This window comes from Amycolatopsis sp. NPDC059021 (genome assembly GCF_042739895.1).
Classification (GTDB): Bacteria; Actinomycetota; Actinomycetes; order Mycobacteriales; family Pseudonocardiaceae; genus Amycolatopsis.
Genome location: NZ_JBHYIQ010000042.1, coordinates 1 through 51,356 on the forward strand (window position 1 = coordinate 1; position 51,356 = coordinate 51,356).

Consider the following 51,356-nt stretch of genomic DNA (forward strand, 5'->3'; position numbering starts at 1 on the left):
GGTCCGGGGGACACCCCCGGCTGGGGGTGTTGGGGGTTGTGCCCCCCCAAAAAATTGGTAAAACCCACCCAGGGGGGGGGCGTGACAGGGCGCACCCGGGGGGGGGTGTGGGGGGTTGGGTGTTTGTCCACCCGGCGGGGCTGGTCGCGGTGGTGGGGCCGGCATACTGACCGAACCACGTCGTCCTGGTTGGGGTGGTGGGTGTTGCACGCCGGGCGCACGTCCGCGCTTGGGCAGGGCGGTGACCGGCGGCGATTCGGCCGCGGCGGCGTCCTGGTGCAACATCTCCGTCACCAGTGGGGTGGTTCTGAGATTCCCTCGATCGCACCTTGGTGTTATCGATTTGTAACCGACACACTTGGTGGCGTGGACACGATTGCCGAGAAGCTGGCCGCGCGTTGGGCCGAAGTGACAGACCTGGAGTTGGCGTACTCTGCGCTGCGCGCCCAGCACGGGGTCACGGCGGCGACCCGCGCCCTGATCGGGCTTCTGGAGACGAAGGAACCTTCGTGGAACGCCGAGTGCTTGGCAGCGGCAGTGGCTGCGCTGGACGACGTGCGGCGCACCGGTGAACTGGTGCAGCCGGTCCACGAAGCCGCACTGCCGAGCGAGTGAACCCGCCTGTCGGTGGTGCGGGCAGACGGGTGCCTGGGGTGGAGAGTAGTGCAGTCACGCCGCCCGTCGCCACCGTGACTGTCACGCTTTCCCTTGTCAGCTAAGGGCTTACGCCGCGACCACCTACCGCGGCCAGGAAAGACTCGGCCGTCGGCGGCTGGCGCGCGTGCGCACGCACTCCGACGAGTCTGCGGCCCGGGACAAGGCTCCACCACCGCGTCCTCGTCGGTGTCCGGCGCTGCACCAACCTCGTGAACCTGCCTCCGTGGTGTCGGGACACGAAGGGTCTTCCCCAAAGCAGGAAACCGACCGCAGAGGATATAAGCGCTACTAAGAATTCTTAAGACCGCCGAACGGGTCGCAGTGTCAGCGAAACTGGGACCGGTCCCGTCCAGGTTATGCCACAGTCCTTCGTGGTACTGAAAGACGGGAGAGGAGTAGGCAGTCATGGCCAATAAGCCCGACCGAAACGCCGCGCGAAAACTGAGTGCGGTGATGGCAGGCGTCTTCGTGTTGTCGCTTATGTCAGGAGCAGTTGCTCAGGCGACCGAAACGACGACCCGGTCGTACGGAACCACGTCGCCAGCATCGGTTTCGATCCAGGGTGGCCCGAGTGTGGTCACCGGCTGGGAGCCACACTGCTCGCAGCGTATGCGTGAGCGCCGTGTGACCCAGCAGGACGTGCAACTCACGGTCACTCTCTACTGGGGCTCAGCAAAATGGCAACCGCGTCAGCGGACCTGGCTCTACCACAACACGCAGTCGAATCTGTATGTGGTTCTCAGGGACAGCGGCGTCTGTGTCACAGTCTGGTGAGTTTCTTCGCTTAGAACGTAATCGAGAATCGAACGCCGCGTATCTGAGATTTTTCGCCACGCAGCCGGGTGAGGTTGACAGCAGCGTCGCTGTAAATCATCCTTCAAGTGAAGTAGCCCTTGTAGTCGATTTCGCCTCAGACGGCAGAGTTCTCGGTATAGAGTTTCTGAACGCTGCCGCGCAACTGCCGGAGCGCTGACTGGTCGGGTGGATCAGAAAAGGAGATGTCCGTCCACCCGACCACTCGGTAAAGCGGCGTACCGCGACGAAGTAGCTAATTGTGGAGAGAGATCGGCTGCGCAAACTGGAGGGCCGCCCGGGACCCCTCCCACCTGCGCTATGTTCCACTGTCGGTGCTACGGATAGTCGCACGAAGCGAATATCCAGAAGGTTGATCAGGAGGAATCACTATGCGCAAGCTGACTGCTGTTGCGGTGGCCGCCTCCGCCGCTCTGGTAGGCATGATTGCCATCGCACCTGTTGCGTCCGCTGAGCCCAACCCACCTGACTGCCCCAGGGGGTATGCCTGCATGTTCTATGTGGACGCCACTCAAGGGCCTGCGGCGGTCAAGACTGCCAGGAACTGGTTCGGCTCGCAGCCAGCTGGAATAGGTGGCTCGACAGTCTTTAACAACGGCGCGCCCCAGCCGGGCCGCGACCACATTCAAGCCACGTGGATCTTCGAGGGGAAGACCTTCGGTAGGTGCTTGCACTTCAACCCCGGCCCCGGCGAATACAAATTCGTCCTCACCCGGGGCACCACGTTGACCAGCCTCGTCTGGCGTGGTGAATGCGATGACTGATCGGGATCTCCATTGAGACCACTGGACTTCGCTGCATAGGCGTGATCCCGGCCGAGGGGTGTAATGGTGGCTCCGGGCCTAGCTGCTGGGCAGCCATTTCGACAAGGAATCGGTCCAACTCTTGTGGACCTCAGCCTGGCGTGCCACTTATCCTTTCCTGGCAGCACCCTTCGGCCAGACCACGGCGGCGGGGATGCAAGCTGCGGAGCTGCCTCAGTGGCATCCCAGTGCTCTAGTCCGCGTGCCGGGGACCTCCACGCGCTGGGCGCGGCGGTGACGTCGGTGTGCGTGGTAGTCCAGCACGTCCGATACCCGATAGCGCAGCCCTTCCGGAGTGCTGACGGCGGGCAGGCCCCGACGCCGCCATTGCCGGATGGTGGCAGGTTGGACATTGCACATGTCCGCGACTGGCGAATCGCGGGACCTGGGTGGCGACGGCGCGGGCGAGCAGGCCCCTCGGCATCGTCGAGGTTGTTCGGAACCGGTTGCTGGGCCAGGAAGTCGGCCAGTTCGAGGCCGGTCATGACGCTGACCATGAGCCGCGTGGCGAGCATGCCGAGTTCGGTGACGGTGAGCAGGACGGTTTCGTCCTCGCGGCGGCTTTCAGCGAGGAAGCCGCCTTCGAGCAGCAGGTCGAGGGCGGCGTGGACGGGGCCGACGTCGCGAGTGCCCTGGTGGTGGGCCAGGGTGCCGATCCACCAGTGTTCGGCGTCAGTGGAGGTGGTCCTGGGCGGCCTCGGCGAGAAGGTGGTCGGGGAAGGGTGTCGGCGATGCGGGAGTGGACGGCGTAGCCGTCGACGAGGCGTTGCTGCCAGGCGGGGTGTTCGCCTTCGGTGGTGATGAGGTAGGCCCTGCCTTCGGTTTCCCCGGCGCCGATGCGGCCGGTGCGGCCGAACATCTGCTGGACGGCGGCCATGCCCGTGGCGGTCCGCCACCTTTCTCCAGCATCATCTGACCGCCTTGTCCGCGCCGTGCCGCGGCAATTGAATTGCGGCCGAGCAGACTGCCGGTCGAAGTTGAGTAGTTGTACGGCTACCCGTCGTGGAGAAGCGCGTCTACAGTTGCAGTACGTAGTCGAGCTGATGCATCCGAGTGAAAAGTTGCGGATGGTATCGGGTCGGGCACGCTCCGGGCATATTTTGGTTGGTCCAGGTTCGCGGGCGGGGGCTGCCGGTCGGGCTTGGGTACGCCGGGGAGGGGACGGACCTATGGCGGATGCCGGACGAGGGAGCTTCGCAGCGGCGCTGGCGGGCGCGGAGTTCCGTGCGATGTGGCTGGCTGAGACGCTCTCGGTAGCCGGAGATCAGCTCGCCCGAGTCGCCCTTGCGCTCCTGGTTTACGGCCGGACCAACTCGGCCTCGCTCACGGCACTGACCTATGCGTTGACGTTCGCGCCGGCGTTTATCGGTGGGTTCCTGCTGTCCGGTCTCGCGGACCGGTTCCCGCGGCGCGCGGTCATTGTGGTGACCGACGTCGTCCGCGGATGTCTCGCGCTGGCGATGGCGATTCCCGGCCTTCCGCTGCCTGCTCTCTGGTGCTTGGTCGGTGGGCTGACCTTGGCGGGCGCGCCGTTCAAGGCAGCGCAGCTATCGCTGCTGCCCGATGTTCTGCCGGAAGGCCACTACCAGGCCGGGCTCGGGCTGCGGCAGATCAGCACGCAGACCGCGCAGGTGATCGGGTTCGGCCTCGGCGGCATCCTGGTCACCGCGATCGGCGCGTCCGGTGCCCTCGTGTTCAACAGCGCCACGTTCCTGATCAGCGCGTTGGTGATCGCCTTGTTCGTCCGCGCGCGGCCCGCCGCCCGACGCCGCCAGGTCGACGAGATCCGTGAGCCTGGGCGGGCCCGTATGTTTGACCGTCGGCTCGCCGCCGTGTTCATCCTTGCCTCGCTCATCGGGCTCTTGGTCGTGCCGGAGGGGCTCGCGGCTCCGTATGCGGGCACGGTGGGAGCGGCGTCCTTCGCGGTCGGTGTGCTGATGGCCGCCGATCCGGTCGGCAGTGTCATCGGCGGATGGTGGGCCAGCCGCGGGAGCGCCGATCCGTCGGCTCGGTCGGTGATCATCCCCGCCGTCGCGTCCGGGCTTCCTTTGGTTCTGTGCGTGTTTCTGCCGGGGCTGTTGTGGGCGGCGGTGCTCTGGGCCATCTGCGGCGCCTTTTCGACGGTGTATCTCATTCGACTCCAGGCCGTGATCGTCGCCGTCGTCCCGGATTCGCGCCGGGGCGCGGTGATGGGCAAGTTCAGCACCTGCGTCTACAGCTCGCAGGGTGTGGCGATCACCGGCGCCGGCGTCGTCGCGGATCAGCTGGGCCCGGTGACCACGGTCGCGGTCTCGGGTGCGCTGGCGTCGGTGCTGGCGGCAGGGGCGGGGATCGTGTGGCGGGAAACCCGCCCTCGGCAGCCGCGGGCTGCCGAAGACGAGCCTTGCCCGGTGAATCGAGTGGATCGAGAGCGATCAGACGTCCTTGTTACGCATGGTGACCCCCTCCCGGGACAGCCGGCGGTAGGAGGGTCCGGCGGCCCGGAGGCCGCACCGTGAGGGCCGGGCCCTCCCGTGGGAACGGAAGCGAGATCAGTATGCAGGGATCACCAGCGACAGCACATTCCGAGCGGCGCCGCGGTAACGCAGGCTGGTCAGTCTGGTCACACTCCGTTTACGCCCGGGCGTTCGTGGTGTTCATCGAGCTCCTTGCACTCGCCGCCGTGGCGCTCGGCGCCGTCCTGGTACCAGCCACGGGAAAAGATCTCCTCGAGGGCGGGGTCGTGATCGGGCTCGGCGTGCTCGCCGCCGAGATGGCGAACGAAGTCGAGCGACGCCGCCGCAGGTTCAGCGACACGCCCCACGTCAACTTCTCCTCGGTATGGACCCTGGCCGGCGCTCTTGTCCTTCCGCCTGCGCTCGCCGCGGTTGTGGCCGTCGTGTTGTATGCGCACCTGTGGGTGCGCTGCTGGCGCGGCGTGCCGGGGCTCTACGTGTCGCGCACCGCCTTCAACGTCTCCAACGTCATCGTGTCGACCCAGGCCGCGGCCTGGGCGGTACGCGAACTGGACATCGTTTCCGGTGCCCTGGACCGCGGCGTTCTGGGAGCAGCGGGCGTCCTGGCGATCATCGCGCTCTACTACGTCGTCAACTCGGCGATCGCGGCCATCACGATCGCGCTCGCCGGAGCCGACCGGACGGCACGCCGACTCCTCGGACGGCTGAACGAGAACATCCTGGAACTCGCGACGCTGTGCCTCGGAGCCGCGACCGCGCTGCTCCTGGCTTGGCACCCGTGGCTTGCCCTTCTCATGCTGCTACCGCTCTACGCTCTGCACCGCTCCGCGCTGATCCGGCAGTTCGAGCACGCCGCGACCACCGACTCGAAGACCAGCTTGCTGAATGCGGCGAGCTGGCGTGCGATCGCCCAGGCCGAACTCGACCGCGCTCGCCAGCACGGCACGACGGCCGCGATTCTCATGATCGACATTGACCACTTCCGCAAGGTCAACAACACATACGGCCACCTCGCGGGCGACGACGCCCTACGAGCCCTCGGCGAGACATTGCGGGCGATGGTACGCAGCAACGACCTCTGCGGACGCTTCGGCGGCGAAGAATTCGTCGTGGTCCTGCCCGGCTGCGCCTCGGCCGACGACGTGCTCGCTGTGGCCAACCGCATCCGCGAACGCATTGCCAGCACGCCCGTAACGGCGCAAAGTACCGGCGCAACGTTCAGCGTGACCGTATCGATTGGCGCGGCCTACTTCCCCGCGACCGGCATGTCCCTCGACGAACTGCTGCTCGCCGCCGACAACGCGCTCTACGGTGCGAAGGACGCTGGGCGCAACCAAGCCCGCGTCGTCGAAGCAACGTGAGGATCATTGCGACTTGAGCTCCGCCATGATTTCACGGTGCCGTTGTGCCCAGGTTGCTAACGGGTGCAGCGCATGCAGGAGCGCTCGCCCTTCAGATGTCAACTGGTACCAGACTCCCGCGAAGTTCCCGCCCTCCTCGGCGCGACGTTCGATCAGGCCGTGCAGTTGTAGGTGTTGCAGTGTGTTGGCCAGTACGCGGTCGCTGAGTGGCTTGCTGTGCGAGGTCCAGCCGAGCCGGGCCTCTGCCTCGTTCACCTCGTTCTGCAGGTCACGGTATCGCTTTTCGCCGAGGACGAGTGTCGACAGCACTGCGATGGTCCACTTGCCGTTCAGGATCTCCAGCGCCTCGTGCAAGCTCTGGCGGTACGGAACGCCCTCCCCGTCAGTCACTCACGTTGCCTACCACGCGCCGACCGGCTATAGGCCAGAAGAGCGGCATCCGGTGTTCCCGAAGCCTTCGGGTTCGCCTGAACGGGTGAAGAACGCGCTGCTGAGTCCGGAGTTAGTGGGCGATTACCTTGCAGTTAGCGGAGGCCTGTGAGCTACACCGGTCTTACCTGGACACAGCCGAGTCCGGGGGAACGGGAGCAGCGCGGTGACGGGCCGGCCGAGCGGAACGAGAATTCGACATCGGCCCGTCACTGCGCACTGGCCGCGCCGCAGCGGAAGGCGGAAGACCGCCAGAACCCGATGGAAGCGGACGGGCGAAGGAGGACCGACCATGTCGACCCGAATTGCTGAAGTGCCACGACGCCAGAGACGGGAGCGCCGGTTGACCGGGCGCCGTCGCGGGCTACGAAACCTGGTCGTCGGCCGGGTGACGACGCGTCACGCTAGGGCTGGATACCAACGACCTGTGCTGTGACCACTCGTGTGCGTAGCGTGCTCTACTGTTGAGTAGAGGTGAGATCTTCTCGTATTTGCACAAAATGTGCACAAAATTCGCGGTGTCTCAAGCCGATTTTGTGCAAATTCCCGTCTCCTGCGAGGGCTTGCGGCGGTCCACGGTAGAGATCACGGAACCGAACCCCGCAGGTGCAGATGTCGGGAGGTGAGGAAATGTCACGTTTCGTGGAAGGCAAGGCTCCAGTAATCGGGATCGCCGTAGGTGGCATCGGGCCGTCGGCGATCAGTGCGCACGGATCCGTCCGAAGTCGTACGCCGCTTCGTTGCCACCGGGGAGGTGCTCGCGGAATTGCTCCCAGCGTGGATGCTTGGAACAGGGGGACTGCTGGTCGGGCCTCTGATAGTTCAGGTCGCAGAACGGGTGGCCGGCGTGCCGCTATTGGGTTTCGGCTGGTCGCGCCGCATCAACACGGCCATGGTCTCGGGAGTGACCGCGTCGTTGTGTGTGCTTGGGTGGACGCGATTCGGTGCGACGTCGATGTTGCTGGCATGGTGCTGGGCGTGCGCGCTAGGACTCAGCCTCGCACTCGTGGACTTGCGCTGCCGGCGTCTTCCTTTTGCACTCACCGCGGTTTTCGCGGGTGGCGGTGCCGTGGTGTTGTTTGGCACTGCGGTGGTCGACGGGCGCTGGACGCAGCTGGCCTTTGCCTATGGTGTGTCGGCCGTCGTGCTGGCGCTGGCGCTGCTGGTGCAAGTCTGCGCGCCGGAGCACACCGGGGGCGGGGATACCGCCTTGTACGGCGCGCTCGCGCTATACCTGGGCTGGGGCGGTTGGGAAGCGCTGCTGCGCGGACTGCTGGTAGCCAGCGGCCTCACCGCTATGGTCGCATTCGTGGTTGTGATGTGCTCCGGGCGCGTGAATTCGCGGTTTCCGGCCGGGCCGTCCCTGCTGGCGGGCGCGTTGGCGAGCATGCTGTTCGCGTAGACGGACAATCAGCCGTGACCAGTTTGCCGCGGCCGGTGTGGACGCCACAGTCGAAGGGACAGGGGAGGAATTCGCGATGATCGTCGGCACCCGTCGTTGGCCGCGGCTCGTTGCTCTGTCGGTCACGGCTCTGACACCAGTACTGCTGGCGGGTTGTAGCAGTAAGGATGCCCCGGCGCCGACGTCGTCGCCCAACCTCTCGGCTCCGTCGCAGGCGCACTCGGTACCGAGCGCGTCCAAGCAGGATGAGCGCAAGGCGATCGAGTCTGCATATACCCAGTACTGGCCGCGCTCTGCGCAGACGCCGCACAAGCCGGAGAACACGTGGCACGACGCAATGGCCGCAATCGCTGTGGAGCCGCAGTTGTCCACGACGTTGGACGCGATGCACCGCAACAAGGGGCTGGGACTGACCACCTATGGAGATGTGACGGTGCGGATTGCCTCGGTCGAGGTCGTCGGCGCCACGGCGAAAGTTGTGGATTGCCAGGACGCCTCACACGCAGGACAGGCGGATGCCAACACGGGTAAACCGAAAACCGTTGGTGTGCCTCGAATGCCAGTACACGCAACGTTGGCTCGGGACCCGGCGGACGGACAGTGGAAAGTCTCCCAGCTCGACTTTCCCGGGGGTGCTTGCTGATGCGTCACACTCGCCCATTCGAGGTCTTCCCGGTCTGCTTGGCCGCTGCCGGCGGCTTGCTCGCGGCTTTCCCGGCTCCCGCCGTCGCCCAGGGGGCTGGCGATGACGGCCAGGTGATCGTCACGCCGGTTGACCCGTACGGTCAGAACACCCGCCCAGGTGTGGATATGCGCGCGCTGGAACAGCGGGGCCAAGCCCCTGTCCGGCCCGGCGGGCCGGGACCGCGGTCGACTGGCTCTGGCCAGGATCGGCAGGTGGGTGCTGGTTCGGGAGGTATCGCGGATTCGCCGAGCGGGATTCCTCCGGGTTGTTTTCTCGGCGGGTTCGGGGCCGGTGGTGTGCCGGGTGCTGGGCGTCCGGGTGGTAGTGCGTTCGGGTTGCGTTGTCTGCCTCCAGCTCCGGCTGACGCCGGGCCTGCGGCTACTCCTGGCCCACCGCCGTTGCCGTCGCCTGCGCAGTTGGCGACGGAGGCGTTTGAGCAGTTGCGATTGCCGTTGCCCGTGCCGCGGCATTCGCCGGATGTGCGATTGCCGGATGGCCGGGACGCCACGATCGTCGGGGAGAACACCTGGATATGGACCGACCGCGCTGTCTGGACACCGGCGGTGCGGCGGGTGCAGGTCGGCCCGGTATGGGCCGTGGTGACCGCGACCCCGGTCGGCATGACGTTCACCTCCGGCATGGGCGGCTCGATGTTGTGTTCCGGTCCGGGCACTCCGTATGACCGCTCGTACGGCCTGCATGCCGCGAGCCCCGATTGCGGGACCGTCTACACACGATCCTCGTACGGGCAGCCGAATGATCAGGTCCGGGCGGAGTGGGCGATCGGGTGGTCGGTCAGCTGGACCGGCTCGGACGGAACCGCGGCAGTGGGTGGTGTATTTCCGCAGATGATGTCGCGGGCGTCGGCGACGTTCGTGGTCGCGGAGGTGCAAGCATTGCGCGCGAACTAACGCGCACGGAGGTTTTCACAACTGCATTCCGTCGAGTTTTTCGTTGTCGGATGTGGATATAGCGAATCGAATTTCTGGAATGGGTAAGGAGTTGCCCCGTGGGTAGTGCTGTGTCTTTTTCCCGGCCGCCGCGGTCACGCGGCGACGACCCGTCGGCCGCTGAGTCGATCGAGGAGTCCGGTGGTCCGCGGGTGCCGCGTCGGCGTCGGTGGTGGCTGCTGGCGGTGGCGGCGGTGCTGGCCGCGGTCGTCGGCGTCGGCAACTACGCCTTGATCGCAGGCCAGGACGAACGGGTCGAGGTCGTGGTGGTGACCCGGGACGTCGGCTGGGGCCAGCCGCTGTCCGACGGTGTTCTCGGTGTCGCGAAAGCGGTCCCGGACCCGCACGTGGCCTCCATCCCCGCAACCGAGCGGGCCGATGTGGTCGGCAAGGTCGCGCGTTCGATGCTGCCTGCGGGCAGCGTGCTCACGCGCGGCCAGCTGTCCGCGCAGCCGGTTCCGGGGCCGGGCGAGCGACTGGTCGGGCTGCCGGTGAAACCGGGCCACCTACCCGCTCGCGGGCTTTCCCCTGGTGACCTGGTTCAGGTCACCCCGGTCGCCGGAGGTCCTGGAACCGACGTGGGTTCCGCTCCGGCGAGTGCTGCCGGGTCGTTTCGGGCGCGGGTGCTCGGTGTCGGCCTACCGGATTCGACCGGCGCGGTCACGGTCGACGTCGTGGTCGGTGCTGACGCGGCGCAGGCGGCGAGCAGCGCGGCGGCGGGTCAGGTGGTGCTGGTGCAGCTCGGCCCCGGCGCATAACCGGCAACTCCTGCAAGGAAAGGGCGGTGAGGATGTTGGCGATGATCACGCTCGTCTCGGCGAAAGGGGCGCCGGGGGCGACGACGATGGCGGCGGCGTTGGCGGCGGCCTGGCCCGCGCCGGTGGTGCTCGCCGACTGCGACCCCGCCGGAGGCGATCTGGCGCCGGGCTGGCTGAGCCAGTGGCTGGTAGAAGGCAGCCTCCGGCCGGAGGTCGGTGTGTTGTCGTACGTCACGGAGACCCGGCATGCCGTGGCGGGGGATCCGGCCACGTTGGTCGAGCATGTGCAGGCGGTTCCGGTGGCCCGGCATGTCGGCCTGCTGGCCGGGTTGAACGCCCCGGGCCAGCACACCGCCGTCGGTTACACGGGCTGGACACGGCTGACCGTGGCGCTGGCCGCGTTCAAAACCACGACGGGGTGTCCAGCGGACACGGTGGTCGATGTCGGCCGCTTCGGTGCGGTGACGCCGTGGCCGTTGCTGCTGGCCGCGGATCTGGTGCTGCTGGCGGTGCGGCCGACGCCCCGGCATGTGCTGGCCGCGCGCCCGGTGCTGGCCGCGCTCGCGGAGCGGATCGTGCCGCACAGGTTGGGGTTGGCGGTGTGCGCCACCACCGCGGCGGGCAGCCGGGAGGTGCGGGCCGCGCTCGGCGCGGAGATCGCGGTGGAGGTGGCCGCGGATGCGCGGGCGGCGGCGGTGTTCTCCGACGGCCTCGACGGCGGTGTCCTGTCGCGCCGGTCGTCGTTGCTGCGCGGGCTGCGGCGGGCGGCGCGTCGCCTGCACGGCACCTACCACCACTACACCCCCGCCGAGTTACATGCCTCGGCCACCGCGCGCCCGTCGGCGGGCCTGCTCACCGGAGGGACACGATGACCGCACCGCACAACGGTTCCCCGCCCGCCGCCGCGGCAGCGGCGTATCCACGGCCGATCCTGCATTCTCTTCCGAGCACCGACTCGACCGCACCGCCGCCGGAGGCAGCCGTGGGCGGGGCGCCGGATCCGCAGTTGGTCCGGGCGATCCGCGAGTCGGTCGCCGCACGCCTGGAACGCGTCGCCGCCGGGGAAACCCACCTGGCCACGCCGTTGTCGGGCGAGGAGCAGCAGGCGCGGATGCGCGCCTTCGTCGCCGAGGAGGTGGCGGCGTGGGTGCAGCGCCGCGCCGCCGCCGGGCAGCCACCGTTGCCGATGGAGGCCGAGCGGCGGCTGGTGCGGGCGGTGGTGGCGGCGCTGTCCGGGCTCGGCGTACTGGAGGAGCTGCTGGAGCGCGAGGACGTGGAGAACATCCACGTGCATGGCTGCGACCAGATCCAGCTGGAGCTGGCCGATGGCAGCCTCGAGCGCTGGCCGCATCCGGTCGCGGATACCGACGCGGAGTTGGTGGAGATGCTCGCGGCGATGTTCGCCCGCCAGGGCCAAACTTCCCGCGAATTCAACGCCGGACGCCCGTTGGGAAACCTGCGGATTCCGGCTGGTGGGCCGTTGGGGGCGCGGGTGGCGGCGGTGATGGAGGTCTCGGATCGGCCGCGGGTGGCGATCCGCCGCCACCGCCTCGTCGACGTCGGCCTGCCCGAGCTCGTCGCGAACGGCACGGTGGATCCGGTGCTGGCGGCGTTCCTGGCCGCGGCGGTGCGGGCGGGCTGCAACCTCGTCGTCTCCGGCGGCCCCTCCGCCGGGAAAACCACGCTGCTGCGTGCGTTGTGCCGCGAGATCCCGGCCTATGAGCATGTGGTGACGGTGGAGGAGGAGTACGAACTCGGCCTGCACCTCACCGGCCGCCCGCTGGTCACCCCGCTGGAAGCCCGCCCCTCCAACTCCGAAGGCGCCGGCGAGATCACCCTGGACGACTTGTTGAAGCAGACGCTGCGACATTCGCCGAGCCGGGTGATCGTCGGGGAGGTCCGGGCCGGCGAAGTCACCGCGATGCTGCGCGCGCTGGGCAACGGCGCTGCGGGCGGGATGTGCACCCTGCACGCCACCTCCGGTGTGGCGGTGTTCGACCGGATCGCCGCGCTCGGGCAACTGGCCGATCCGCCGCTGGCGATCGAGGCCGCCCACCAGTGGACCGCGGCGGCGCTCGACCTCGTCGTGCACGTCGCCCGCACCGACCACCACCACGAGGGTCACCGGAGTGGGCGGCGGGAGCGGTTTGTGGCGGAGGTGATCGAGGTTGGTCCGGTCGGCGACTCCGGCCGCCCAGATACCACCCGGATCTTCGCGCCCCGCCCGACCGACTGGCGCGCGGTCCCGGCCTACGCTCCCGGCCGCGACCTGCTGGAGCGGGTGGAGCGGCACGGCTTCGACCGCAGCCAGCTCGACACCGCCGAGGCAAGCTCCTGGCTGTCGACCGGTTTCCCGGAGGGGGGTGCGCGATGACGAGCGTCGTGGCCGGCCTGCTCGGTGTGGCCGCGGTCCTGGCCGTCGCCTGTGTGATCGCCGCGTTTCTGCCCCCAGCACGGAAACCTGACCGCGGCGCGTCGCGCCGGACGCCGGGGTGGTGGCAGCGGCTCGCGCGGGTTCCGCGGCGCCGGGCAGCCATCGCGGTGCTCGCGGGGGTGCTGGTGTGGTGGGGGACCGGCTGGCCGGTCGCGGCGATCCTGGCCACCGCCGGGACGATCACGGTGCCGATGTTGGTGCGCGGGCAGGACACCCGCCGTCTGATCGCGCGGTTGGATGCGCTGGCGAGCTGGACGCGGCGCTTGGCCGACCTGCTGGCGTCGGGCGCGGGTGGGTTGGAGCAGGCGATCACCAGCTCGGCCCGCACCGCCCCCACCGCGCTAGCCTCTGAGATCGGAACCTTGGCGGTGCGGCTGCGCACCCGTGGCCTGGAACCCGCGCTGCGCGCCTTCGCCGACGACATCGCCGACGAGGCCGCTGACGAGGTGGTCCTGGCGCTGATCTTGCGGGTCCGCGCCGGAGGACGCGGCCTGGTGGACATCCTCGACGCCAAAGCCGCCGCCCTGGAACGCGAAGTGGTGGCGCGCCGCGACGTCGAAGCCGACCGGGCGAAACCCCGCACCGACGTCCGCGCCATCCTCGGCATCACCGTCGTCATGCTGACCGGGATGGCGGTCTTCGCCCGCGACTTCCTCACCCCCTTCAACGGGCTGCTCGGCCAGTGCGTGCTGGCCGGGATCGGCGGCCTGCTCGCCGCGGCCGCATGGTGGATGCACACCCTGATCCGTATTCGCCGCCCCGCCCGGCTGCTGGGCGCGGCCTCACGTATCCCTGTCGGTGCCCCGAAACCGACACCGGCACGAACGCTGACCACCGTCTCCTACGAAACCGGGGAGGTGGCGCGATGAGCCCCGGTATCGTCGCCGCCGTCCTGGGCGGGATCGCGGGAATCGCCGGCGTGTGCGTACTCGCCGCGCTGATCCCCGCTGCGCCGGTCAATGTCGCCGCCGCGGTGGCCGAGTTGGACGAGCGCACCGCCCACCGAGCCGGCGGCGCTCCGGCGCGGCGCCGGTGGGCGAGCGGTGTGCAGCGGGTGGCCGGGTATTCGGCGCGGTCGTCGAACCGCTGGTGGGGCATCCCCACCGCCGACCTCGACGTCCTCGAGGACACCGCGCAACGGTATGTCGCCCGCCGCCTCGCTTGGGCCGCAGGCGGCGCTGCCGCCGCGGGCGCGCTGGCCGGGGTGGCGTGGGCAGGCGGGATCAGCCTGCCCGGCGCCGTGGTGGTGTTGGTGGTGCTGGGTGCGGCGGCGGCCGGGTCGGCGGTTCCGATACTGGCCGTGGCCGAGGACGCAGCCAGGGCACGGGAGCAGTTCCGCCGCGCCACCGCCGCCTACCTCGACCTGGTCGCCCAGGAACGCGCCACCGGTCGCGCCCCCAGCCAAGCACTCGCCGAAGCCGCCGCGGTCGGCGACTCGTGGGTGTTCGGACGGATCAACCGCACCCTCAGCCGCGCCATTCGCGCCGGACACACACCCTGGGACGCCCTGGCACGACTGGGACAGCGGATGGGCGTGGTGGAACTGGCCGACCTGGCCGACATCCTCGCCACCGCCGCCGACGGCGCCGCCATCTACACCACCCTGATCACCAAAGCCAGCTCGCTCCGGGCCGCCGCCCTTGCCGCGGACCGGGCTGACGCCAACAGGCGCTCCCAACGTCTCGCACTGCCGGTGTCGCTGCTGCTGGTCGCATTCCTCCTACTGGCCATCTACCCCGCCTTCATCCGCATCCTCACCGGAAGCACCTGACTGAATCCACAGGGGGACAGAAACCGTTGCGGGACACCAGGTCCCGGACCTGATTGAAGGAGTTGATCATCGATGTCGAAGACCATCAACCGCGTGCTCTCCGGAGTACGACAGGGAAACGACTGGCTCGTGCTGGTGGTGACCGGGCTGGCGATGACGTTGGTTGCGGGCGTGGAGAGCCGGTGGGCGCGGATGCGTGCCTCGGGTGATCGTGGGTCGGAATCGGTGGAGAAGGCCATCACCGCCGCCGTCAGTGCGGCCGTGGCGATCGGGCTGATGATCGCTATTCGTGCGGCGGTGGAGAGCCATCAGGCGCAGATCAAATGACGTCGCGGACACGTGGGCGCGCGGAGAACGCCATGACACACCACGACACACCGCCGCCGGTGACGGTGGGTGACTTTGCCGAGGGGCCGGACATGATGCTGTGGAACCCCGACCTGCCTCGAGCCCGCTGGCACCGGGAACGGGTGCGGGCGTTCTGCTCCCGCAGTGTGGTCCACGCGGGACTCTGCGGCGCGCTCGTGCTGATCCTCGGTCTCGCGGCCGGTGACACCGTCCTCACTGTCACGTTCATCGTGCTCGGCACGATTGTCTTGTGCGGCGGCGTTGTGATCGGCGTGGTCAATCTCGGCTATTGCGCCAGCGACCACCAGCACACCGGCGGACCTTGTCACCTAGAGATTCCGGGCGAATTCTTCTTCCGCACCAAGGATTTCACCGACATGGGTCCGGCCACGGGGAGGATCGCGGTGCGGGTGATGGAGGCGGTCGCGCACCTGCACACCACCCCAGCCCGTGGATGGCTGGACCCGGACCTTCCGCGTTCGGCGCATCGGCTGGCCTGGCAGACACTGTCCAGCCTGGAGACCACCCGCACCACCCGCGCCCTGGCCGACCAGCTCGCCGCCGAGCCCGGCTACGGTGGGCTCGCGGAGACGCTGGAGGAGGCGATCGCGGGGATCGACCACCGGCTGACCGCGGTGGCCGAGCAGCTGACCGGGTGTGTCGTGCTGACTCGGGAGTGGAGCCGGAAACTGCACGACGCCGACCTGCGCGACCGGGTCGACCGCGAGCTCGCCGTGCTGGCCGGAGTCGCCGGCAAGGACCTGATCGTCGGGAGCGAGGCGTTGCTGCAGACGACGTTCACGTCGGTCACCGCGGCGCGCGACCTCACCAACGCCGGATCCTTCCCCTGGGAACGCTCGCGCAACGACCGGTACGCCGCCGTCGGGCTCATGCCGTTCGTCTGCCACCGCGCCACGTAACTCGTCACGGAGAGAAGGACACGATGATGCCGACTGCTGAGGAGATCGAACGCCGCGTCGCCGAGCACGACCGGCCCCGCAGCGCGCAACGCGCTGCCCTGGCGACCCGGGTCGGTGACCTCGCGCAGCAGCGGGCCGCGATCGCTGCCCACCTGCGCGAGGTCGAGCAGGAACTCGGCGACGTGCTCGCCGAAGCCACCGCGGTGATGGACATCGCCGAGCTGGCGCGGTTCACCGACGTCCCCGCTCCCGATCTCACCCGATGGTTCAACGGCCGAAAACCCCAGCGCACCAAACGAAAAAAACCTGCAAGCGGCTCGGCTGGGACGAAAACCCCGGCGAGCCCATCATCGTCGGTGGCGCGGGCACTGGGAACCGGGGACTCATCGGCGTCGCGCGACGAACGCGGTGACCACAACGGCACGGCATCCGGCGTCCCGCGGATTCCTGCGGAGGCGACGTGATGACCAGCCACTCCGAACTCGCCACCATCCGTCCTGGGTGGACACGGCTGCGCAGGGCCCTCTGTGCGCGGCTTGGCGGTGATCGCGGGTCGGAGTCGGTGGGATTGGCTGTGCTGTTCCCCGTGGTCTTGCTGCTGATCCTGGTGATCGTGCAGGGCGGCCTGTGGTGGCACGCACACACTATCGCTGTCCAAGCCGCGCAGGCCGGAGCCGACGCCGGTCGCCCGGTCGCGGCCACCACCGACGCGGCCGCCGACGCGGCCCGCTCCTTCACCTCGCGCGCCGGACAGGGCGTCCTCACCGGCCCTGCCGTGCACGCGGTGGTCACGGCCGACAGGGTCCAGGTGACCGTCACCGGCACCGCGCCGCGCCTGCTGCCGATTCCGGGCTGGGATATCCGGGTCGACGCGAGTGCTCGCACGGTCAAGGAACGCTTCACCCTCCCCGGAGGAGCGGGCTCATGAACCCCCGCGCCCGGCATCGACCCGACACCCGATCCCGGCGCCGGTGCGACGCGGGTTCGGTCAGCGTCGAAGCCGCGATCCTGGTCCCAGCGCTGCTCTTCCTCGGCCTGCTGATCATCGCCGGTGCGCGGGTTTCCGCGGCGCAGCAGGCGCTCGATAACGCCGCCACCGCCGCCGCTCGCGCCGCCTCGCTGGCCCGCGGCCCCGCGGCCGCGCAGCAGGCCGGGACCACGGTCGCGCGGGAACGCTTGGTACGCGAGGGCCTCACCTGCCACGGATCCAGCGTGACGATCACCGCAGACGGCCTTGCCGTCGGCCGGGTGGGGCAGGTGCGGGCGAGCGTGACGTGCCAGGTTCCGCTCACGGATCTGGCGTTGCCGGTGCCGGGCGGGACCCGCACGCTCACGAGCGCCTTCACCAGCCCGACCGACCCCTATCGAGGAATCCCATGACCAGGACAGGGGATCCGCGGGATGCCGGGTCGGTCACCATTCTGGTCGCAGTCCTCGCGTTCGCGTTGCTGCTGGTGCTGGCGCTGGTGGTGGACGGGAACGCGCGGACGCGGGTGATCGCCCGCGCCGACGCCCTCGCGGCCGAGGCCGCCCGCGCCGCCAACACCGCCGTCGACACCCGCAGCCCCCGTGTCGGCATCGACACCGCTACCGCTGCCCGCGCCGCGACCGACTACCTCGCCCGCGCCGGACATCCCGGCCAGGTCACCATCATCGGGCCCCGCGCGGTCCGGGTGACCGTCACGGTCACCGAGCCCACCACCGTCGGCTTGCTGGGCGCGAGCCGGCAGGCCACCGGCACCGCGCTGGCCGAACTCGGCATCGGGACCCGCAATGGCGGCCTCCCATGACCTCCCGCACCGCGCAACGGCTCCGCGGCGGGCTCGCCGCGCTGGCCCTGGGTGCCTTCCTTGCCGGTGTCCCGTGCGTGCTGCTCGCCCTCGGCGCCACGCCCGCTCGGCTGCTCCCGGATCGGTGGCCGGAACAGGTGCCGATCAGCCAATGGCCCGAGCGGCTCTGGAATGCGCTGCGGTGGGCCTGGCTCACCGGCGACCTCGTCGCCGACCTGATGATCGCCGTGGCCTGGGCAGGCTGGGGGCTGCTCACCCTCTCCGCGATCACCGAGTTCGTTCGCCAGACAGGGCACGGGGTCCGCGCCGCACGGGGTGTGCTGGCCCGGGTGCCCGGCGGCCGCTGGATCGCCGGGCTCGTCACCGCGATCCTCGTGGCTACTTCCGTCGGCACCGCCTCCGCTACCGGCGTGCCCGCCGCCCCGGTAGCGGCGACCGCGCCGCCCTGGCCCCAGCAGCCCACCACTACGCCATCACCCGCAGCGGATGCGGTGACGGCGGTGACCGCCCGGAGCGCGAACCGCACCGAGGGCGCATCGGTGGCTCCCGCCGCGCGGCACGAGGACGCGGTGCCGTACACGGTGGTGCACGGGGACACCTTGTGGGGCCTGGCCGAACGGCACCTGGGCGCGGGCACCCGCTACCACGACATCGTCCGGCTCAACCCGGAACGACTCGCGCACGGCGCCGACGAGCTACGCCCCGGGTGGGTGCTGCTGCTCCCCGCCGACGCCCACAACCTTCCCGACCCCGCTGCGGTCGCGGCGTCGGACCGCACGGTGGTCGTGGCGCCGGGCGACACGCTCAGCGCCATCGCCGCACGCGAACTCGGCGACGCACACCGGTGGCAGGAGGTGTTCGCCTCTAACGTCGGCCGCACCCAGCCCGACGGCCGTGCCTTGCGGGATCCGGATCTGCTGCTGCCCGGCTGGCACCTACACCTGCCCACCACGAGGTTGCCCGGGGAGACCTCGCCCGGCGAGCAACAGCCACACGCTCCAGCCCCACCGTCGCCGAGCATCCCGCCGACCGTATCGCCGTCAGCGTCACCCCAGCCGGCACCGGATACCGCCCTGGCCCCCGCCGAGAAGACGACCTCCGGCGACCAGAGCGACCACAGGTCCGAACCAGGGCTGAACCTGAGCACCGGTGCGTTCGTCAGCGTCGGCCTCGCCGCAGCGATCGCCGCGGCCGTGGTGTCGGCACGGATCTGGCGTCGGCGCGGCTACCGCATCGGCAGCGGCGACCGCGCCGACCTGCACCGCTCGCCCGCCCCCGTCGTCCGCGCCCTGCGCGCCGTCCATGACCACGACGATGACGAACGGCCGCCGGTCGCCGACGCCGACCTCGTCGACATCATGCCCACCCCGCAGGACCGCCGTGCCACCCGCGGCACCTTGGAGCCCGCCAGCCAACCCGTGCCGGTATCGGTCGGGGTGCGAGGCAGCCGGGAACTCGCCCTGAACTTGGCCAGCACCCGCGGGCTCGGACTGGCCGGTCCCGGCGCCACCTCCGCCGCTCGCGCGCTCCTGCTGCACCTGCTCACCGAACGGCACACCGATCCCGGCATCGATGTGCTCGTGCCCGCCGACGACCTGCGCTTCGTCTTCGACGGCGTGGACGTCGGCAGCGTGCCCTCCACCGTGCACGTCGCCGCGTCCCTCGAGGCGGCCGTCGCCGAGATGGAAACCGCGCTGCTGACCCGTACTCGCCGCACCGACGAGGAGGCCGAGCCCCCGGCTCCTGGCCCGCTCGTCCTGTTCGCCCGCCCTCAGCCGCACGTCGAACACCGCCTGCACGCAGTCCTCGGCAACGGTGCCACCCTCGGCCTGGCCGGCGTGCTCCTCGGCCAATGGGGACTCGGCACCACCGCCCACATCCACCACGACGGCGCCGTCACCGCGACCCGTCCCTGCGCCGAGGTTCTTTCCGGCACCCGCCTGTTCACCCTGCCCGTCACCGACGCCACCGCACTACTCACCGCACTCCGCAGCGCCGAAGGCCCCGCCACCCCAACGGAACATGACGGTGCCAACCTGCCGGACCACCAGCCTGCACTCCACCCGGACAGGGGCGAAGAGATTCAGGACTTCGGGGACGCCGTGCAGCCAACAGCCCGCTCAGGGAAGGAGGCGCTGCGGCTGGAAGCAGCCCGACCACCCGGAGGAGAGGAGCAGGCCACGGCGGCATCGCCAGCTCCGGCCGCTACCGTCACCGCGGCCGAGGCCCCCGCACCGCTGCACTTACGGGTCCTGGGCCGATTGCACCTGACACGCGGCGCACCGCACGAGGCCGACCTCATCGACGTTCTCGCACCGCGGCAACGGGAAATCCTGGTCTACCTCGCGCTGCACCCCGACGGTGCCCGCCGTGAGGTGCTCACCGCCGCGCTCTGGCCGGACGCACCCGGTGACCGCCCCTACAACGCGTTCCACGCCACCATGTCCCAACTGCGCCGCGGACTGCGCACCGCGACCGACAACGAGATCACCGACCTCACCGTCACCGGCGACGGCCACTACGCGCTCGACCCGACTCTCGTCACCGTGGACCTCTGGCAGCTGCAAGAAGCACTCGCCGCTCGCCGGCACGCCACCACCCGGGACGACACCATCGCCGCAACGCGGCGCGTAACCGCGCTGTACCAAGGCGAGCTCGCCGACGGCATTGCCGCCGACTGGATCGACGGCCCCCGCGAAGCACTCCGCCGCGACGTCCTCGACGCCCTCAGCACCCTGATCCGCACCATCGGCCACGACGACCTCGAGCAGACCCTCGCCCTGCTCGAACACGCCCGCCGCCTCGACCCCTACAACGAAGCCATCTACCGCGACCTCATGCGCACCCAAGCCCGCCTCGGCCAGCACGACAACATCCCCCGCACACTCAGCCTGCTGACCCATTCCCTGGCAACCCTCGACCAAAAGCCCACCCGCGACACCCTCGGGCTCGCCGATCTCCTACGCCAGCCCCGCAACGCGCCGCGGCGAAGTCAGCAAGCGAGCTAACGAAACAGTGGTGCCGCAGCGAGAAAATTAGGCCTGTCGAGTGTAGAATAGAACTCATCTGCCGAGAAACCTGGTCGCTGTCAAGATGAGGCGCTTCCGTGGTTTCGCATTACGATTATGCCATTTCGCTGGGCTCCGCGAAATTCGCATAAGATACGCGCTCCGCTGGCGTCGGCCTAGTCGCTAGCGGCCCCCTCTCAGGATTCCTCTGCGCCTTCTTCTCGGGCTTCTCCTGGGCTGCCCCTCTAGGGGAGAAAAGGGAGCATTGCTCCTTGTCGCAGGCCAGCGCCCCATAGCCCCTTCCTTTGCGGCCTCCGACTTCGGTCCCGGCGGGCACATGAACAGTCGGTTGGGGTGGTGGTTGGCTGTCGTTCCTTGTGACTCTGTGGTCGCCCCGATTGCGTTGGTTGCCTTTCCCTAAAGCGGACTTTCCGCTTCTCATTCTTTTGTTCTCGGTTCGTCGCTCGTGCGGCAACGGTGGGGCCGGCGTTCCGGCTGTGCGGTCGCGGGCGCGGTGCTGGCTGTCGCCGTGCGGGTCGCCGATTGTCTGCATTTCTCCAGCTCAAGAGCCTTATGGGGTTGAGCGGCGAGCGCGACACTAAAGGTAACAGCGAGATAACAGAACGGTCCGGCAGCTTGAAAGTGTCTAGGTTCAGCGTCAACCTAGACAGGTAAGCGAGACAGGCTAGGTGGGAGACCGAAAGGACGTCAGGACCGGGGCGCGGCGCCCTGCGGGCGATCTTCTTCCTTTCTCTCCTTTTGTGCTGGACGTTGTGAGCAAGTCCCGTATAGCGCGGGCAGTGGCTTGGGTCGCGCGGACAGCAGTGAAACCGTGCAGGGCAGTAGCGGGGAGCGACGCGTAGCCAAGCGCGCATTCCTATCTCGTGGCTGGCCTGAACCGTCACGCAGGACGTTGAGCACTTCACTACGTGCTCACGAAAGGAATTCTCTCATGTCGTACAAGGGTGAACACGTCTACTCGCCGGAACAATACGCCAAAGCTGTTGAACTGTGGAACGAATTACTGGAATGTCGTCAGGTAAGCCTGTCCGAGGATCGCAACGGATACACCTATCCGCTCCAGGAGCGGGACCTCGCCGACGACGTCGTGCACGCGCTGGTGCTGTCGGACGGGGCGGAAACCGAAGAAGACTATGCCATCACGGTGACCTTGGTCGACTACTCGGACTATGGCGGTACCGAACGTGACGCGGCGAATGTCCGCTACCTGGATGGAACCCCGGGTGTTCAGACGTCCACGAACGGCCGACACGGCTACGGCTCCGCGTGGGTGCAGCTCGGCGAGCTGCCGACGAACGGCGACGACGTCGACACCGGGCTTGAGTGGCTGACCAACCTTGTCCAAATTGCCCAGTCCATCGACGTGGGGGAAGTGGATGAGAGCACGCTCGAAGAATACCAACAAGAGCTGCAGGAAGAGGCGTGGGACGCGTGGCTGGAGTCGGATACCCGGTCGGAACTTGAAGACTGGTTCGGATGTGTCGATCTTGACGACTTCGGTTACACCCACGAAGAAATCCGGGTCCTCTACTACTCGTTCGAGGGGAACTGCTGGACCTGTGAATCGGCCACGTCCGCGACGAACCACGCGCACGACAACGCTGTGGAGCACGTAGCGGAAACGATCCTCGCGGAGTGGCGCAAGCCGTACGTGGCCCCCGCCCAAACCGTGCTTCCCATCGCTGGCTGAGGACCGAGGACCACACAGCCCTTGTGTCCTTTCGGTGCCCGCGCGTGTCGACGCGCGGACGCCGTGACCGCATAACGGTCTTTCGTGTCGCCACCGATAGCGAAAGTGGGTTCTGTCATGTCCAACGAAACCAGCGAATGGCTCAACAACAACGTGCTGATCGGCTTCACCGACCAGCGTGGGCACGCGTGGCACTACCGCGCCTCGGCCCAGGGCAGTGAGCCCAACCACTACCCCGGTCCCGTCCCGGTCGCCGACGTCCAGCGGCGCTTGTTCGGCTGGACGGCCGAACCGGAACCGGTCCTGGTCGCGGGCAGGTTCGGCTTACGTCGTGTCCCGAACAGGCAGGCCATTACCGCGTCGGACACTGGCGACGTGCTGGGGATCTTCGCCGACGGCTACACCGTGCACCAGTACCAGGAATGGCTACTGGACAAGGTCGGCACGATCCTGGACGACGGTCTGTCGATCGGCTCCGCCGGGCTGCTGCGCGACCGCAAACAGGCATGGGTGAGCGTGGAGGTACCGGAGAACATCACCACCCCGGAAGGGGTCGAGTTCCGGCCGAACCTGGTCGCCTGCACCAGCCACGACGGCAGCCTGGCCACCACGTACAAGCGCACCGTGACGAACGTGGTGTGTGACAACACGATGGCGGCCGGGCTGCGCGAGTACGGCCAGCAGTTCAAGGTCAAGCACAGCAAAAACGGCAAGTTCCGCATCGTGGCGGCCCGCGACGCGCTCGCGATGGTCCACACCGTGGCCGAGGAATTCGCCGCCGAGGTCAAGGCCCTGTGCGAAACCACCGTGACCGACCGGGCCTGGCGCGCGTTCCTGGACGCACACACCCCGATCCCGGAGGAGAAGGGCCGCGCCCGCACCACCGCGACGAACGAGCGGGACGCGCTGCACCGCTTGTGGACCAGCGACACCCGGGTCGCCCCGTGGCATGGCACGGCGTGGGGCGTGGTGCAGGCGGTCAACACCTTCACCCACCACGAAGCGACCGTGCGCAACGCGTCCCGCGCGGAACGGAACATGTCCCGCGCGGTCGACGGAAAAGCCGACGCGCTCGACCAGGACACCGTGTCCACGCTCGGCACGGTGCTGGCCTCGGTCTGACCAGGACCGTCGCCGCTTCGGTGCTCGCGCGGCCAGATCGCCCGCGCGGGTGCCGTGGCTGCGGGATGACCTCACCACGCGCCAGGCCAGCCACGGCGAACGCCATCCGATCTCGCAGAGAAACCCCTGACAAGGAAGGGAAATACAGCCATGGACGTGCCGACATTCGCCGCAGCGATGGCGGAAGCGCTCGCCGGAACGTGGACAGTCGAACCAGGCCACCACGGTGACCGCGACCGCTACCTCATCGGTCCGGACAGCGAACAAGTCCACATGTACTACGACGCTGAGGAGAAGACACCACGACTCAAGCTGTCCGCCAGCCTCCCGGCCGAGCTGGCGAGCATCCGGCACCGGCACGGAAACCCGGTGCCCTCGCACGACATCACCGTGTCACCGACCAAGACACCAGCCACCGTCGCGGCCGAAACCACGCGGCGGCTGCTGCTCGCCTACCGGCGCACCCTCGCCGAAGCGCGCGAGCTGAAACAGCGGCTCGACGAGCAGGCCGCCACGCGGGACCGGCTCGCACACGCCATCGCAGCCCCACTTGGCGCGACCGTCCAGCAGCCTCGGCCCGACGGGCCCGGATGGGATCCGCAGGAAGCCATCGTGCGCTACGCGGGCCCGCTGGCGGGCACCGCCACGGTGCCCCGCAACGGCGGGCACGTGACGTTTATCTTCTCGGTCGCCGCGGAGGACGCCGCTCAGGTCGCCGCGTTCCTCGCGACCTTCCCGCACGCCGACCAGTCTGCCGGATCAACTCCACAGTGGACACCGACGGACCCGAGCGTGCCGCACTTCACGCGAGAGCAGGTTTCCCGCGCGGTCAACGATGGCGCCGACCTGGTGACCGACGACTTGCCCACGAGCGAACGTGACGACGACCTGATCAACCTCGTCGTGAACGCCGCGCTCACACGCCTCGACACTCCCGGCGCCGACCTGGACCAGGTCATCATCGAATGCTACGACACCGAACCGTCCGAGGTCCGTGCCTGGTGGAGCGACTGGTCCTGACACCAGGCAACCCGGCCAAACGCGGTGTCGTGCTACCGGCACCACCACACCGCCGCCTCCGCCGCGCTACTGCCACTGCCGCGCGACCCAGCCGGTCAGTGCCGCGTCCCACACCCTCTACAGCCGCTACCACGCCCGCATCGGGCCACCCAGCCGATCACCACCACCCGATGACCACACCATCGGCAGAAGAACGGAAATCCGACATGTCCACGCCACCCGTGCCCGCAGCGAGCGACGGCGAGGTGTACGTCGAACTCGCCGACACCACAGCCGCATTCCCCGCAATCATCGACGATCAACGCTGGAACGGCTACGCCGTGCCCCGCTTCCGGCGCATCGTCGCCGACGCCATCGTCGCGTGGCTCAACACGATGCACGACCACGACCCCGCCAACTGGGCCGACACCGCCACCTTCGACGGCGACGTGTTGACGGTCCTGGAAACCGAGGAGCAGTGGCCCGTACAGGTCGTGCCGGACGAGCACGGCCGATACGGCATCGGCGCCGCCGGGTGGTGCTGGGAACTCACCGCGCCACCCACGGACGAGCGCGCCGACGCCGCGTTGCTGGCCGATACCGGTCGGCTGGCGGCCGAGGACGACGAAATCCTTGTCACCATCAACATCGACGGCACCGACCCCGCATTTCCCGCGCTGACATCTGCCGAGCACGACTGGAGCAGGGCAGGCAGCCCGAGGTTCCGGCGCCCCGTGGCCGAGGTGGTCGTCGCCTGGATCGCCGACACCGCCCGGAAATACCCCGAGGGCACCGACCGCGTCTACTGGGAGGGCGACACGATCGTCCTGCTCGATCACCAGGCCATCGGCGAGGACGGCTACCTGCCCGCGCGGATCACCGCCGACGAGGACGGCCGCTACGCGATCGGCGCCACCTTCGAATGGGAGCGCGCCGACTGAACAAGCGCAGCGCAGAACGCCCCAGCGCACCTGCCGGACTTCCTCGTGAGTAACGGCGGGAAAACCAGGCCCCGTAACAGAAATGGAGGAAAGCTATGCACATCAACCCATAGCGGGTATGCCGCGTCGGCACCGCCGCAGTAACCGAGCTGAAGCTCGCGACCTTCGCATGGGCCTCGACCGTTCAACCGGCTGAAATGTCCACTTAGGAATGAAAGGTGAGAATGACATGTCGGAAGTGAAAATCACGAAACTGACTCCGCACAACATCCGCGCGCTCACGGAGACGTTGAGCGACGAGCAGGCCACCAGGGTTCGGCTCACGGCCACCACAGCAGTGTTCGACATGAGTGCCACGGAAGCCGCCACCATGGTCTCGTACCTGCAGAGCCAGGCAGCCCTCGACTACGGCGCGACGGGCCACCCGTACAAGTCGCTCACAGCGGTGCGCCGGAAGCTGGAGGCCCTGGAAGTCGCCGTCGAGGCCTCGCCGTCGCCCGCCGTACCCTCGTCGCCCGGTAGCGCAGAGCCGCCGAAGGTGTTGTCTGATCTGCTCCGCCTGGACAGCGACGGCTGAGCACCGACCGCACCGAGAACGAGCGGCGGACGGCGACGGCCGTCGGTGCGGCCCGACGAGGCGCGCGAGCACCGCGCGGCACGCGGGGTGTTCCGCCCGGTGCGGGCGACGCATTGCCGTCGTCCGCACCGGGCGTACGAACCCGCCCGAGGTACCAACGTCACCTTTTCTTGCAATTCGCTATTTCGATGGGAGATTCTCCATGTCTGTAGCCACTGACATCATCCGTGCCCGGCTCTTCTTGATGCATGCCACGGAGCCGCCTGCCCCGTCCGTCAGCATGTACGCCATGGTGCACGGACCCGTGGAAGCAGTCGAACGCATCCAGGCCGGTGCGGCGCCCGCGTCGGTGCTGGCCGAGATCGCATGGCCCGACCCCGACTTAGGCGACGACCTGGCAGCACTCGAGGCAGGCATTGCTTGGCTCATCACCCCCGAAGACGAGAACTGGCCGAGGAGCGCAGCCCATGACCTGGCCATGACCGGAATGGGAGCACCGCTCGGTCTGTGGCTGCGAGGCACAGCCACCGCCGCCACGGAATGGACGGAGTACCGATCATGACCGAGCCGCCGGAACCGGAGGCCACGGACTGGTCGGACTACGGGAAATGCACGCGCTGCCAACAGAAGACCGGACAGCCGTGCCTTGATCTGCGCAACCAAGCCCGGCACCGCCAGTTCTTTCCGCTTGCCCGCCCTCACCCCGGCCGTCCCAAGCTGCACGGCACAGGACGCGGAACTATCGGTGGCACGATCCGGACCGAGATTGGCGAGAAAAGGAAGAAGCGGGTCGACGCGTGGGCCACGCTGAACCAGCTGGACGACCGGGCAGCGGCCATCCGGAAGCTACTGGACTATGCCCTCGACGCGCTGATGCCGAAGCCCGCCGCCGCGGTGCCGGGACGCATCGCAAGCGAGGCGGCCCGGGAGCCGTCGCTGACCGCGTGGGGCAGGAAAATAACGCTGTCGGAGGACGCCTACACGGTGAAGCTGACCATGCCGTGCCCGGTTCCATACAAGACACGGATCCGGACGACAGGACCGGTGCAGGGCGAACCGCCGGTCGGGTCCGAAGGCACCGTGCGTGGCGGCAACGGCGCCCACATCTGGGTTCATTTCGACCACGGCGCGATCCTGCCGCTACTGGTGGACCAGGACCCGTACGAGATCGTCGTCAAGGAGGACACATGACCAGGAAAGAGCCAGGATCGATTGGGAGCAGGGAACTCGGGGCCGACTGCGAGAACGAGCCACGGTTGGGTGACCTGGACACCAACGCGGTCGCGGTGGTCGGCACCTTGGCCGCCAGTCCCTACGGCGAGCACGTCGCGGACGACCTCGGCCGAGACCTCGCGCGCCGCGGAATCACCGTGATCAACGGGGCGGGGTACGGGATCGAAGGCGAAGCACTGCGCGGCGCTGTGAGTGCCTCCGGGCCGGGCCGGTGCGTCATCGTGCTGCCCTGCGGCATCGATGTCGAGCACCCTGCCCGACACGGCCCACTGCGGCAGGACATCATTGAATCCGGTGGATTCCTGGTGAGCGAGTACCCCCTCGGCATGCGACCTCGCCGTGCCCGGGTCCACGCTCGCCAGCGTCTGGTCGCCGCCCTGAGCGGGTCGACCGTTGTCGTCGAGGCCGGCCGTCGCAGCCCGGCACTGGCCGTAGCTCGCGCGGCCTGCACGCTGGGGCGCCGCGTCTACGCGGTGCCAGGCCCGGTCACCGCGGAGACGTCGGCCGGGACCAACGAGCTGCTGCGCACCCGGGTGGCGACCGTGATCACCTGTGCCCGGGACCTCACTACCCGCAGCCTGCAGTGAGCCTCGGCGAAGCTCGACCAGGTCAGCTGCGGCGTGCCTTGGCCAGACGATCCCATCGCGGTCAAGGCACGCCCGTCCCGGTCATGCTGTCTCGGTAAGGTGTCCAGGGCGACACGGTAGGAAACAGGTGCTCACCTCCACGGTTGGGACTGCCTACCCAGGACACGCGAGAGAGGCCGCAGATGGACCAGGACGAGCACATCGCGCAACTCCGCGCCCGCCGGCAGCACGTCGAAGCGTTCGAAGGGGCCCTGGAAGCGATCCGAAACCTGGAAAGCACACTGCAAGAGATGAAGGAGATCCTGACCAAGCAGCTGAAGTCGGAGCGGAAGGACCGCCTTGCCGATATCCGCGCAGCAGACGAAGCAGGCGTACCCAAGACCAGGATCTCCCGTGAGGTCGGCCTCAGTCGCGCCAACCTCTACAGCCACCTCAAAGGCGCTACCACCGAAGAGTAGCGTCCCGCTCAGGGGCGCATCTATAGTCCGCGCCACTTCACGAGGCGGCGAGCCGGAGGCATCACGGTCGAGCCTGCGAATGACTCCGGGCTGGCGCGTGCCGCTCATGATGACCAACTGGCCAACCGAGCAACGGGAGGCGTCCGTCATCCTGCCCTCGGACAGCTGCGATCCACACCGCAATCGACCCGTGCACATCCTGCCCAACGCCACTACCGCGAACGCGGGGTACACGACGAGCCGCCCGACGGTGGAGGACTACTCCTCTTCGTGTTCTGGCCACCACTCGAGCCGGTAATCTTCGTGCGACTGGTACTCGGTGGCCAGCATGCGCAGCACTGCGAAGTAGACCTCCGCCGCGGCCTGTGCGGATGGCTCCTCGGGGAGCGCCTCGGCTAGCTCGACGGCGGAGCCAGCTTCGTTGAAGACACGCTGCTTCGCTTCGGCAGCGTGCAGCGCGCGCGGCACGGGCTCGCGCACGCCTTCGTCGACTCGCTTATCGAGGAAGGCAGACACTTCTCGGAACATCGCAAAATCCACGCGACGAACCGTACAACCTGGCTACGTTAACGCCCACCCGAAGCGCTCTTGCTCCTTAATGGGCGGCCGTCTGACGGAGCGGTGGTGCAGGCCGTGTGACTCCGACGAGATTCCGGCCGAGAGGGCTGACCTGAATGGGCTGGCCGAAATCGGGTGCGTTGACCATGGTGGTGGGTGTGACGGCGATGCCGACGTGCGTGACGGCAGAGCCACTAGTTCCGAAGAAGACGAGATCGCCGGGTTGGATGTGGTCTCCGGCTGAGACTCGGGGCCCGGCGTTGTACTGGAGTTGTGCGGTGCGGGGTAGGCTGATTCCGGCTGCGGCATAGGCGGCCTTGGTGAGGCCAGAGCAGTCAAAACCTCCGTCCCTCGGGCCATTTCCGCCCCAGACATACCGTAACCCTCTTTGGCCACAAGCAAAATTGAGGGCCGCCATCACCGTGGGGTTGGGCGCCTGGATGGCGGCGCAGTCGCCGGTTCCACTGGGGGTACAGGGAATGCCCTGTACGGCACCGATGACCTGGCGGGCCGCCTGTTCGAATTGTGCGTATCGGTCCGGGAATCCTGACCGCTGCACGGTTTGCGCGGCCTCGGTGACGGACATGCGCTGCCAGTTCGGCAGCGATGTGAGGTGCCGGTAGAACTGTTCGCTGCTGTAGCTGGGGTCCATGATCTGCGCGACGGTGCCCCAGCCCTGCGAGGGTCGTTGCTGGAACAGGCCGACGCTGTCACGGTCGCCGTAGTTCAGGTTCTGCAGGCGTGACTCGGTGATCGCGGTGGTGACGGCGATGACCCAGCCCTGCTCGGGCACGTTCATCCGTTGGCCGACGGCGACGATGATCGCCGCGTTGCTCATCTCCTGCGGGCCGTACCCGGCTGCCGAGGTCGTGCTCGCCCCGGCGGGCGCGCAGCTCACCCCGGGGCGTGAGCTGCCGAAGACGGCTTGGACGACGGCGATGGCTCCGCCGCCAACGAGCAGAATGAGCACGACGACGAACACACCACTGGTCACGGCGATCTTGCCCACGACCACGTCACCGCCAAAGACGGCTGGGGCCAGGTGGCGGCATGGGCGACGGCGGCGCCAGTTCCGGCCCCGCGGCCGTCGGTGCGGCGCCAGCGGGATCGGGGCTGCCGCGGCCCACTGATGTGCCGAGGCCGGGCCAGAGTGCGGGGAGGTCGGCCAGTGCGACGCGGCCGACGGTGCCGGACTCGTCGGCGCGGCGCCAGCGGGGTTCGGCCATGTCGAGCGGATCGGCGGCGGCGTCGCCGCTGGTGGTCGCCACGGGCACCCGCGCGGGCCGGTCGAGTGCCCGCAGCGCTTCGGCCAGTGCCCGGCGGGCGTTGGCTTCGCGGGTGGCGCTGGGCACCCACACCAGCAAGGGAGTGGTGATGCCGGTCGCGTCGGCCAGGCGTTCGTAGCGGGCCAGCTTGCCCGCCAAGCGGGACAGCGGTTCGGTGCCGAAGTCGAACTCGACGAACCACTCGACCTCGCGGTCGTGTTCGCGCCAGCGGCCGTAGCCGTCGGGGGTGACGATGTCGCCCCAGTGCCTGCCGCAGCGGGCGGCCGACCACCACGCGGTGAGGATGCCGGTGGCACCGGGTTGGCGGGCTCGGCGGATGAGGGTGGTGCCCAGGCCGTTGCAGCCGACGGTGTGCGCCAGCTGCAGCGAATACGCGCGCCCGATCTCGCGTTCGCGGTTGTAGCCGATTTCCTTGGGGTCGAGGCCGTCTTCGCGGGCGATGGCGACCGCGCCGGCGGTGTCGAGGACGTAGTACATCGGGTGCGAGCCGCGGTCGCGGTGCGGCTGGAACCGGTGCACCACGCCCCATTGGTAGAGGCTGCGCAGACGCAGGTTCGCCGCGCGGCGGCCGGTGAAGGCGATGTCGATGATCTGGGTGCTGGTAAGCACGTGGTGCTCGAACAGCATCCGGCACAGCCACCGGTCGCGGTCGGTGAGATGCCGGGCCAGCCACGCGTGGTGCTCGGCCGAGTTGAGCACGCGCTGGGCGGGGCGTTGGGGCCGGTGGCCCCGGAGCTGTCGCTGTGGCGTCGGAGTGGAAACCATCGGGGCATGCACCTCCGTGTCGAACGGCGAAAGGACAGAGCGCCGCTGAAGAGCTGGGCAGGGCACGGGGCTGCGGCGGGTCAGGCGGCCCGGCGGGGATCGAACACGGCAGGGTGGGCACCGTCGCCGGACACGGACACTGCCCGCGGTGTGGTGTTGACGCGTGCGAGCCGGCGGATTTCCTTGGCGCGTCCGGGGATGGCGGGTGGGAGTTTTTCGGTGACCGCGGTGAACGGGGGTGCTTCCTCGCTGTCGAGGACGAGCCGGACAGCGATGTGGAAGCGGCCCAAGTGAGCGAGGTCGTGTTCGGACAGTCGGGGTGCGGTGTGCCGGGCCATGGCGCGGGCGTCTTCGGGCGAGGCGGCGTAGATGATCTTGTTGCGGGCGTTGGCGGAGATTCCTTCTTCCAGTTCGCGGGTGAGCTGGCTCAGGTATTGGTGCGCGAGGATGAAGCTCACGCGGTAGGCGCGGGACTCGGCGAGCATGTCTTCCAGCGGGTAGGCGAGATTCAAGAAATTGTGGGCCTCGTCGATGTATACGGAGGCGTCGCGGCGGTCGCGTTGCGGCAGCCGGGCGCGGCGGGTGGTGGCTTGCCAGGTGCGGGCGACGATGATGGACCCGATCAGCTTGGCGGTGTCCATCCCGAGCGCGTCCCGGCCGAGCCGCACCAGGCAGATCTGGCCGTCGAGCACCGCGTCCATGTCCACTGTGGACTCACCGCCCGCGAGGGCGGCCCGCACGAACGGCCTAAGCAGCAGGCCGCGGAGTTTGTTCATCAGTGGGGCCACGACTTGGGCGCGGGCGGGGTCGGACAGGTCGTCGTACCAGCTCCAGAATCCGGTCAGGATGTCGTCGGAGATCTGGTCGAGCGCGCGGTGCCGGAACGCGGGCACCGTCAGCAACCGCGGCAGGTCCGTCAACGTGGGGGTGCCGGGGAGCGCGCGCAGGGTGAGCAGCCCGGAGCGCAGGATGTCCTCGGTGCGGGGTCCCCAGCTGGCGGCGTAGACGTGGGAGAAGATCGACACGAGGTTGTCGACGGTGCGGGCGGTGTCCCCGCCGTCGAGCGGGTTGAGCACCGGCGGGCGGGAGCGGGAGTCGGCGTCGAAGAGCACCACGCGCTCGCCGAGCCGGGACGGCAGCCTCATGAGGACGTCGGCGACAAGATCCCCTTTGGGGTCGATGACGACCATGCCGCGACCGGCGTCCGCGTCGGCGAGGATCATCTGGGCCATCAACTCCGATTTCCCGGACCCGGTCGCCCCCAGCAGGTGCACGTGGTGGCGGGCATCGGCCACTCGCAACCCGACCGGGCGGGGGTGGCCGGAGTCGGTGATCCCGATCGGCTTGACCTCCGGGCCGTCGGTGGCGATGCCTGGCGGCGCCGGGACGGCTTTGGCTCCGGCGCGTTGCAGGCCGGGGACGGCCTCGTCGGTGGGGACATGCGCCAGCGCCGCGAGCTCAGCGATCGAGAGCAGGTCACCGGCGGCCAGGCGCCGCTCGGCCACCGCGTGAACGGGATGGGCCAGCCGGACGCGGCGGTAGTAGTTGTGCTCGCTGTAGGCGGCGAAGGCGGAGGCGATCGCGTGGCCGCGTCCGCGCAGATGGTCCCGCACCACGGCGCGCTCCGCGCTGGTGGCGTGCTCGGGCATGAGCGTCGCGATGGCGTAGCGGACGCGGGTCTCATACTGGACGGAGCGTTGTTTGATGACGATCACCCGGTCCTGCGCGGCATTCTCCAGCGACGTCTGGTGATCCACGACCGGTTTCCTCGCCGCCGCGGCGGGTTTACGTGATCCGGTGTGCGGAGTGAGCAGATCGAGCAGCCGCCCGGTGATCGTGACCGAGCTGCCTGCTCGGAGACGGCGGGCGGCTCGGCGGGCTTTCCGGACGCGGGCGCCGGTGACCGGGCGGGCCAGGATCTGCACCACCGCGCGCTCATGGGTGGCCAGCCCGGTCGGCGCGCCCAGCAGCGCCCGGACCGGATCGGCCGGGAAATCCGACCGGATCGGCAAGGACTCGCTACGGGCCAGCCGCAGTTCACCGCCCACGGCGTCGACCGCCTTGCCCGGTGGGGTAGTCAGCGGGATCGGCGGCTTCGCCGGGGTGGTGCGGGTGTGGGCGCCGGGCCAGGCCGCCTCGATGCTGCGTTCGGCCATGCCGGGCGGCACAATGCCCGGCAGCCACAACCGCAGGGCCACCCCAGCGTGGGAGAAAGCGTATTCCCACACGATGTGCGGCTGGCCCTGCAGGCGGCGTTTCAACCCGGGGCGCAGCAGGCCGACCAGATTGGAGTACAACGCGGCGGCGCCGTCGGGATCCACCGTCGGCGGAGCGAGCACCGTGACCACCCGGGCATCGGCGACCATCCGGTCATAGCAGCGCCGCGCCCACCACCGGCGCCCGACCACCACCCCCGCCCCGGCGAGCGCGAGGCACGGCCCGAGGACGGGCCCCCACGACAGCGCGAACTCCCGCAGCGCGGCGACGACGGCACGCACCACCGCACCGGGGTCACGCAGATAGTCCCGCAACGGCGACGCCAGCGCCGCGGCGGGACTGAGGAGAGACTGCGTGAACAGCATCAGATAACCCATCGCGCAAAGGACAATGAACACCGCCAGGGCGTCAGGCAGCCCGGCGCTCGTCGCCGGCCGCACCTGGCCGGGGCGCCGGTGCCGCGGCCCCGGTGTCCTGGCCGCCGCGAACGAGGCGTAGATGACCGCGGCGCGGGGCCGGGCGCTCGGCGTCGACTTCGGCCTGCCACTGCGACAGCCGCCGTCCGCCGAGACGTTTGAGGAAGTGCGGGATCCGGTTCGCGGGAACACCGACCAGTCGCGGGCCGAGCACGGCGAGCAGGTCCGATGCTTCTTGCGAGGACCATCCGGCTTCGGTGATGGCGTCCTCGTCGGGAAAGACGTCGGCGACCCGATCGCGGGCAGGGTCGATGTCGGCGTCCTCACGCCCGCCGTAGCTGTAGACCCACAGGAAGTTCCCGGGCGGGTCCGGCTCGACGAGCCGTTTGAACCGGCGGACTTCCTTGGTGTAGGCGTAAAACGTCACCTGCGGGCAGGCCCGCATCACTCGGCACCACGCCCACGTGTAGGCGTCGGAGAAGAAATCGCCGGCGTCATGGATCCGGATGAACGTCCCGGCGAAGCGGCGCGTGGACAGTTCGCGGATCATGGCGGCCTCCCACCCCGGCAGGTCGTCGAGCACGAACGCGAGATTGGCGGCATGCTTGGCTTTCACCGCCGGGAAGAGATAGGTTCCGTTGCGGGCGTAGCAGATCCGCGCGCACACGCCGGCTGCGGGGCATGTCACTTGCGTCCGCCCGTCGGGCAGTCGAGCGGCCAGCGCGGGCAGGGTCCAGTTCCAGACCCCGATGGCCCGCATCTCCCGGTTCTGCGTCAGCAACCGGGCAGGCCGCGCCGACAGCGGTGTCATCGTGGCAGAGGACGGCATACCACACCTCACAAAACATAGGCAGGACAAAAGAAGCGACGTGCTGCTGTCGTGTATGGACAGTCGTGGAGAGTGACGTGCTACGCGGCGATGTCGACGTGACCGTCAACGTCCGTGTCGAACTCGGGGTCCTCGGCTCCGAGATCCACGAACGCACTGTCGTCCGCGCCGGATTCCCGGGCGGCGTAAGTCGCCAGCTCGGCCGGATCGGTGGTGATGAGAGCGTTTTCTTGTGGCGAGGCCAGGGACTGGAACGCGACCCGCTGCGTCCCGCAGCTCAAGAGACCCTGGCCCTTGTCGGCGGAGAGCAGGAATTGCTTCTCGCCCTCGGAGAGGTTGAAGGTCGCGACGACCTCGTCGATTGCTTGCGGCGCCTGGTGGAGAAGTATCTGCGTGACCGCGTTTGACACGATTGACTTGCCCAGTTCGGTGCCGAGGGCGTCGCCGACGTCTTGGGTCGCGATCGTCAAGCCGCACCAGCGTTTGCGGGCTGCTTTGCCCATCCGGTGCAGGAATCGGGCCCCGGCGGGGTCCTGCATGAGCAGCCACGCCTCGTCGACAGTGATCAGCCGCGGGCGGCGGATGGCGGGGTTGGATACCCGCCGCCAGATCGTGTCCAGGGTGAGCAGGGTCCCGATCGACATCATCTCCTCGGGCAGGTCGCGGAGGCTGAACACCGTCAAGTGCCCTTCGGGACGGGTGGTGGTCGGGCCGGAGAACAGCGCGGCGAACGCGCCCTCGACGAACGGATGCAACCGCGCGCCCAGCTCTGCCGCGACCGGATCGCCGGAGGCGGTGAGGACCGCGGCGAGGTCGGCCAGCAGCGGTGCCTGCCGGGTCCAGGTGCGGGGATCGCTGGTGATCCCGGCTCGGTGGTAGGTGGCCAGGATCGCCCGGTCGAGCACGGCCCGCTGCTGCGCGGAGAGTTCGGTGCCGAGCAGGACCCCGAGCACGGTGTGCAGGAACAGTGCCCGGCGGGTGAGCGCGTCGCGCGGTGCGGTGCGGCGCCCGTCCGGGAGCCGCGAGATGGGCAGGTCGAACGGGTTGATCCGGACGTCGCGCTGGCCGAGGTGGAGGTAGGTGCCGCCAATGGCTTCGCACAGCCGCCGGTACTCGTCCTCGGGATCGATGATCGCGACCTCGACACCCCGATAGAGCGACCGGAGGGTTTCGAGCTTGACCAGGTAGCTCTTGCCAGCCCCGGAGTGCCCCAGGATCACGGCGTTGTAGTTGACGGCGGAGAATCTGTTCCAATGCACCAAACCCTGCGAGCCGAGGTTGAAGCCGTAGAGGACGCCGTCGGGTGCGGCGACGCTGGTCGGGTCGGCCGGCGGAAGGTCGGGGCTGGTGAACGGGAATGACGCGCCCAACGCCGTGGTGTCGAAGGTGCGGCGCATCCCGATCAGGTCCAGCGCCAGCGGCAGGCAGCTCACCCAGCCCTGCAGCGACCGGTAGGTGGTCGGTTGGGCGTTCATCAGCAGCGACGCCGCCAGCGCCCGCACCGCGGCGACCTGCTCGGCCAGCTCGCTGTCGCTGGTGGCGTGCACGGTCAGGTACAGGCCGAGCCGGAACAGTTTTCCTTCGCCGCGTGCGACGCGGGAGGAGAGGTCGTAGGCGTCCTCAGTGGCCGCTTCGACCATCGGGTCCAGCAGGCGTCCTTTGTCGCTGGTGTGGCGTCGGCCGGATTCGAGTTTGGACAGTTGCTTCTTGAGGCGGGTGGCGGCGGTGACCGGGTCGATCGGTTCGATGTGCAGGGACACGTCCAGCCGCCCGGGGTAGGACAGCAGCGGCTGCAGCCACCCGGCCGACACTTCCCGCGGATATCCGGTGATCGCGAAGGACGCGACCCATTCACCACCGATCTCCAGATGCCGGGGCGCGACCGACAGGGAATCCGGAGTGAACGCGCCGGCGCTGCCCGCGGGCGAATGCGCAGACCGTGTCGCGCCGCGTCGGCGGCCGAAGCGTGGGCTCATAGGTCACTGCCCTCCCACTCGTCCAGAGCGCTCGTCGCAGACGCCACGTCGCGGTCGGACTGACGCGGGACCGGCGGAGGCCGGTCCCGGCCGGGCGAGTCGTCGGGATCGGTGGCGGCGGTGGTGATGACCTCGTCGGCTCCGGCCAGCCCGGCGGACGGCGGGATCAGGCTGTCGGGGTTGCAGGCGGCGGCGAGCACGGCGGTGGCCTGGCCCGCGTCCAGCGCGGTGATGGTGATCCCGGCCGGGGACAGCAGCTCGGTCGCCTCGGCCAGGCGCCGCACGAGCCGGGTCTCCGCGGTCCGACGCTTCGCGTCGGTGACCTGCCCGTCGCGAGCGCGGGCACGGTGGGCACGGAGTACGGCGAGGGGGGAGGCGCCGCCGAGCCCGTCGGCCGGGTCGGCTGCGCGGACCGGTTCCCGGAGCACGAGCAGTACCTGGCGGCGCAGCAGATCGGTGGAGCGGCGCAGCTGGTCGAGGTAGGTCGCGTGCTCGCGCGCCGCCGCTTCCAGCATGGGATGCGGCAGTCCGGGGGCGGCCTCGCGCAGTTCGGCGATCTGCCGGCTCAGGTCCAGTTTTTCGGCGCGGACGAGGATTTGCACGGGTGCGGAGATCGAGTGCAGGTACCGGCCGAAGGACGCGACCAGGGCTTCCTGCTCGCCGGGGGTGCGTAGTGCGAAGTTGACGGTGCTGGCCACGGCGACCATCGCGACGCCGTCGGTGCCGAGGTCGACGACACCGGCGTCGGTGACTCCTTCCGCGGGCAGCCGCAAGGCGGCGGGGGAGACCTCCGACTCACCCACGGCACCGGTTTGGATCGTGGCGTGGCTGGTGAGCCATTCGGGTGCGGGGCGGACGCCTTCGGGGGCGGCGACGTGGTGGCGGGGGTGCAGCCGCTGCCGGATCGCGGCGAGCAGGAGACGGTCGAGGCTGATGCCGTCGCGCTGGCCCAGCGCCAGCACCGCAGCGGTCACCCCGATCGGGATCGCGACAACCAGGAACACGGGCACCGGCACCACGTCGCGGGTGAGCATCCAGGCGCCGTAGAGCACGAGTCCGGTCACCGCGAGGATCGCCAGCTGCCGGGCGGTCAGGTTGGCCAGGACACGATCCTCGCGGTCGACATCCGCCGGTATGCGCACGGGCTGGGTCATGACGTCTCACCTCCACGGGATACGGACTTCGGTGGTGCGGGCGGGGGAGCCGGGGCACGGAAGGCGACCGGTGGCGCGGACCGGGTCCGGGGCCGGGCGTCCCCGAGGCGTGGCTCGGGCTGTGCCGGTCGGAACGCCGGTGCCGCGGGCCGCGGTGTCGTCGGTGTGACCGGTCGTGCGCTGTGGCTCGGTTCCAGCGTGGCCGGCTGGAACCGCAGGTGCGGCGGGACCGCCGCGACCGCGACCGGCCGCGCCGCGGACTGCCCACCGCCCGTGCGGCGCGCCGTACCGGGAGGCTGGAAACGCGGCGCCGCGCCGGGCTGGTGTCCACCGCGGCGCCGCGCGGACTGGGGCGAGAGAGGTGTGGCGGGCTGGGGCGCGGAGCTGAATGCGGGCAGCGCCGATCCCTTCGCGGCGGGTGTCACGGCGGGGTCGTGCGTGGGTTCCTGCGGACTCGGTTGCAGGAACCGCGGTTCCTGCGAGGGCACGCGCGGCCGCTGGGCGGTACGCAGCCGCTCGGCGTCGTAGCGCTGTCGCAGGCGCTTGGTCACCGCGTCCGCGGTCGGGGCGACGCGCGGTTGCGGCGGCCAGGGCGGATCGGCGACACCGGCCCGGCCACCGACACCGGGGGCACGGCCGGGGGTGGTCATCGCCGTTGCTGCGCGGGGCTTGCCGACAGCGCCGGGGCGCCCGGCGATGGCACCGAAGGTCTTCGCGACGACGAACGCCTTGACCAGGCCGCCGAGGAAGGAACGGCCGCTGCTGAGCCGGGTGGCGGACAGAAACCAGAACGGAATCTTGAACAGGATGTAGAGCAACCCCAGGGCGGCGAAGAGCATCATCAGCCCGCCGCCGACGGAGCTGAACAGGTGCACGGCACCGTGGAGGAACGTGGTGAGCGCGACGATCAGCACGAGCGATTGGGCGACCTGGATGCCGAGGACGGCGGCCAGGGCGCGCCAGCCCCAGCGGGCGATACCGTCGGTGTGCGGCAGCGCGTGGCAGGCCACCCACAACGGCGCCGACACGACGAGGATCAGTGTGATGATCACGCGCACGACGTAGACCAGCAGCAGCGCGATCACCGCGACCAGCAGGAGGACCTGCAGCAGGATCACGAACAGCCCGCCCGAGGTCATGGCGGAGTAGATGCCGTTGATCGACTGGGCGAGCGTGTCGCCGAGCTTGGGCGGATCGACACCTCCACCGAGCACCGCGGCGGAGAGGGCGTTGGCGAGTTTGATGGCTTTGTCGATGAGGAACAGCGACAGCATCGACGCGAAGAACGACACGACGAGCCGGGGCGCGATCTCCTTGATCGAGTAGCGGGATTGCACCGACTCGTGGGCCATCACGATGATCCCGCCGATCATGATCAGCCCGCCGTAGCAGGCCATCACGATCAGCCAGGAGTTGTGCCACAGATTCGCCACCCCGGGCAGTTCGTCCAGGGGCGGAGTAGTGAACGCGGTATTGCCGAGCAGCTTGAGGACGGGGTCGAGCGCGGACTTGACCAGGTCCCGGAACACGACGGTGATGGCCTTGTTGATGCAGCCGCTGATGTTGGTGATCCCGCAGTCCGGATCATCCCCGTCGACGCCCGGCCCGTTCTGCCCCGGCGCCGTGGTGGGCGGGGTGGTGCTGGGTTGCGGGATGCAGTTCTCGCCGGTGCACGGCGCGCCCGGGGCGGCGACCGGGCCGCCGGGCGTGCAGCCGATCTGACCGGGGACACACGTCGTCAGTGGCGGCAGTTCGGTGATCGGCGGCAGCGGCGTCGCCGGCACCGATGGCCGCGGCGTACCGGTCGGGAAGTGACAGGGCGGGTCCGGCGAATCCGGGGCACACGTGGTCGGCGGCGGGACGGTCGGCAAGGGCAGTGGCGGCGGTTGTGGCGGTGCGGGCTGCGCGAGCGCGGCCCGCTGCGCGCCGGGCGGTGCGGGTGGGCCGGGCGCCGCCCACGCCTGGATCGCCAGCAGACCGCCGAGCACCACAATCAGGCCGAGCGCCAGCAGCCACACCCACCGCCGCCACGACCCGCAGCCCGTGCGCACCGGGACAGCCGGTGCGAGCAGGACCCGCTCCCGGCACACCCGCACAGCAGGACTCGCACCGAGGCCGGGCTCACCGCGATCGGGGGCGGGCATACGGTGACGTCGGGACATGACCATGACCTCAGCCCCCGACAATCCCGCGCAGAATCTCCACGGCGACCGGCGCCAACGCGGCCAACCCGTAGCCCCACCCGGCGCTCTTGAAGCACTGCTTCGCCTTCTCCACTTCGCCCGGGTCACCGCCCGCCAGCAGATACCGCACGCCCCCGACGGTCAGGAACACCGTCGCCAACCCCGCCAAGATCCCGACCAACCAATTCCTGATGTTGGTGAAGACCTGATCGACGGTCGCCGCGAACGCGAGAACCACCGTGGACGCCTGCGCCGACTCCGCGGTCACGACGCAGAGCAGACCCGCACCGAGGACCGCCGCGACGACCCACCCGGAACCCGCACGGCGCACCACCGGCCGACGAAAGCTCGGATGACTCGCGCGCCCCCGGCCCCGGCGTGAGATGCGGTGGGTGGCACCGGGCTGACGCGGTCGCGGCCTCCTCGCCCCGGCCGCGGCATCTGGTTCGGGTGAGGGGGGCGGGGTGGTCGTGTGCTGGGGCGTCACGCGCATCGGCGCTCCTCCGAAGTCTCCTCTGTCGGCTGGGAGGGGGCGGTGGCGGGCGTGGAACCCCTCCAGCGCAAGAGGCCGGATTTCGGGCCGTTTTCTTTCACCGCAGGTGACACCTTTTTCTGTCGCATCGGCGACCCGTTGCGGCCGCGGCCGCTCACGGTGGGTGATTTCCCAGGGGGTGGGGCGGGGGTGGCCGGTGCGGAGCGCAACGCCAGGGAGGCCATCGCCGGGGCGGCGACCGGGTCCTCGGGGTCGGTGTCGCGGGCCTGATCCAGCAGGTAGGCGACGAGTCGTTGTTCGGCCCGCCAGCGGGCGAGGTTGGCCCGGCGGTAGGGCATGTCGTGCTGGTCCGCCCAGTCGGCCAGCTCGACCTCTTCCAGTCGCGTGGTGGCGATCAACTCGGCTTCGGTCGGGGTCAGGACCTCGTCGGCGACCGCGCGGGCCAGCACCAGATCGGGGTGGCCCCACGGCCGTCGCGGCGAGGTCGACCGGAACCCGGGAGCCCACGGCGGCAGCGGGTCGAGCGAGGCGTCCAGATCCTCCGCGTCGGCGGGGATCGGGGCGTCCAGGGACTCGGTCACCGCGGCGTGCCCGGCGCGGAACGCGGCCCACCGCACCTGCTGGGACAGACCCCGGCCGCCCACCTCGACGGTGGCCAGCGCCTCGAGGAAACCGGTCAGCACCGCGGCGTGCAGGTCCGCGCGCTCCCCGCGGTAGTGCCGGGCCAGCCGCGCTGCGGTGCGCGCCAACGTCGGCAGCGCCATGCCCGCGCACGCGATCGTCCAGGCCGCTCCTTCGGCGCGGGAACGGCCGATCAAAAACCGCCACACCGCGTCCTGTGTCCGGCCGGAACACGCCTCGTCCAGCAGCCGGTCCCGCAACTCGTCCACCGGGATCGGCCGGTCGGGAAGCCCGGGAAACCGGCGCCCGTCCACCGACAACGGTTCGGGCCCGGTCACCAGCCAGGCGAACGAATTCCGTACCGAGTCCAACGGCAACCACTCGTGGTCCGTGGCGTCGTGAGCGCCATTGCCGATGTCGTTCCCGTCCCGCATGACACAACTCCCTTGAGCCGATCGGTCACTGACTCACGCAGGACGCCACAGAGGCGACAAGAAAAGACCAAGAAAAGAACAAGGATGATCTTATTTTCGGCAGATGCGGCTACTAAGAAGATCAACACGAATCGATTCAGGTCAGCCGGTCGCGCCTGCAGACCCGGACTTCGGGATGCCGTCCTTAGTAGCTACCGACCTGGCATTTTAAGCAGCTGTTAGTAGTTTCTTAGTAGCAGCCCGGCGCTGCGTCGCACGCTCGGCGGCAGCAGCGCGGGAATTTGCCGGAAATTCCTCCACGGTGACCTCGTGAACCGCCCGGAGACTCCGCTGCCTGGCCCGCCGGGAATGGCGGAGGTGTTGCGCAACAGTGTGGGCTGGAGTAGGTGCTGGCCGCAGGGTCCAGTGGGTGAGAGGGGTGCGGGAAAGAAATTGGGAATGCGGTGAAAGAAAACGGGGCGGAAACCGGCCTCTTGCAGTGACAGGCCATTACCCCGGCACCGCATCGAGAGGGGAACCCGCGATGCCCTCACCCGCACCACACGAGGACCGCCCGGCCGGCTCCGATCACCTCCGAGGCCACCACATCCGGCCTCCGCACAACCGCCACCCGCACCCGCGGCACCGGACCCGTGTCCGGCACCGCGCCCGCCTCCGTGAACCCGCTCGGGCGGGTGCGCGCCTCACCCGTCCGGCCGCCCTGTGGCCCTTCGCCGGCGCCGAGCCACCGCCGGGTACCGCGCTGCTGGCGGGATGGCTGGGACGCGTGATCGTCACCCTCGTCACCACCTACACCCGCCCCGGCGACCGTGTCCTGCTCCTCACCCCACCGGCACCCACGCACGCACCGTCGCGCACGCCCGGCCGCACCCGCAGCGCCGACCCGTACGCCGGTCTCGCCGAGGCCGTCTGGACCGTCGCCCGGCTCGGGGGGGGGGGGGGGGCCCCCCCCCCCCCCCCCCCCCCCCCCGCCCCCCCCCCCCCGCGCGCGCGGGGGGTAACAACACCCAGCCCCCCCCCCACCCCCCCGCCGCGCCCCCCCCCTCCGCGGGTCCCGCGGGGGGCGTGGGCCCGCCCCCGCGCCGGGGGCGGGGCCCCCCCCCCGCCCCCGCCGCACCCGCACCCGAGGCCACGCACGCTCGGACCGACCCGACACTCTGTGTCGGCGCGGAGTCCGGGTCGCGACCCCGATCCCGCCGACACAGTTTGCGCCCGGTGACCGACCCGCACCCCGAGTCCGGACGCGGCCACCAGGGCACCGGGCACCGACCCGAGGGCGTCTTCGATCTGATCATCACCACGGTCGATCCGCGCGAGACCGACTGGCTCGGTCACACCGACTGGGTCACTGTCCTGACCCCGCGCGGGCTCATCGCTGCTGTGACTCACAGTGATACGCGAGGCGGGCTGTTGCGGGACCCGTGCCCCCCGATCCTGGACACGGTGAGTTACCACGGGATCCGATGCCTCGAGCACATCGCCGTGCTCGACACGCCGCTGCCCCACCCGGCGACCATCTCCGCGGACAGCCGGCGAACGAGCGCGACCACATTGGCCGCAGACACGCCGCCACCGCCCGCCGTCGCCGGTCCGGTGCCACTGCGCCGGGTTCATCACGACCTGCTGGTCCTCGGACGGCTGCCCGACGCAATGCCGGGAACGTCCGGCCGCGGTCGAGGGGAGACCTCGGATGTCTGAGTGGTCGAACTCTTCGTTCCGCGCGTCCGCGCGCGCGTTCGGGAACGGCGCGGTGCTGGCCTCGGTGTGGCCGACCGGCACGGCCAGCACGGCGACCCAGCTGGTGGAGGGCGGCTACCACCAAGCCACGACGACGGATACCGCGTTGATGCCTCCGGCCATCGCCGCGCACGCCATCGCGGCACTCACCCGGCCCGGCGACATCGTGCTCGACCCGGACTGCGGAGCCGGGACCACCGTCGTCGAAGCGCTGCGCGCCGGCCGACACGCGATCGGCCTGACCGGGCAGCGCCGGTGGTGGCGGCTGGCCCGCACCAACGTAACCGCCACCAAGGCCCGCGGCGCGTTCGTCGACGGCATGGTCCTCATCCTCGACCGCCGCCCCGGCACCGCCGCCGCGGCCACCACCGCGGGACTGACCGGCCGGGTCGATCTGCTGCTGACCGCCCTGCGCCTGACCCCGCAGGGCGACGTCACGGATACCGTCGACCGGCTCAACATCCTGCTGGGCCAGTACCGGCCGCTGCTGCGTTCTGGCGGACACGTCGTCGTCACCTGCGCACCGGCACGGCACCCCGAGCGGCACGACCTGCTCGAGGTTCCCGCCCGGATCGCCGCCGCCGGGTTGGCACCGATCGCCCGCTGCCTTGCTCTCACCGCGCGCGTTCGGCGGCGCCGCGTGTACACCCACGCCACCCTCGCGCAACGGCGCGCCACCACCCGCGCCGAGCGCGCGCTCGGCCACCCGATCGCCCTGCCGACTCACCACACCGCCTTGGTGTTTCGCGCCGAACCCGACGCCGCGGCGTCGGCGCCAGCGCTGCCGAACCCGCTGCCGACTGTCTCGTCGATGCGGCGTCGGGATGGAGCGCTCCCGCAGGCGGCGCTGGTCGCCGCGTAGGCGCAACGACCGGCTTCGCCTCGGCCCCCTTGCGTGCCATACGGCCACCGCTCCCGAGGACACGAGCCGCCCCGCGTAGTCCTGCGCCGCAGCGTTCGGCCACGCCACTCACCTCACACAACCGCCGATCAGGAGAGCATGAGATGAACGTCGCGCACGAGTCCCATCACCGCCTCCGCCGTGCCGGCCGAGGCGAGGATCCCGTGCTCTATCCGGCCGTGCGGGGCCGCGACCGCGCGCAGGAACCGGGATGGTGGCGCCACCTACGCGAGACCCTCGCCGACTATCTGACCACTGACCAGGCCCGACGGGAGATGGCTGATCGCGGCGTCCGCTCGTACCAGGACAAGCTGGCCCGGCGATCGCGCGCAGTACTGGAGCAGCGCACCCGCGAGGGCTGGTGGCTCGGCCCCGCGCCGTACGGCTACGCGCTGGAACACCACTGGGTCGAGAACCGGCCCGGCCGCTGGGGCTGGCGACACCGCCTGACCGTCGATAACGCCCGCGCGTCGATCGTCCCGCTGATCTTCCACTGGTCCCTGCACGAGACACTCAGCGACCGCGCCATCGCGCGGCGCCTGACCGACGAACAACACCCGCCCCCGCTCGACCCCATCACCGGACACACTCGACCGTGGGCACCGTCCGCGGTGCGCACCATCCTGGACAACCCCGTCCACCTCGGCTACGTCGTGCGTGACCGGACACGGCGCGGGCAGATCCAGCCACCGGAATCCTGGACCTGGTCCACGGCGCGCACCCATCGCGCGCTAATCGAGCCGACAGTGTTCTGGGCCGTCCACGCCAGCCGACACCCCGGGGCACGCGCGAACGCCGAGATCACGAACACGAACAACGGCGACGGTCGGCAGCACGGCAACCGGGAGGCCGCGTGAACCCGCAGCCGACCCACACGGTCCACTACCAGGACGAGAGCGTCACCCTCTACACCGGCGACGCCACCACCACCCTCGCCAGTTTGCCGGATAGCTCGGTGGACTGCGTAGTCAGCAGTCCGCCGTACTGGGGACTGCGTGACTACGGCACCGGTACCTGGGTTCGTGGCGACCCCGACTGCGCACATCGGGCCGCGGCCGGACGCGGCGGCAACGTACCCCAGTCCAAACACCCCCGCCTCGCATATCCGGCCTCGGCGGCACACCGCGGAGGTGTGCCCCAGCGCTGTCGCCGCTGCGGCGCCCGGCGTGAGGACGACCAGCATGGGCTGGAGCCGACTCCGCAGGACTACATCGACCGGCTCCGCGGAGTGTTCGACGAGTTGCACCGGGTCCTGGCTGATACCGGCACGGTGTGGTTGAACCTGGGCGACTCCTACGCCACCGACCCACTAGGCCGCAGCGATCATGCGATGCGTGCGAGCACGGTGTCCGGGCGCAGCGCTGCGGAGCCGCTGCGGGAATCCGTGCGCCGCGCCGGAGCGCGCCGGACCGGGGTGCTGCCGCGGAAGAACCTTGTCGGGATGCCGTGGCGGGTCGCGTTCGCGCTACAAGCCGACGGGTGGATTCTGCGCAACGCGATCGTGTGGCACAAACCCAACGCCATGCCCGAATCCGTGCGCGACCGGCTGTCCAACCGGTACGAGATGCTGTTCCTGCTCGTCAAGCAGCAACGGTATTTCTTCGACCTCGACCCGATCCGGGAACCGCTCGCGCGTCCCGAGGCGCTCGGTGAGGGCATCGTCATCGGCGGCGTCCACAAGGGACGCCGCGCGGGGATCGACGCGACCGCGCGCCGACGCGGGAACAGCGTGTATGGCAAGTACCACGACACCGACCCGTTCCCCGCGAAAGCGCCGGGCGAGGCGATGCGGCCGACCGGTTCCCAGCACACTGCCGCGCACGAGCGCGGGAAGAATCCCGGCGATGTCTGGTCGGTCACCACCCGTCCTTTGCGGGAGGCGCATTTCGCGGCGTTCCCGGTCGACATCCCGTTGCGGTGCATCGCTGCCGGGTGCCCGGAGGGCGGGGCCGTGCTCGACCCGTTCAGCGGCGCCGCCACCACCGGCATGGCCGCCCGTCGGCTCGGCCGCTCCTACATCGGCATCGACCTCAACCCCGACTTCCACGACATCGGACTCCGCCGCCTCAACCTCGCAACGGACGCGAGGGGAGCGGCAGCGTGACCACCTTCCGCGCGCCCTATCACCAGTCCGACGGCGTGACCCTCTACGCCGTCGACGCGGCAGCCGGAATCGCCGCATTGCCGGACCGTTCGGTGGACTGTCTGGTCACCAGTCCGCCGTACTGGCGCCTGCGCGACTACGCACCCGACACGTGGACCGGTGGCCGGCCCGGATGCCGCCATCGCCCGGCTGAAGCCGACACCCCGACGGAGGGCGTCAGCGGTCGGCGAGACTGCCGGGACTGCGGAGCCCTGCGCGAGCACCCGCAGCTCGGGCTCGAACCAACAGCGGAGGAGTACCTCGACGCCGTGCGGGCGGTGCTCACTGCGGCACGGCGCGTGCTCTCGCCGCGGGCGACGGTGTGGATCAACCTCGGGGACAGCTACTCCACCAATTCCGACGGCTACTGGTGCACCGCACCCGGTCAGGCCGGCCAGCCGCGCTATCGGCCGGTCGCCGACGTGCCGCACAAGAACTTGCTCGGCATGCCCTGGCGCCTCGCCTTCGCGCTGCAAAGCGATGGCTGGATCTTGCGTTCGGCGATCGTCTGGCACAAGCCGCACGCGACGCCTACGCCGATCCGGGATCGGCTCGCCGCCCGCCACGAGATGATCTTCCTGTTCGTGACGCAACCGGACTACTACTTCGACCTCGATGTGATCCGTCAGCCCTACACCGGCGACCGCGCCCTGTCCCGCCGTGCCCATCGCGGTGGCACCAAACCGAACACCGCCCGCGGAACCTGGCCCCGCACACCGGCACACGGGCAGCGTGGACGCAATCCCGGCAACGTGTGGACCATCCCGCCGGACCGGTCCCGCGCCGGGCACCCCGCCCCCTCCCCGCTGGAGATCCCGCGCCGCTGCATCGCGGCCGGATGCCTGCCCGGTGGTCACGTGCTCGACCCGTTCAGCGGCAGCGGCACCACCGGCGTCGCCGCTCGCGAACTCGGCCGTCGCTTCACCGGCATCGACACCAATCGCCACTATCACGACATCGCGATACGCCGCATCACCGGCACTGCCCCGGAAACGGGTGTGCCGCGATGACCGGCGAGGCCGACGCGTTCGTCGAGCCCACGATCGTCCAGGGCGACGCCCGCGCTCTTCCCGTGCCCGACGCCAGTGTCGATCTGGTCGTCACCAGCCCGCCCTACTTCGGCCTGCGGACCTACCGGGACGGACCCACCGCCTACCCTGGCCAGCTCGGAGCCGAGGACACCCCGGGCGACTACCTCGACCACCTGATCGCGTGCACCCGCGAGATGATCCGGGTCCTCAAACCGTCCGGGTCGGTGTTCGTCAACCTCGGCGACAAGTACTCCAGCCCCCGCACCGGCCGCTTCCCGGGCGGGCCCCGCAGCACCCGGGGTGGCCCGGACACCCGTAACTGGCGCCCCTCCGGGGTTCCCGCGAAATCGCTGATCGGCTTGCCCTGGCGCTACGCCTTGCGTTGCATCGACGAACTCGGCCTGATCCTGCGCGCCGAGATCATCTGGAGCAAACCCCACGGGCTACCCGAGTCCGTGCGCGACCGGGTCCGCCGCAGTCACGAAACCTGGTTCCACTTCACCCTCAACTCCCGCTATTACAGCGCGATCGACGCGATCCGCGAACCGCACGCGGCGGCCACGCTCGCCCGGTACCGGACGGGACTTCGAGCCAGTACCCGGGCTCACGACGCCGACCGGTATGGCGCCGCGCGCGAGGGCATTCCCGCCGGGCATCAGGCGAACCCACTGGGCAAGCTGCCCGGATCGGTCTGGTCCATCCCGGCGCAACCGCTGCATGTACCCCAGGAACTCGGCATCGAGCACTACGCCGCCTTTCCCGTCGAGTGGCCGACGCGGCTGATTCTCGGGTGGTCCCCGCGCCGCGTGTGCACCGCGTGCGGGCAAGGCCGCCGCCGCGTCCCGATCGCGCACGGCCTGGACATCTCCCGGCCGCAGACACGCCGCGCGCTGGAACTGGTCCGCGAGCACGGCCTCACCGAAGCCCACCTGACCGCACTGCGATCCGCCGGACTGAGCGACACGCCACGAGCCACCAACACCCAAGACCGCCCGGCCCGCCGCGATCATTCAGCCAGGCAGCTCGTCGCCGAAGCACGCGCCGCCCTGGGCGGCTACGCCCGCGAGTTCCTGCTCGCCCGCGCCACCGCCTTCGCCGACACCTGCGGGTGCGCGGACACCCGCACTCCCAGCGTGCCCAGCGTGGTGCTCGATCCCTTCGGCGGCACCGGAACCACCGCGCTCGCCGCCGCCGTGCACGGCCGACACGGAATCTCCGTCGATGCCAGCAGAGACTACTGCCGACTCGCTGCCTGGCGTATCCGCAACCCTCGCCAGCAAGCACGAGCCCGCACCGCCGGTCCACCTTCGGCAGCCGCTCCGGCACCACCGGGCCGCGTTGCCGCGTGACACGGCGCCCCCGCGCGGTGACGCCGGGGCGCTTGTGCGGGCCCACTCGTTCGGGGCCTCCATTTTCCGCCGATCGACGCTACGATTCCAGGCCCGCGACACCCCGGAAACGCGCTGACCAGCTGGTTTGAGCTGAGGCGCCGGACAGAGGCACCCAGGCAAGGAGGCATGCTCACGATGTCCGCCGCGGCAGCGGCCGCGTTCACCGGCCGCCGAACCAACCCGTCGCCCGAGCCCATCCGGGCGGCGTTCTACGGACGCAAGAACAGGACGGACACCGACGCCCTACGTCTGCTGGCGCGGCAGTATCTGATATGCGAACAGGCGTTTCGTGGTCGTGTGGTGATGACCCGCTGCTTCTATGACCTGCCGTCTCCAGTGGACACGGCCACGCTGCGTGCCGCGGGACTGCCCAAAAAGGACGGTGGGTGGAACGACCTCGCCGCCTCCCTGACAACCCCAGACCCGGGCTTCGACCTGATCGTGTGCGATCAGATGGAGCGGCTTTCGCGCGACCGGTGTGTTGCCTTTGCTCGCGAACGTCTCGCAGCGCACCACTGCGTCCCGATCGCTTATGCCACCGAGCCCTGGGACCCGGCCCTGGAGATGCTGACAGCGGCGCGTGGCCTCACCGCTCTGCTCCGCCGCAGCGTCCTCGGCGCCCGCCACTTCGTTCTCGGGCGAGAGGTGTGAGCGGTGGCAAGGGAAAGCGAGCACCGCGACAAGGGCACTGGGCGACTGGTGCCTGACGAACCGCCGGAACTGATCGTCGAAATCCTTACTGTGGACGGCATCGAGGGAAGAAGGTTGGCCGCCGAGCAAGCGCGAGTGCTGTGGGAGGTGACGCAATGGCAGGCCCGGAACAGGTCCGTGCGTGGGCTGAGCAACGCCGCGTAGGACGCGCGCGAAGCCCCTACAGCCAAGCGGTGTGCGGCGAATCTGCCGGTATCGACTCGCGGCCAACGTTTCTTCGCTTCGCTTGGCTGGGGCGTGTGTCCACTAAGGACATGCAGGACCCGACTCTGTCGTTGCCGCGGCAGCTGGGCAACTCGCAGCGCTCGCTGCCCGAGGACGGCTTGATCGTCGCTCACTTCTATGATGTCGAGTCCGGTCGCATGGATCTCGACGCCCGGGGGAGCGGGCGCGCGCACGAGCAGTTCGATATCCCGATCCCGCGTGATGGCGGCATCCAAGACCTGCTCGCCGAGGCTGAGCGCCCCGATAGGCGCTTTGACTACGTCATCTGCGAGTCGATCGAGCGCACCGCCCGGCACATGTTCTACGGAACGTCCATCGAGCACCGCCTGGAGCGCGCAGGGGTGCGACTGCTGGCCGCCGACGAGCCGTTCCAGCTCGCCGCGGTGGACGGGCGCAAACCCAAGCGGGCCACGCAGCTGCTCACGCGGCGCATGAAGCAGAGCATCTCCGAGTTCTACGTCGTCGACATGCTGGAGAAGTCGTGGGACGGCTACGCGGTCCACGCCGAGGCCGGCTACAACATCGGCAAGCCCTGCTACGGCTATCGTGCCCGCCGCGTCCCTCACCCTGTGCCCGCCAAGCGGGCCAAAGGCATCAAGAAGACCTTCCTCGAGCTCGACCCGGACCGGGCGCCGACAGTCCGCGTCATCTTCAACCTGAGAACCACGGAACGGCTCAGCTACCAAGCGATCGCGGACCGGCTCAACGTCGATCCGGTTGCCTACCCGCCGCCCGTTCCTGCCGACCCGGCCCGTGGCGTCGGGTGCTGGACCTACTCCAACGTCCGCGACATCCTCACCAACCCGAAGTACACCGGGCACATGGTGTGGAACCGGCGAGCGCGGAAGACGCGGAACAACAAGGCCAACCCCGTCGAGGAATGGATCTGGTCTGCGCAACCTGTTCACGCACCCCTCGTCGATCTCGAAACCTGGTTGCAGGCCCAAGATGTCGGCGGACACCGCTTCGGCTCCCGCAGCATCAGCCACACCAACGCCAAGCACCCCCAGACCAAACGCGCCTACCTGCTGCGCACCTACCTCTTCTGCGAAGCATGCGGTCGACGCATGTACGGCAAGTCTCGTCGCGATCTCGCCTACTACGTCTGCGCGCCGAAGAAGGGCTACGCCCCGAAGGGGCATCCGACCGCGAGCAGCTTCTGGGTACGTGAAGAGGTCCTGGTGGACAAACTCAACGAGTTCCTCGCCGCCTATGTCTTCGGTGCCTATCGCCGAGACTTGCTGGGCGGCGCCGTCCAAGACCTCGGCCGTGAAGCCCAACGCGAGCGACAACGTCAACTCGCCGCGCTCCGACGTGAGATCGACGACGCCGGCCGCATGATCAAGAACCTCGTCCGCAGCTTCGCTCGGATCGACGAACCGACGGATGATCTCGTCCGCGAAATCAACGAGGAGCGGGCCGAGCTTCACAAACGCAAAGCTCGTCTCGCGGTACGTCTGGCCGAGTTGGAGGCGGAGGACGAGCGGGCGCCCAACCCCCAGTTGCTCGATCTCCTGCCGACAGGGGAAGTCCAAGTGGAATCGTTACCAGAAGAGGTCGCTCGGCGACTCTTCGAAGTACTGCGCCTCGAGCTGCGTTACCACAAGCCCACCAACTGTCTCAAGTGCACAGTCACCTTGGCTGGCGCGACGATCCCGGCGGCACGCCAGGCCGCAGCCGAGGCCGTGGTTCTGCCGTTCGACCGGAAGAAGAGCCTTGACCAGCGCAAACCTGAACGCAATGAGAACAAGGAGGATGCTATGTCTGACATCACTCCCGTTCCCATCCTTGCAGTGCCCTCGGCAGGACTCGAACCTGCGACCTAGAGATTAGAAGGCTCTTGCTCTATCCAGCTGAGCTACGAGGGCCCGCGCCGACGGCTGCTGCCAGTCGCCCAGCAAGCGCAGCTTAGTCGTCGCCAACCTCTCGATCGCTCGACACCGTCGAATCGTTTCAGGTCCCCTCCGGAAGTTGTGTGATCTTTCGCCCGGACGTGGCGGGCGCCCGCCGTAGCGCGTGCTCGCGGCGGCTGGCGCGGGTGGTCCCCTGGGCGCGCCGCCCCCCGCGCGCGC

General features: G+C 69.4%; 52 protein-coding genes and 1 tRNA gene. 41 read left to right on the forward strand and 12 right to left on the reverse strand.

Features of this window, described 5'->3' with window-relative positions; translation table 11 throughout:
- The first annotated feature begins 366 nt into the window (after positions 1-366).
- From ACFWX1_RS24050 to ACFWX1_RS24085, 8 genes are all read left to right on the forward strand, one after another.
- Complete coding sequence (locus ACFWX1_RS24050) at positions 367-615, forward strand: hypothetical protein (RefSeq protein WP_378390798.1); 249 nt, start codon at positions 367-369, stop codon at positions 613-615.
- A 447-nt stretch (positions 616-1,062) separates the two neighbouring features.
- The gene (locus ACFWX1_RS24055) at positions 1,063-1,431 is read left to right on the forward strand and encodes a hypothetical protein (protein ID WP_378390933.1); all 369 of its coding nucleotides are present in this window, start codon (positions 1,063-1,065) and stop codon (positions 1,429-1,431) included.
- A complete protein-coding gene (locus ACFWX1_RS24060) occupies positions 1,388-1,630 on the forward strand; it encodes a DUF2283 domain-containing protein (RefSeq protein WP_378390800.1) in 243 nt (80 codons plus the stop codon). Before ACFWX1_RS24055 ends, ACFWX1_RS24060 begins: the two co-directional genes overlap by 44 nt.
- 211 nt (positions 1,631-1,841) lie before the next feature.
- Complete coding sequence (locus ACFWX1_RS24065) at positions 1,842-2,234, forward strand: hypothetical protein (protein WP_378390802.1); 393 nt, start codon at positions 1,842-1,844, stop codon at positions 2,232-2,234.
- 428 nt (positions 2,235-2,662) lie between these two features.
- Positions 2,663-3,025: a hypothetical protein gene (locus ACFWX1_RS24070; protein WP_378390803.1), complete on the forward strand. Its 363-nt coding sequence runs from the start codon at positions 2,663-2,665 to the stop codon at positions 3,023-3,025.
- On the forward strand, positions 3,013-3,189 hold the full coding sequence (locus ACFWX1_RS24075; protein WP_378390805.1) for a hypothetical protein: 177 nt from the start codon (positions 3,013-3,015) through the stop codon (positions 3,187-3,189). Before ACFWX1_RS24070 ends, ACFWX1_RS24075 begins: the two co-directional genes overlap by 13 nt.
- A gap of 253 nt (positions 3,190-3,442) precedes the next feature.
- Complete coding sequence (locus tag ACFWX1_RS24080) at positions 3,443-4,771, forward strand: MFS transporter (protein WP_378390807.1); 1,329 nt, start codon at positions 3,443-3,445, stop codon at positions 4,769-4,771.
- Positions 4,772-4,902: 131 nt separating this feature from the next.
- A complete protein-coding gene (locus tag ACFWX1_RS24085) occupies positions 4,903-6,090 on the forward strand; it encodes a GGDEF domain-containing protein (protein ID WP_378390809.1) in 1,188 nt (395 codons plus the stop codon).
- A gap of 3 nt (positions 6,091-6,093) precedes the next feature.
- On the opposite strand, the gene ACFWX1_RS24090 is transcribed toward ACFWX1_RS24085, so the two are convergent.
- Complete coding sequence (locus ACFWX1_RS24090) at positions 6,094-6,480, reverse strand: winged helix-turn-helix transcriptional regulator (RefSeq protein ID WP_378390811.1); 387 nt, start codon at positions 6,478-6,480, stop codon at positions 6,094-6,096.
- Between the two features lie 877 nt (positions 6,481-7,357).
- Between ACFWX1_RS24090 and ACFWX1_RS24095 the strand changes: the two genes are divergently transcribed.
- The 24 genes from ACFWX1_RS24095 (at position 7,358) to ACFWX1_RS24210 (ending at position 28,213) form a co-directional block, all read left to right on the forward strand.
- Positions 7,358-7,921 (forward strand): methyltransferase, encoded by a 564-nt coding sequence (locus ACFWX1_RS24095; RefSeq protein WP_378390813.1) that lies wholly within the window; start codon positions 7,358-7,360, stop codon positions 7,919-7,921.
- A gap of 76 nt (positions 7,922-7,997) precedes the next feature.
- Entirely contained in the window at positions 7,998-8,564 is a 567-nt protein-coding gene (locus tag ACFWX1_RS24100) for a hypothetical protein (RefSeq protein ID WP_378390815.1), read from the forward strand.
- A 458-nt stretch (positions 8,565-9,022) separates the two neighbouring features.
- On the forward strand, positions 9,023-9,517 hold the full coding sequence (locus tag ACFWX1_RS24105) for a hypothetical protein (protein WP_378390817.1): 495 nt from the start codon (positions 9,023-9,025) through the stop codon (positions 9,515-9,517).
- A gap of 98 nt (positions 9,518-9,615) precedes the next feature.
- Entirely contained in the window at positions 9,616-10,314 is a 699-nt protein-coding gene (locus ACFWX1_RS24110; RefSeq protein WP_378390818.1) for an SAF domain-containing protein, read from the forward strand.
- Between the two features lie 32 nt (positions 10,315-10,346).
- Positions 10,347-11,186, forward strand: coding sequence for a hypothetical protein (locus ACFWX1_RS24115; protein ID WP_378390925.1), 840 nt, complete (start codon positions 10,347-10,349; stop codon positions 11,184-11,186).
- Positions 11,183-12,688: a CpaF family protein gene (locus ACFWX1_RS24120; RefSeq protein ID WP_378390820.1), complete on the forward strand. Its 1,506-nt coding sequence runs from the start codon at positions 11,183-11,185 to the stop codon at positions 12,686-12,688. The genes ACFWX1_RS24115 and ACFWX1_RS24120 overlap by 4 nt, the downstream gene beginning before the upstream one ends.
- Positions 12,685-13,617: a type II secretion system F family protein gene (locus ACFWX1_RS24125; protein WP_378390822.1), complete on the forward strand. Its 933-nt coding sequence runs from the start codon at positions 12,685-12,687 to the stop codon at positions 13,615-13,617. The genes ACFWX1_RS24120 and ACFWX1_RS24125 overlap by 4 nt, the downstream gene beginning before the upstream one ends.
- Complete coding sequence (locus ACFWX1_RS24130) at positions 13,614-14,519, forward strand: type II secretion system F family protein (protein ID WP_378390824.1); 906 nt, start codon at positions 13,614-13,616, stop codon at positions 14,517-14,519. The genes ACFWX1_RS24125 and ACFWX1_RS24130 overlap by 4 nt, the downstream gene beginning before the upstream one ends.
- A 72-nt stretch (positions 14,520-14,591) precedes the next feature.
- The gene (locus ACFWX1_RS24135; protein WP_378324551.1) at positions 14,592-14,846 is read left to right on the forward strand and encodes a hypothetical protein; all 255 of its coding nucleotides are present in this window, start codon (positions 14,592-14,594) and stop codon (positions 14,844-14,846) included.
- A gap of 32 nt (positions 14,847-14,878) precedes the next feature.
- Positions 14,879-15,787, forward strand: a complete 909-nt coding sequence (locus ACFWX1_RS24140; protein WP_378390826.1) for a hypothetical protein — start codon at positions 14,879-14,881, stop codon at positions 15,785-15,787.
- A 23-nt stretch (positions 15,788-15,810) separates the two neighbouring features.
- Positions 15,811-16,251 carry a hypothetical protein gene (locus tag ACFWX1_RS24145; protein WP_378390827.1) on the forward strand — a complete coding sequence of 147 codons (441 nt, stop codon included), beginning with the start codon at positions 15,811-15,813 and terminating at the stop codon, positions 16,249-16,251.
- Positions 16,251-16,715: a TadE/TadG family type IV pilus assembly protein gene (locus ACFWX1_RS24150; protein WP_378390829.1), complete on the forward strand. Its 465-nt coding sequence runs from the start codon at positions 16,251-16,253 to the stop codon at positions 16,713-16,715. The genes ACFWX1_RS24145 and ACFWX1_RS24150 overlap by 1 nt, the downstream gene beginning before the upstream one ends.
- The gene (locus ACFWX1_RS24155; RefSeq protein ID WP_378390831.1) at positions 16,712-17,167 is read left to right on the forward strand and encodes a TadE family protein; all 456 of its coding nucleotides are present in this window, start codon (positions 16,712-16,714) and stop codon (positions 17,165-17,167) included. The genes ACFWX1_RS24150 and ACFWX1_RS24155 overlap by 4 nt, the downstream gene beginning before the upstream one ends.
- Entirely contained in the window at positions 17,164-17,577 is a 414-nt protein-coding gene (locus ACFWX1_RS24160; protein ID WP_378390833.1) for a hypothetical protein, read from the forward strand. The genes ACFWX1_RS24155 and ACFWX1_RS24160 overlap by 4 nt, the downstream gene beginning before the upstream one ends.
- Positions 17,574-20,585: a LysM peptidoglycan-binding domain-containing protein gene (locus ACFWX1_RS24165; RefSeq protein WP_378390835.1), complete on the forward strand. Its 3,012-nt coding sequence runs from the start codon at positions 17,574-17,576 to the stop codon at positions 20,583-20,585. Before ACFWX1_RS24160 ends, ACFWX1_RS24165 begins: the two co-directional genes overlap by 4 nt.
- 952 nt (positions 20,586-21,537) lie before the next feature.
- Positions 21,538-22,296: a hypothetical protein gene (locus tag ACFWX1_RS24170; RefSeq protein WP_378390837.1), complete on the forward strand. Its 759-nt coding sequence runs from the start codon at positions 21,538-21,540 to the stop codon at positions 22,294-22,296.
- Between the two features lie 117 nt (positions 22,297-22,413).
- The gene (locus tag ACFWX1_RS24175) at positions 22,414-23,418 is read left to right on the forward strand and encodes a DUF932 domain-containing protein (RefSeq protein ID WP_378390838.1); all 1,005 of its coding nucleotides are present in this window, start codon (positions 22,414-22,416) and stop codon (positions 23,416-23,418) included.
- A 150-nt stretch (positions 23,419-23,568) separates the two neighbouring features.
- Positions 23,569-24,438, forward strand: coding sequence for a hypothetical protein (locus ACFWX1_RS24180; RefSeq protein ID WP_378390840.1), 870 nt, complete (start codon positions 23,569-23,571; stop codon positions 24,436-24,438).
- Between the two features lie 206 nt (positions 24,439-24,644).
- On the forward strand, positions 24,645-25,358 hold the full coding sequence (locus tag ACFWX1_RS24185) for a hypothetical protein (RefSeq protein ID WP_378390842.1): 714 nt from the start codon (positions 24,645-24,647) through the stop codon (positions 25,356-25,358).
- Positions 25,359-25,587: 229 nt separating this feature from the next.
- The gene (locus ACFWX1_RS24190) at positions 25,588-25,935 is read left to right on the forward strand and encodes a hypothetical protein (protein WP_378390844.1); all 348 of its coding nucleotides are present in this window, start codon (positions 25,588-25,590) and stop codon (positions 25,933-25,935) included.
- 202 nt (positions 25,936-26,137) lie between these two features.
- Entirely contained in the window at positions 26,138-26,497 is a 360-nt protein-coding gene (locus tag ACFWX1_RS24195; protein ID WP_378390846.1) for a hypothetical protein, read from the forward strand.
- A complete protein-coding gene (locus ACFWX1_RS24200; RefSeq protein WP_378390848.1) occupies positions 26,494-27,126 on the forward strand; it encodes a hypothetical protein in 633 nt (210 codons plus the stop codon). The genes ACFWX1_RS24195 and ACFWX1_RS24200 overlap by 4 nt, the downstream gene beginning before the upstream one ends.
- Complete coding sequence (locus tag ACFWX1_RS24205) at positions 27,123-27,755, forward strand: DNA-processing protein DprA (protein ID WP_378390850.1); 633 nt, start codon at positions 27,123-27,125, stop codon at positions 27,753-27,755. Before ACFWX1_RS24200 ends, ACFWX1_RS24205 begins: the two co-directional genes overlap by 4 nt.
- Positions 27,756-27,937: 182 nt before the next feature.
- Complete coding sequence (locus ACFWX1_RS24210) at positions 27,938-28,213, forward strand: hypothetical protein (RefSeq protein ID WP_378390852.1); 276 nt, start codon at positions 27,938-27,940, stop codon at positions 28,211-28,213.
- A 258-nt stretch (positions 28,214-28,471) separates the two neighbouring features.
- Here the strand turns inward: ACFWX1_RS24210 and ACFWX1_RS24215 are convergent, their stop codons facing one another.
- The 10 genes from ACFWX1_RS24215 to ACFWX1_RS24260 all read right to left on the reverse strand — a co-directional run bounded on the left by ACFWX1_RS24215 (position 28,472) and on the right by ACFWX1_RS24260 (position 41,145).
- Positions 28,472-28,753 (reverse strand): DUF6221 family protein, encoded by a 282-nt coding sequence (locus ACFWX1_RS24215; protein ID WP_378390854.1) that lies wholly within the window; start codon positions 28,751-28,753, stop codon positions 28,472-28,474.
- Between the two features lie 55 nt (positions 28,754-28,808).
- Positions 28,809-29,780 carry a C40 family peptidase gene (locus ACFWX1_RS24220; protein ID WP_378390856.1) on the reverse strand — a complete coding sequence of 324 codons (972 nt, stop codon included), beginning with the start codon at positions 29,778-29,780 and terminating at the stop codon, positions 28,809-28,811.
- Between the two features lie 7 nt (positions 29,781-29,787).
- Positions 29,788-30,822, reverse strand: coding sequence for a replication-relaxation family protein (locus ACFWX1_RS24225; protein WP_378390858.1), 1,035 nt, complete (start codon positions 30,820-30,822; stop codon positions 29,788-29,790).
- Positions 30,823-30,902: 80 nt separating this feature from the next.
- Entirely contained in the window at positions 30,903-33,404 is a 2,502-nt protein-coding gene (locus ACFWX1_RS24230) for a helicase HerA domain-containing protein (protein WP_378390927.1), read from the reverse strand.
- Positions 33,405-33,447: 43 nt separating this feature from the next.
- Positions 33,448-34,284: a hypothetical protein gene (locus tag ACFWX1_RS24235; RefSeq protein WP_378390860.1), complete on the reverse strand. Its 837-nt coding sequence runs from the start codon at positions 34,282-34,284 to the stop codon at positions 33,448-33,450.
- 80 nt (positions 34,285-34,364) lie between these two features.
- Complete coding sequence (locus ACFWX1_RS24240) at positions 34,365-36,260, reverse strand: VirB4 family type IV secretion system protein (RefSeq protein ID WP_378390862.1); 1,896 nt, start codon at positions 36,258-36,260, stop codon at positions 34,365-34,367.
- Positions 36,257-37,414 (reverse strand): PrgI family protein, encoded by a 1,158-nt coding sequence (locus ACFWX1_RS24245; RefSeq protein ID WP_378390863.1) that lies wholly within the window; start codon positions 37,412-37,414, stop codon positions 36,257-36,259. Before ACFWX1_RS24245 ends, ACFWX1_RS24240 begins: the two co-directional genes overlap by 4 nt.
- Positions 37,411-39,576, reverse strand: coding sequence for a hypothetical protein (locus ACFWX1_RS24250; protein WP_378390865.1), 2,166 nt, complete (start codon positions 39,574-39,576; stop codon positions 37,411-37,413). Before ACFWX1_RS24250 ends, ACFWX1_RS24245 begins: the two co-directional genes overlap by 4 nt.
- 10 nt (positions 39,577-39,586) lie before the next feature.
- The gene (locus ACFWX1_RS24255) at positions 39,587-39,931 is read right to left on the reverse strand and encodes a pilin (protein ID WP_378322409.1); all 345 of its coding nucleotides are present in this window, start codon (positions 39,929-39,931) and stop codon (positions 39,587-39,589) included.
- A 149-nt stretch (positions 39,932-40,080) separates the two neighbouring features.
- Entirely contained in the window at positions 40,081-41,145 is a 1,065-nt protein-coding gene (locus ACFWX1_RS24260; protein WP_378390867.1) for a hypothetical protein, read from the reverse strand.
- Positions 41,146-42,360: 1,215 nt separating this feature from the next.
- Between ACFWX1_RS24260 and ACFWX1_RS24265 the strand changes: the two genes are divergently transcribed.
- From ACFWX1_RS24265 to ACFWX1_RS24305, 9 genes are all read left to right on the forward strand, one after another.
- Positions 42,361-42,843, forward strand: a complete 483-nt coding sequence (locus ACFWX1_RS24265) for a hypothetical protein (RefSeq protein ID WP_378390869.1) — start codon at positions 42,361-42,363, stop codon at positions 42,841-42,843.
- Positions 42,836-43,744, forward strand: a complete 909-nt coding sequence (locus tag ACFWX1_RS24270) for a DNA methyltransferase (protein WP_378390871.1) — start codon at positions 42,836-42,838, stop codon at positions 43,742-43,744. Before ACFWX1_RS24265 ends, ACFWX1_RS24270 begins: the two co-directional genes overlap by 8 nt.
- A gap of 143 nt (positions 43,745-43,887) precedes the next feature.
- Positions 43,888-44,640 (forward strand): recombinase family protein, encoded by a 753-nt coding sequence (locus ACFWX1_RS24275; RefSeq protein ID WP_378390872.1) that lies wholly within the window; start codon positions 43,888-43,890, stop codon positions 44,638-44,640.
- On the forward strand, positions 44,637-45,887 hold the full coding sequence (locus ACFWX1_RS24280; RefSeq protein WP_378390874.1) for a DNA-methyltransferase: 1,251 nt from the start codon (positions 44,637-44,639) through the stop codon (positions 45,885-45,887). The genes ACFWX1_RS24275 and ACFWX1_RS24280 overlap by 4 nt, the downstream gene beginning before the upstream one ends.
- Entirely contained in the window at positions 45,884-46,936 is a 1,053-nt protein-coding gene (locus tag ACFWX1_RS24285) for a DNA-methyltransferase (RefSeq protein ID WP_378390876.1), read from the forward strand. The genes ACFWX1_RS24280 and ACFWX1_RS24285 overlap by 4 nt, the downstream gene beginning before the upstream one ends.
- Entirely contained in the window at positions 46,933-48,306 is a 1,374-nt protein-coding gene (locus tag ACFWX1_RS24290; RefSeq protein WP_378390878.1) for a DNA-methyltransferase, read from the forward strand. The genes ACFWX1_RS24285 and ACFWX1_RS24290 overlap by 4 nt, the downstream gene beginning before the upstream one ends.
- A gap of 168 nt (positions 48,307-48,474) precedes the next feature.
- Entirely contained in the window at positions 48,475-48,999 is a 525-nt protein-coding gene (locus tag ACFWX1_RS24295) for a hypothetical protein (RefSeq protein WP_378390880.1), read from the forward strand.
- Between the two features lie 3 nt (positions 49,000-49,002).
- The gene (locus tag ACFWX1_RS24300) at positions 49,003-49,203 is read left to right on the forward strand and encodes a hypothetical protein (protein WP_378390884.1); all 201 of its coding nucleotides are present in this window, start codon (positions 49,003-49,005) and stop codon (positions 49,201-49,203) included.
- Positions 49,155-51,110, forward strand: coding sequence for a recombinase family protein (locus tag ACFWX1_RS24305; RefSeq protein WP_378390886.1), 1,956 nt, complete (start codon positions 49,155-49,157; stop codon positions 51,108-51,110). Before ACFWX1_RS24300 ends, ACFWX1_RS24305 begins: the two co-directional genes overlap by 49 nt.
- Here ACFWX1_RS24305 and ACFWX1_RS24310 read toward each other — a convergent pair.
- Positions 51,079-51,152 (reverse strand) — tRNA-Arg (locus ACFWX1_RS24310). The genes ACFWX1_RS24305 and ACFWX1_RS24310 overlap by 32 nt on opposite strands.
- Positions 51,153-51,356 lie beyond the last annotated feature (204 nt).

Bases quoted from the DNA above. Each gene is read 5' to 3' on its own strand.
- ACFWX1_RS24175 (WP_378390838.1), top strand. From the start codon at position 22,414: ATGTCCAACGAAACCAGCGAATGGCTCAACAACAACGTGCTGATCGGC.
- ACFWX1_RS24190 (WP_378390844.1), top strand. From the start codon at position 25,588: ATGTCGGAAGTGAAAATCACGAAACTGACTCCGCACAACATCCGCGCG.
- ACFWX1_RS24185 (WP_378390842.1), top strand. From the start codon at position 24,645: ATGTCCACGCCACCCGTGCCCGCAGCGAGCGACGGCGAGGTGTACGTC.
- ACFWX1_RS24065 (WP_378390802.1), top strand. From the start codon at position 1,842: ATGCGCAAGCTGACTGCTGTTGCGGTGGCCGCCTCCGCCGCTCTGGTA.
- ACFWX1_RS24205 (WP_378390850.1), top strand. From the start codon at position 27,123: ATGACCAGGAAAGAGCCAGGATCGATTGGGAGCAGGGAACTCGGGGCC.
- ACFWX1_RS24225 (WP_378390858.1), bottom strand. From the start codon at position 30,822: ATGGTTTCCACTCCGACGCCACAGCGACAGCTCCGGGGCCACCGGCCC.
- ACFWX1_RS24100 (WP_378390815.1), top strand. From the start codon at position 7,998: ATGATCGTCGGCACCCGTCGTTGGCCGCGGCTCGTTGCTCTGTCGGTC.
- ACFWX1_RS24135 (WP_378324551.1), top strand. From the start codon at position 14,592: ATGTCGAAGACCATCAACCGCGTGCTCTCCGGAGTACGACAGGGAAAC.
- ACFWX1_RS24295 (WP_378390880.1), top strand. From the start codon at position 48,475: ATGCTCACGATGTCCGCCGCGGCAGCGGCCGCGTTCACCGGCCGCCGA.
- ACFWX1_RS24055 (WP_378390933.1), top strand. From the start codon at position 1,063: ATGGCCAATAAGCCCGACCGAAACGCCGCGCGAAAACTGAGTGCGGTG.
- ACFWX1_RS24115 (WP_378390925.1), top strand. From the start codon at position 10,347: ATGTTGGCGATGATCACGCTCGTCTCGGCGAAAGGGGCGCCGGGGGCG.
- ACFWX1_RS24155 (WP_378390831.1), top strand. From the start codon at position 16,712: ATGAACCCCCGCGCCCGGCATCGACCCGACACCCGATCCCGGCGCCGG.
- ACFWX1_RS24145 (WP_378390827.1), top strand. From the start codon at position 15,811: ATGATGCCGACTGCTGAGGAGATCGAACGCCGCGTCGCCGAGCACGAC.
- ACFWX1_RS24125 (WP_378390822.1), top strand. From the start codon at position 12,685: ATGACGAGCGTCGTGGCCGGCCTGCTCGGTGTGGCCGCGGTCCTGGCC.
- ACFWX1_RS24170 (WP_378390837.1), top strand. From the start codon at position 21,538: ATGTCGTACAAGGGTGAACACGTCTACTCGCCGGAACAATACGCCAAA.
- ACFWX1_RS24290 (WP_378390878.1), top strand. From the start codon at position 46,933: ATGACCGGCGAGGCCGACGCGTTCGTCGAGCCCACGATCGTCCAGGGC.
- ACFWX1_RS24245 (WP_378390863.1), bottom strand. From the start codon at position 37,414: ATGACCCAGCCCGTGCGCATACCGGCGGATGTCGACCGCGAGGATCGT.
- ACFWX1_RS24235 (WP_378390860.1), bottom strand. From the start codon at position 34,284: ATGCCGTCCTCTGCCACGATGACACCGCTGTCGGCGCGGCCTGCCCGG.
- ACFWX1_RS24140 (WP_378390826.1), top strand. From the start codon at position 14,879: ATGACACACCACGACACACCGCCGCCGGTGACGGTGGGTGACTTTGCC.
- ACFWX1_RS24240 (WP_378390862.1), bottom strand. From the start codon at position 36,260: ATGAGCCCACGCTTCGGCCGCCGACGCGGCGCGACACGGTCTGCGCAT.
- ACFWX1_RS24260 (WP_378390867.1), bottom strand. From the start codon at position 41,145: ATGCGGGACGGGAACGACATCGGCAATGGCGCTCACGACGCCACGGAC.
- ACFWX1_RS24305 (WP_378390886.1), top strand. From the start codon at position 49,155: ATGGCAGGCCCGGAACAGGTCCGTGCGTGGGCTGAGCAACGCCGCGTA.
- ACFWX1_RS24160 (WP_378390833.1), top strand. From the start codon at position 17,164: ATGACCAGGACAGGGGATCCGCGGGATGCCGGGTCGGTCACCATTCTG.
- ACFWX1_RS24195 (WP_378390846.1), top strand. From the start codon at position 26,138: ATGTCTGTAGCCACTGACATCATCCGTGCCCGGCTCTTCTTGATGCAT.
- ACFWX1_RS24080 (WP_378390807.1), top strand. From the start codon at position 3,443: ATGGCGGATGCCGGACGAGGGAGCTTCGCAGCGGCGCTGGCGGGCGCG.
- ACFWX1_RS24120 (WP_378390820.1), top strand. From the start codon at position 11,183: ATGACCGCACCGCACAACGGTTCCCCGCCCGCCGCCGCGGCAGCGGCG.
- ACFWX1_RS24230 (WP_378390927.1), bottom strand. From the start codon at position 33,404: ATGCTGTTCACGCAGTCTCTCCTCAGTCCCGCCGCGGCGCTGGCGTCG.
- ACFWX1_RS24250 (WP_378390865.1), bottom strand. From the start codon at position 39,576: ATGTCCCGACGTCACCGTATGCCCGCCCCCGATCGCGGTGAGCCCGGC.
- ACFWX1_RS24200 (WP_378390848.1), top strand. From the start codon at position 26,494: ATGACCGAGCCGCCGGAACCGGAGGCCACGGACTGGTCGGACTACGGG.
- ACFWX1_RS24210 (WP_378390852.1), top strand. From the start codon at position 27,938: ATGGACCAGGACGAGCACATCGCGCAACTCCGCGCCCGCCGGCAGCAC.
- ACFWX1_RS24165 (WP_378390835.1), top strand. From the start codon at position 17,574: ATGACCTCCCGCACCGCGCAACGGCTCCGCGGCGGGCTCGCCGCGCTG.
- ACFWX1_RS24275 (WP_378390872.1), top strand. From the start codon at position 43,888: ATGAACGTCGCGCACGAGTCCCATCACCGCCTCCGCCGTGCCGGCCGA.
- ACFWX1_RS24150 (WP_378390829.1), top strand. From the start codon at position 16,251: ATGACCAGCCACTCCGAACTCGCCACCATCCGTCCTGGGTGGACACGG.
- ACFWX1_RS24270 (WP_378390871.1), top strand. From the start codon at position 42,836: ATGTCTGAGTGGTCGAACTCTTCGTTCCGCGCGTCCGCGCGCGCGTTC.
- ACFWX1_RS24130 (WP_378390824.1), top strand. From the start codon at position 13,614: ATGAGCCCCGGTATCGTCGCCGCCGTCCTGGGCGGGATCGCGGGAATC.
- ACFWX1_RS24060 (WP_378390800.1), top strand. From the start codon at position 1,388: ATGTGGTTCTCAGGGACAGCGGCGTCTGTGTCACAGTCTGGTGAGTTT.
- ACFWX1_RS24180 (WP_378390840.1), top strand. From the start codon at position 23,569: ATGGACGTGCCGACATTCGCCGCAGCGATGGCGGAAGCGCTCGCCGGA.